Genomic DNA, 57671 nt, shown 5'->3' with positions numbered 1-57671 from the left:
TGGTTTTTCTAAAAAATAATGTTTTAAAAGATCTTAGAACAATTATTTATAATAAAATAATAACCTTACCTCTTTCATTTTTTTCAAAACAAAATAAAGGAGATATTATAGCTCGTAGTACTAATGATGTTAAAACTATTAATAATTCTTATCTGAATTTAATAATAACTTTTATTAGAGAACCTTTAAATATTGTTTTTACATTGTTTTTTATGGTTAAAACAAGTTGGGAATTGTCTATTTTTATTTTTACTTTCATCCCTATTTCTGGTTTAGTAATTTCTTTTATCAGCAAAAAAATAAAGCAACAATCTGGAGAGATTTCTCAAAAGATAGGTGGACTTCTAGGTATTCTCGAAGAAACTATTTCAGGTTTAAAAATTATAAAAGCATTTAACGCTGAACAATTATTCTCATCAAGGTTTAATTCAGAAACAGATAATATTAGAATATTATCTAATAAAATGAGTAAAAAAGAAACCCTAGCAAGTCCTATGAGTGAGTTTTTAGGTGTAATTACTATTGCAGGTATTCTTTGGTATGGTGGTAAAATGGTGTTAATTGATAAAACATTATTAGGTGGTACTTTTATAGGTTTTATGGCTGCGGCATATAATATTCTTACACCTGCAAAAGCTATGGCAAAAGCTAATAATAATATTAAAATAGGAAATGCTTCAGCGCAAAGAATATTTGAAGTTATAGATACTAAAAATGAATTAATAGATATTGATAACGCTAAAGAATTAACTGAATTTAATAATACGGTTGAATTTAAGAATATCTCTTTTATGTATGAGAACTCTTACGTATTAGAAGATTTTTCTTTAACAATACCTAAAGGTAAAACAGTTGCGTTAGTAGGACAATCTGGAAGTGGAAAATCTACACTTGCTAACTTAATTACTCGTTTTTATGATGTTAACAAAGGTGATATTCTTATTGACGGAAATAGTATAAAAAATATTTCTAAAAAATCGTTAAGAGGCTTAACAGGTATTGTTGCGCAAGATTCTACCTTATTTAATGATACGGTAGCCAATAATATAAAATTAAGTAAACCTTCTGCTACAGAAAAAGAAATTGAAGATGCAGCTATAATAGCTAACGCTTCTGAATTTATAGAAGATTTACCATTAAAATATAATACAATAATAGGAGATCGCGGTAGTTCTCTTTCTGGCGGACAACAACAAAGAATAGCAATTGCCAGAGCTGTTTTAAAAAATCCTCCTATAATGATTTTAGATGAAGCTACTTCTGCTTTAGATACCGAATCAGAGCAGTTAGTTCAGATTGCTTTAGAAAAAATGATGCAAAACAGAACTTCTTTAATTATTGCACACCGTTTATCAACCATACAAAAGGCAGATAATATTGTTGTAATGAAAAAAGGAAGAATTGTAGAGCAAGGTAAACATGAAGAATTACTAAACAAGAAAGGCGAATATTTTAAACTTGTTACAATGCAATCATTAACATAAACAAAAAAGGGAAGTTTTAAAAACTTCCCTTTTTTTTTATTAATAACTTCTTAATTATTTTCTAAACCTAACTCCTTACCTTTTTCTATCATATATTGATAACAAGCTTCGTGTTCATTAGGAATTTCACCTTCTAAAATAGCTTCTTTTATTGCTTCTTTAATCTGACCGATCTCTCTACATGGAGTTAAATTAAAGGCTTTCATAATTTCTTCTCCAGTAATTGGAGGCTGAAAATTACGAACTTTATCTCTTTCTTCTACCTCTTTAATTTTTTCACGAACAAGTTCGAAATTTTTATGATAGCGCGTAAACTTCTTTGAGTTTTTAGTAGTTATATCAGCTTCACATAACGTCATTAAACTATCTACATCTTCACCTGCATCAAAAACTAATCTTCTTACAGCAGAATCTGTTACATCACTTGCTAAAACAATTGGTCGTGAACTTAACATTACCATCTTCTGAACAAATTTCATTTTGTTATTCAATGGCATTTTTAAGCGCTTAAATAATTTAAAAACCATTTTAGATCCTACAAATTCATGTGCATGAAACGTCCAACCTTGTTTTTTATGATAACGCTTTGTTGGTGCTTTACCAATATCGTGCAATAAAGCAGCCCAACGCAACCAAACATCTTGTGTATTTTCTGATATATTATCAACAACCTCTAAAGTATGATAAAAATTATCCTTATGCTTCTGTCCTTCTACCTCTTCTACTCCTTTTAATGCTGTTAATTCAGGAATAATTCGCTCTAAAAGTTCTGTTTGTTCTAAAAGTAAAAATCCTACAGAAGGTTTAGACGATTCTAATATTTTATTTAATTCAACAATTATTCGTTCTTTGGTAATAATATTTATTCTTTTCGAATTCTTAGCGATGGCACTTAAAGACTCTGCTTCAATTACAAAGTTTAATTGAGAAGCAAAGCGAATAGCACGCATCATACGAAGCGGATCATCAGAATAGGTTATATCAGGATCTAAAGGAGTTTTAATTATTTTAGCCTCTAAATCTGACATTCCGTCAAAAGGATCTAACAATAAACCAAAAGATTCTTTATTTAAGCTCAAAGCCAAAGCATTTATAGTAAAATCACGCCTGTTTTGATCGTCTTTAAGTGTGCCTGGTATTACTTCCGGATTTCTACTATTTTCTATATAAGACTCTTTGCGAGCGCCTACAAACTCTATTTCAACATCTTTATAACGTAACATTGCTGTTCCGTATGTCTTAAAAACCTGAACTTTTGGTTTGTTTGGTAATAGAGAAGCTACTTTTTCTGCTAACTCAATTCCGCTACCAACCGCTACTACATCAATGTCTTTTGCAGTACCTCTTTGTAAAATAAAATCTCGTACAAAACCACCAATCACATAACTATCTAGTTGTAATTCTTCGGCTGCTTTACTTATATATTGAAATATTTCAGCAGAAATTGCTTCTTTAAAATATTGTTCTTGCATCTAATTATTCTCTTATCACAATAACAGAATTGCCTTCTATTTTTAAAATAGTAGATGATTTTTCTGTTATCTTATCTCCATGCAAATCTACTACATAATCTACACTCTGTAAAATAGCTTTGCTTATTTCTGAAAATGATTTTGGAGTAGGTTCTCCACTAATATTTGCTGAAGTAGATACAATTGGCTTACCAAATTCCTTTATTAACTCTAAACAAAAACCATCTTGAGGAATTCTAATAGCTATAGTATTATCAGACGCGATTGTATTTTTTGCTAAGTTTTTTGGATTTTTATAGATAATTGTTGTCGGTTTCTCTAAACTGTTTAGAACCTCTATTGCTTTTTCAGGAATTTCGTCAAGATACTTCCTTAACATTTCTATAGAATCTACTAATATGATTAAACTTTTAGACTCTTCTCTCTTTTTTAATTGATATATTTTTTTAACAGCAACTTCATTTGTAGCATCACAACCAATACCCCAAACAGTGTCTGTTGGGTAAAGGATTGTTTTTCCTTCTTTTAAAATATTTATAATTTTATTCATATAACCAGTCCAGTTCTAAACACAATTAGTTGCATTTATTTTTAAATATTAATACTTGAAATAGACTTTGTATCTTACAATGCCCATATTAGATTTTACCAACATCAACGGTGAAAATTAATATTTAAGACTATATTTATCTTCTAACCAACTTAATAAGTAAGTTAATTTATTTTTCGGGCGTTGATCTAAACTTTGCATGTTTAAAAATAATTTATTCTCTTTTTTACTCAAAAAATTTAATTTAAATTTTGCCCAAAAAAAAGGTTTACACTTATGTATATAAATCAACTTATAATCTTTTTTTAGAACACAAGTTTTATTTTTAATTTCTAAATGATTAGCAAGACCTTGAGCTGTAAATTGAGTAACCGTTCTAAATTTATGTTTAACATTATCTATTTCAATATTACGGTTGTTTTTAAAAAAAGTTTCAAATGTTGATTTTCTTAAAGGTGCTGGTATATGTTGAAATCTAAAAAAATATTTTTTAAAACCAACTATTTCTGCTGATTTTTGCTGTGCTCTTTTATGTTTTGGTTTTATTTTATCTTCTTCGGATGGAGGAAATATTTTTTTAAGAATTTTTTGATCTTCAAACTTTAACCATTTACCTCTTATTAAAGGTTTACCATCTATAAAATAATCAGATATTTTTGTTTGTTTAAGTAAAAACATGTCATCATTTAAATAAATAAAATGTTCCGCTAAATTAGGTATATTATACAATTTAGCTTCTATAGGCCTGTTAGAAAAAACTGGCAAATACTTACTATCTTCCTTAAAAATATCTTTATGATCTATTATAAAAACATTATCATAAGTACCTTTTTGTTTATTTTTTATGAATTTTGGAACCTGATTATCAGTTACTATAAATATATTTCTAACAAAACTTGCATACTTTAAAATAGAATTAACAGCATATTTTATTTCTTCAACTTGATCTAAACGAGTTCTAAATTCCTTGTTTTTTGTTACAGATTTGTTTTTTAAATAAGGTACCATTTTTTGATGATGCAAATCATCTTTACCATCAACCCAAGTTATAACAGCATCAATAGGATAATTCATTATTTTTAATGTTTTAAATTAGATAGGTGTTCTATTATTACTTTTTTTTCTTTTAAACATGGTAGTTCAATTAGATCTAATATAATTTTATTAATAAGTCCCTCTATAAAATAAAATCCACAATTACATAAACTCTTGGTCATATTTTTTTTAAAAATTTTACATATATATCCATATAATTCGACAAGAATAATTTCTTTAAAATATTCATTTTATATTCTCTTTTAACTATATCTACTATGTTCTGTAGTTTTACGCTGACAAATTTACCATAATTTATACCATACAAAAATTGATTTTACTATTTCTTAAATAGTATACAGATAAAAAGTTATAAAATATGTATTTTTACAAACTATCAAATTTACATTTTTGAATAAATAATTTTATGCTAAACTTAAATAATCAATCTATATTAATCACTGGTGGTACAGGCTCTTTTGGTAAAATGTTTACTAAATTAATTTTAAGTAGATTTCCAGATGTAAAACGTCTTGTAATTTTATCAAGAGATGAGCAAAAACATTTTCAAATGGCTCAAGAATTTCCTGAAACTAAATATCCTCAAATTCGTTATTTTATTGGTGATGTAAGAGATGTTAAAAGATTAGAAAGTGCTTTTGAAGATATTGATATTGTAATTCATGCTGCGGCTATGAAACATGTTCATTTAGCTGAATACAATCCTATGGAATGTATTAAAACAAATATAAATGGTGCTGAAAATGTGATTGATGCTGCCTTAAGATGTGGTGTTAAAAATGTAGTTGCTTTATCTACTGATAAAGCAGCTGCTCCTATAAACTTATATGGTGCAACAAAGTTAACTTCTGATAAATTATTTATTGCTGCTAATAATATAAAAGGAAAAAGAGATATTAAGTTTTCTGTCGTTAGATATGGAAATGTAATGGGATCTAATGGTTCAGTGATGCCTTTTTTCTTAGATAAAAAAAAGGGAGGCGCATCTTTTTTACCAATTACTGATAGGAGCATGACACGTTTTAATATATCATTAGAAGATGGTTGTGAAATGGTTTTTTACGCTATCGAAAAAGCATGGGGAGGTGAAGTTTTTGTTCCTAAGATACCATCTTACAACATTATAGATGTAGCTACTGCTATTGCTCCCGAATTAGAACAGAAAATTGTAGGTATTAGACCCGGCGAGAAATTACATGAAGAAATGATTACGTCTTCAGATTCATTTACTACACTAGATATAGGAAAATACTATGCTATACTTCCACAAAGCTCTCCTTATTCAACGTATACTATAGAAGAATATCAAAAAACCTTTAATGGAAGTTTAGTGCCAAAAGGTTTTTCTTATGATTCAAATAACAATACTAAATGGGAAACTGTAGAGAGTTTAAGGTTATTGGTTAAAAAGCATGTAGATCCAAATTTTGAAATATAATTATGGAGTTTAAAATTCCTTACGGACGACAGAATATAGCGCAAGATGATATTGATGCTGTTGTAGAAACTCTGCAAACTGACTTTTTAACACAAGGTCCAAAAGTTAAAGAATTTGAAAATAAGTTTGCAGACTATGTCGGTTCAAAATATGCATTAGCTGTAAACAATGCTACTTCAGGTTTGCATTTAGCTGTTTTAGCGATGGGCTTAAAAGAAAATGAACGTGTTATTACAACACCTATTACTTTCGCGGCTTCTGCAAATTGTATTCGTTTTGCTAAAGGTGAAGTTTGGTTTGCAGATATTGACCCAGATACTTATTTATTATCAATAGAAAGTGTTCGTCAATTAATAGAAAGTAAACCTAAAGGTTTTTTCAAAGGTATTATTCCTGTTGATTTTGCAGGATTGCCTATTGATTTAGAAAAATTTAAAAAGCTAGCTAAAAAACATGATTTATGGATTATAGAAGATGCTTGTCATGCACCTGGAGGTTATTTTATTGATTCTAATAATAAAAAACAACACTGTGGTAATGGAAATTATGCAGACATTGGAGTTTTTTCCTTTCACCCTGTAAAACATATTGCTTGTGGTGAAGGAGGTATGTTAACTACTAATTCAGAGGATATTTATAAAAAATTATCTCTATTAAGAACGCATGGAATAACCAAAGATAATATGACTGAAGATCATGGAGGTTGGTTTTATGAAATGCAAGAACTCGGTTTTAATTACAGACTTACTGACTTTCAATCTGCATTAGGAATTACGCAATTAGCGAAAAATAAAGCAGGAGTTATTCGTAGAAATGAAATTTCTGATAGTTATAAAAGAGCTTTTCAAACAAAAATTAAATTCCAAGAATTACCTAAAAACTCATACAACGCACATCATTTGTTTGTGATTGAAGTTGAAAATAGGAAAGGTTTATATGATTTTTTAAGAAGTCACTCAATTTTTGCTCAAATACATTATATACCAGTTCATAAATTGCCTTATTATAAAAATATAGGATATGAAAATGCAGAATTATCAAATGCAGAAAGCTATTATTCAAAATGTATTAGCTTGCCTATGTTTCCAAGTTTAACTGATGAGGAGCAACAATTTGTAATAACTAAAGTTTTAGAATTTATTAATGACTAAAATTGCCATCATACCAGCAAGAGGAGGTAGTAAGAGAATTCCTAAAAAAAACATTAAAGAATTCTTAGGAAAACCTATCATAGCATATTCTATAGAAACGGCATTAAAATCTAAATTATTTGATGAAGTAATTGTTTCGACTAATGATAATGAAATTGCGGAAATAGCAAAAAATTACGGCGCTAAAATTCCGTTTTTAAGAAGTAACAAAAATTCTGATGATTTTGCTACAACTTTTGATGTTATTAAAGAAGTTTTAGAATGGTACAAAAATGAAAACATTAATATAGAAACTGCATGTTGTATTTACGCAACTGCTCCTTTTGTAACGAGTGATTTATTAGTTAAGGCTGAAGAGAAGTTGACTTCTAATAAATTTGATACTGTTTTTCCCGTTACTCGTTTTGGATTTCCAATACAGAGAGCTATAAAAAAAACAAATAATGCAGGTAAAATGGATTTATTTCAACCTGAACATTTAAATAGTAGATCACAAGATTTAGAAGTAGCATACCATGATGCTGGACAGTTTTACTTTTTTAAACCAGAAATAGCTATAAAAAAAGGGAAACTTTGGACTGATAATTCAGGAATTATTGAAATAAATGAATTAAATGCCCAGGATATTGATACAGAAACTGATTGGAAACTTGCTGAATTAAAATATAAAATTCAAAATGACGAAAAAAATTCTTTTTAGAGCAGATGGTAACTCAAATATTGGGTTGGGTCATTTATACCGTTTATTTGCGCTAGTAGAACTCTATAAAGAAAAAATAGATTTTGTTTTTGTTACTAAAGAAAATTCTACCATAAAAGTAATACCAAAAGACTATCAAATTGACACCATTTTTAGTGATATTGATATAATAAATGAACCAAATTGGCTTTCTAAAAAATACATACCTAATGAATATATAATAATAATAGATGGTTACCAGTTTACTTCAGATTATCAAAAAAAATTAAAATATCTTGGGTATGTAGTTATGTATATTGATGATTTAATCACTAATCATCAATATGCTGATGTTGTTATTAATCATTCTGAAGGATTGAAATTAAAAAATTATACCACCGAATATTATACTCAATTAGCTTTAGGTACTAAATATGCTATATTGAGGCCTTCTTTTTTAGAAGCTGCAAAAAATAAAAGATATATAAATACTATTGATACTGTTTTTGTGTGTTTCGGAGGTGCAGACATGTACGATTTAAGTTATAAAGCAACAAGGGCTTTACTTAATTTTTCTCAATTTAAAAATATACATGTTTTATTAGGTGGAGCTTATAAGCACAAAAAGATTTTCGATTTACAAAATAAAAATTCTATAATTCATATTTATCAAAATATACAAGAGAAAGAAATTGTATCAATAATGCAACGATGTAATTTCGCTATTGCCCCTGCTAGTACAACACTATATGAGTTATGTGCTATTCAAATGCCTATTTTATCAGGTTATTTTGTAGAAAACCAACTAAACATATATAATTCTTTTTTAGAAAAAGGAGTAATATATGGTTGTGATAATTTTTCGAATTATAGCGTTCAAAATTTCTTTGAATCCATTCAAAAAATCACAAATCTAAAGGAATACAATTCTTCTTTAAAAATTCAACAGGAATTATTTGACAATCAAATTAGTAATCGTTTCTTTCAATTATTAAGTTATATACAGCTATCAACTAGAAAAGCCATAAAAGAAGATATGTTACTCATTTACAACTGGTCTAATGATTCTTTAGTAAGAAATAATTCTTATAATTCTGAGCCAATAAAATTAGAAAACCATCAAAAATGGTTTGACTCAAAAATAAGTAATAAAAACACTAAGTTTTATATTGTCGAGCATAATTCCTTACCGGCTGGTATAGTCAGGTATGAAGTAAAAGAAGAACATGCTGTTGTGGGTATTATAATAGCTAAGGAGTTTAGAGGAAGAAAATTTGGTTCCTTATTTTTAAGTAAAACCGCAAAAGAATATTTTAATGAATTTAAAAAACCTATTATTGCTTACATAAAAAAAGAAAATACTCCATCTGTTAAATCTTTTGAAAAAGCTGGCTACCACCTTTATAAAGAAGAGTTATTTAATGGAGTAGATAGTTTTATATATAAATTAGAAATAGATGATACCATCAGATAAATGTTTTATAATTGCTGAATTATCAGCAAATCATAACGGAAGCAAAGAAGTTGCCATTGAAACTATTAAAGCTGCAAAAAGAACTGGTGCAGATGCTATTAAGTTTCAAACATATACGGCAGATACTATTACTTTAGACTCTAAAAAAGATGATTTTAAATTAAAACAAGGAACCATTTGGGATGGAATGTTCTTACATGACTTGTATCAACAAGCATATACTCCTTGGGAATGGTTTAAAGATTTATATGCTGTCGCTAGAGATGAAGGGCTCATTGTATTTTCTTCTCCTTTTGATAAAACAGCAGTAGATTTATTAGAATCTTTAGATAACCCGATTTATAAAATAGCTTCTTTTGAAATTACCGATATTCCTTTAATTGAATATTGTGCTAGAACGATGAAACCTATCATTATTTCTACAGGAATTGCAACGGATGAAGATATTCAGTTAGCTATTGATACTTGTAGAAATGTTGGTAATATCGATATTACATTATTAAAATGCACTTCTTCTTACCCTGCTCCTATTGAAGAAGCTAATTTGGTAATGATAAAAGATTTAAAAGAACGTTTTAATGTAAAATCTGGACTTTCTGATCACACTATGGGAATTATAACCCCTGTTGTTGCTGTTACCTTAGGAGCAACAGTCATTGAAAAACATTTTATCTTGAATAAAGAAATTGGAGGACCAGATGCTTCTTTTTCATTAGATGAAACTGAATTTACTCAAATGGTAAAAGCTGTTAGAGCTGCTGAAAAAGCTAGTGGAGAAATTAGTTATCAGCTAACTGACAAGATGAAAAGTGGTAGAGAATTTTCTCGCTCTTTATATATTACTTCAGATGTAAAAAAAGGAGATACTCTTTCTGAAGAAAATATTCGTTCTGTTAGACCTGGATTTGGAATGCATCCAAAACACTACAATGAAGTTTTAGGTAAAAAATTTAATAATGATTTTGAAAAAGGAACAGCTTTAAACAGAAAATGCTTGGAGTAAATTAAACTAGTTCTTAATATAAATAATAAAACCATCTTTCATTTTAAAAATTATGAAAGATGGTTTTATTATTGTCATAAAGATTGTAATTTCTAATAATTTAACCAGTTGTAATTAATGTATTTTTCTTGATACTTGTAAACATCGATTATCACTTTCTTTTTATTTTCAATAATTTTTGTGTCATCAAAGTTAAAAAAGTCTATTTCTGACTCTCTATATATACCTTTTAAAATAATTAAAGCAGTACTAATAGTACCAGTAACATGCGTTGGATATTCATTATTTAATAAAAAATCTAACTCTATATTAAATTTATTTCTACGAATTTTAAAGCTAAGTTCATTTTCTAAAATTTTCAGTTCCTTACTATCTTCTCTTTTATGAGGAACATATACAATATCTTTACCTTTATAAAACTCAGAAATTTTTTTTAAAGTAGTAAAATAATCTTCAAAAAGTAAAATTTTACTATCTACAACAGCTGTTCCTATAAGATAGACTTTATTACTATTCTCCTTTTTAGAATTATTTTTTAACGAATGTAACCAAGTAAAATTATTTTGAACATATTCATTATTTTCATAATCAGGTAAGTTATAGAACGTGAAGAAATTAACGTCGGTTACATCCTCATCAATTTTTATCTTATTTGAAGCATAAATTTTTTGAACTAAATCATATTTAAATCCAACTTTATTTTTCCCTTTAAATAATGAAAATCGTTTAGTTAAATTTCCTGTATTTTTATATTCTTTCGCGATAGCAATAGTTGCAGCACCATCATCTAAAATATATAGTTTCTCATAATTTAGATTATTGACAAAGTAAGATGCTATTGGAAATGCACGGGTGAATAAATTTTTATATTTTTCTTTTTTTAGTCTCCTAATCAACTTAATCCAAGAAATACCATAAGAAGTCTTTTTTTTAGTCCTTATGATATTATTCCAACCTCCAGATTTTTTAATTAAGAAATTTATAGTGCTATCTTGCTTTCTATCAGACTTAATAATTAATAAAGTATTAATTATATCAAACTGTTTCCTTGCCTCAATTGCTCCTAACATTTCAAGCGATGTTCTTATAAAAAAAATAGATTTCATTTTATGAATTTTATTTCTTTATACCGCTACATCATACTCTCTAAGAGCATCATTTAACGAAGTTTTTTTATTGGTACTTTCTTTACGTTTACCAATAATTAGCGCACATGGTACTTGATACTCACCTGCTGCAAATTTTTTAGTATAACTACCTGGTATTACTACTGATCGTGCTGGAACAACTCCTTTTGTTTCAATAGGTTCATCACCAGTAACATCAATAATTTTAGTACTCATTGTTAATACGACATTGGCTCCTAAAACAGCTTCTTTTTCAACTCTTACTCCTTCTACAACAATACAACGAGAACCAATAAACGCACCGTCTTCTATAATTACCGGCGCCGCTTGTAAAGGCTCTAAAACTCCTCCAATACCTACTCCACCAGATAAATGTACATTTTTTCCTATCTGAGCACAAGAACCTACTGTTGCCCAAGTATCCACCATTGTACCTTCATCAACATAAGCACCTATATTTACATAACTTGGCATTAAAATAGTTCCTGATGATATATAAGCTCCGTGACGTGCAACTGCATTTGGCACAACACGTATACCTTTTTCTTTAAAGTTTCTTTTTAACGGAATTTTATCATGGTACTCAAAAATACCTGCTTCTAAAGTTTCCATTTTTTGAATAGGAAAATACAATACTACTCCTTTTTTAACCCATTCATTTACTTGCCATCCATTATCTGTTGGTTCTGCTACACGTAACTCACCAGCATCTAATAAATCAACTACTTTTCTAATCGCATTAATCGTGTTTTCTTCTTTTAATAAATCACGATTATCCCATGCTTTTTCTATAATATCTTGTAATTCTGTCATTTCTATAATTTTCTACAAATATAAAATCTCTAATTCAATATAATGCGAAGATACATTTTTTAAACAGATGCTTGTAGCATGTTTAAAATCTGTATTTTTGCATAAAAACAAACTAATTTGGGAAGAGTTTTAGCCATAGATTTCGGAAAAAAAAGAACAGGTATTGCTGTTACTGATGAATTACAAATTATTGCTTCAGGACTAACAACTATTAGTACAAAAGAGTTAATTTCTTTTTTAAAAGAATACACTAAAAAAGAAAATGTTGAGTTATTTATTATCGGAAAGCCAAAACAAATGGATAATTCTGATAGTGAAAGTGAAGCTTTGATTATACCTTTTTTACAGAAGTTAACAAAAGCTATTCCTAATATATCAATAAAAAGAGAAGATGAGCGTTTTACTTCTAAAATGGCTTTTCAAACTATAATTGATAGCGGTTTGAATAAAAAACAACGTCAAAATAAAGCTTTAGTAGATGAAATAAGCGCTACAATCATTTTACAGTCGTATTTGTATAACAAATAATTTTATACCCAACCGATTCTTTGTATTTTCGCATTCGTTAAAAAAATAAAAACATGATTTTACCCATTGTTGCTTACGGAGATCCCGTATTACGTAAAGTAGGAAAAGAGATCGATAAAGAGTATCCGCAGTTAGAAAAACTAATTGCCGATATGAAAGAAACAATGTACAATGCACAAGGTGTTGGTTTAGCTGCTCCGCAAATAGGAAAAGACATTCGTTTGTTTTTAATTGATGCTTCTCCTTTTGCAGATGATGAAGATTTATCAGAAGAAGACAGAAAAGTTTTAGAAACCTTTAATCGCGTTTTTATAAACGCAAAAATAATTAAAGAAGAAGGTGAAGAATGGGCTTTTAACGAAGGTTGTTTAAGTATTCCTGATGTTCGTGAAGATGTTTTTCGCCAAGAAACAATAACTATCGAATATGAAGATGAAAATTTCGAAAAGCATACGGAAGTTTTAGGCGGTTTAGCTGCTCGTGTTTTTCAGCACGAATACGATCATATTGATGGTGTTTTATTTACGGATAAGCTTTCTTCATTAAAGAAGAGATTGATTAAAAAGAAATTAGAAAACATATCAAAAGGAAAAGTAGAAGCAGGTTACAGAATGCGTTTCCCTAATGCCAAAAGAAAATAGTCTATTTAAGACATTAAAAATATTATAATATGGAATTTAACAAAATTATTGCAGTTACTGGTAAACCAGGATTATTTCAAATCTTATCTCAAACAAAAACAGGTGTAATCGTAAGATCTATTGTAGACGGAAAACGTTTTCCTATTACAGCAACACACAATGTTAGTTTATTAGAAAACATTGCAATTTACACCTACGAAGAAGAAGTGCCTTTAGCTGTTGTACTTAAAAGTATGGCTACCAAAGAAGATGGTAAAGAAGGTATTTCTCACAAAGAAAGCAATGCTAAATTAACGGCTTATTTTAGTGAAATTTTACCAGGTTATGATGAAGAACGTGTATATGCTTCTAACATTAAAAAGGTTATTCAATGGTATAATACTTTAGCACAGTCTGATTTTGACTTTAGCTCTTTAGATAAAGTAGCAACTACCGAAGAAGAAGAATAAATAAATCATGAATACTCGTAAGCAGCAATTAGACGCCTTTAACCGTTTGTTAGATATTATGGATGAACTTCGTGAGAAGTGTCCGTGGGATAAAAAACAAACCTTAGAAAGTCTCCGTCATTTAACGATTGAAGAAACTTACGAACTAGGAGATGCAATTCTAGACAATGATTTACAAGAAATAAAAAATGAATTAGGCGATGTGTTATTACACATCGTCTTTTATGCTAAAATAGGTAGCGAAAAAAAGGCTTTTGATATTGCTGATGTTGCCAATTCTATTTCTGATAAATTAATTCACCGTCATCCACATATTTATGGGGATGTTAAAGTGAAAAATGAAGAAGAAGTAAAACAGAATTGGGAAAAACTAAAATTAAAAGAAGGTAAAACTTCGGTTTTAGAAGGCGTTCCTAAAAGTTTACCTGCGTTGGTAAAAGCAAGCCGCATTCAAGAAAAAGTTGCTGGTGTTGGTTTTGATTGGGAAGAACCACAGCAAGTTTGGGAAAAGGTACAAGAAGAAATTACCGAGCTAAACGAAGAAATAAAAGCTGGAAATAAAGAAAACATCGAAAAGGAATTTGGAGATGTGTTATTTTCTATGATTAACTACGCACGCTTTATTAAAGTAAATCCTGAGAATGCTTTAGAAAAAACGAATAAGAAATTTATCAATCGTTTTCAATATTTAGAAGCAGCAGCTAAAAAAGAAGGCAAAGAACTTTCTGACATGACTTTAGGTGAAATGGATGTGCATTGGGAAAATTCAAAAGAATTTTTCAGATAACACTTTGTCATTGCGTACAAAGTGAAGCAATCTCTCTATCAATAAACAAATCAACAAACTTTAGATCTGCCTCTAGTAACAGATTACTTCGTTATTCTTCCTTGTAATGACGTATAAAACTAGTCATTGCGAACACAGTACAGCAATCTCTATATCAATAAACAAAATAACAAACTTTAGATCTGCCTCTAGTAACAGATTACTTCGTTATTCTTTCTCGTAATGACGTATAAAACTAGTCATTGCGAACAAAGTGAACCAATCTCTATCAATAAAAAACACTTATCTTAAACTACTATTTAATTTTCTTAGTAAAAAGATTACTTCGTAATTCTTTCGCGTAATTATATTTCATTATGTATTTTTACTTTATGGATATAATTATTATTACAGGCGGTAGTAAAGGAATTGGAAAAGCATTGGCGAATAAATATGCTACAAATAACTACAAAGTATACTCTTTAGCTAGAACATCTTCTGATTTAAAAAATATAACTAATATTACTATAGATTTATCGAATCTTACAGAAACAGAAAACACTTTTAGCACTCTTTTAAAAGAAATTGTTAGTACCAATGTTTCCTCAATTACTTTAATTAATAATGCTGGCCGTTTAGGTAAAATATCTAATCTAGAAAATTTAAATCCAATCGATATTTCTAAAACAATTCAGCTAAACACTACTACTCCACTTATACTATCCAGTTTATTTATCAAACTAACAGAAAAGCTACGTTGTAAAAAACAGATTATTACTATTTCATCCGGTGCTGCGAAAAGTCCGTATCAAGGCTGGTCTATATACTGTACGTCAAAAGCTGCCATAGATATGATGACTAAAGCTATTGCTACGGAACAAATTGAAGTAGAAAATGGTGTGAAATGTAATGCTATATATCCTGGCGTTGTAGACACCAATATGCAATTTAAAATTAGAAGTACTAATAAAAATGATTTTAAGAGCTTACAACGTTTTGTTGATTTAAAAGAAAATAACGAATTATATACGCCTGAATTTGTAGCTGAAACTATTTATAAAGTAGATACTGAAAACCAATTAAAAAGCGGAGATATTGTTGATATTAGGGATTTTTAATAAGCATCCACATCAATAATAAAGCGGATAGGTCTGAAATCTTTTATACCTTCAAATGTGTTTCTCACCTTTTGTAATTGTTCTTTTGTTTTTGCCAACGATTGTTTCGGCGGAATTTTTATAATTAAATTCTTAATATATAAATTACGAACACGAGAAACTGCAGGAGCTGTTGGCCCCAATAGATTATCCTGAAAAACAATTTGTAATGATTTAGCCAACCAATTTACGCCGTTTTCTACACGATTATAATCCTTGTGCTTTAACGTAATTTTTATCAATCGAAAATATGGCGGGTATTGAAATTGCCAACGTTCTTGTAGTTGTTCCTTATACATCTCTGCATAATTTGCGGTAGAAACCTGCTGTAAAATTTGATGATACGGATTATACGTTTGTATCGCAACCTTACCTTGTTTTTTGCTTCTCCCTGCCCTACCTGATACTTGTACCATTAATTGATAGGCTTTTTCGTGCGCTCTAAAATCTGGGAAATTCAACATCGAATCGGCACTTAAAACACCTACTAACGATACGTTTTCAAAATCTAATCCTTTCGATAACATTTGCGTACCTACTAAAATATCAATTTCCTGCGCTTCAAAAGCACCAATTATTTTTTGATATCCGTATTTACCACGTGTAGTATCTAAATCCATTCTTCCGATTTTATACTTCGGAAAAAGTTCTTTTAATTCTAATTCAATCTGTTCGGTTCCAAATCCTTTCGTGTCTAGTGTTGCGCTACCACAAGCGCCACAGCTGTTAGGCATTGAACGTTGATAGTGACAGTAATGACATTTTAATTCACGTCGGAATTTATGAAAAGTTAAACTCACGTCACAATTTGGGCATTCGGGAGAAACACCACACGTTGTACACTCTACAACTGGTGAAAATCCACGGCGGTTTTGAAATAAAATTACTTGTTCTTTTTCTTCTAACGCCTCAGTGATCATTTTTAATAATCGATCAGAGAAATGACCTTTCATTTCCTTTTTGCGATGTTTTTCTTTTATATCAATCAGCTCAATTTTTGGTAGTTGAACATTTCCAAAACGCCTTGTTAATTCTACAAAACCATACTTGTTCTGCTGTGCATTATAATAACTTTCTAAAGACGGCGTAGCTGAGCCTAACAAAACTTTTGCTTTATGTAAATGCCCTAAAATTACTGCTGCATCGCGTGCATTATAACGTGGCGAAGGTTCAAATTGTTTGTATGAACTTTCATGTTCTTCATCAACAACTATTAATCCTAAATTAGAAAAAGGTAAAAAACCTGATGATCTAGCTCCTAATATGATTTGTGCTTTGGGTTTATTCTCTAACACGTTATTCCAAACTTCTACCCGTTCATTCATAGAATATTTTGAGTGGAATACTGATATAAAGCTTCCAAAATAACGTTGCAAACGCGTAATTATTTGTGTTGTTAAAGCTATTTCGGGTAATAAAAACAATACTTGCTTGCCTTCTGCAATAACCTCTTTTATCAGTTTTACATATATTTCTGTTTTTCCAGAACTGGTAACTCCGTGTAATAACGTTACATTCTGAGTCTCAAAAGAGGTTTTTATTTCATTAAAAGCTTGCTGCTGAAATTCGTTTAATTCTTTTATTTGGTTAGTTTCACCTTTAAAATTAATTCGATCTGTTTGAATTTCATAAAACTCAAAAATCTCTTTATCCACTAATGCTTTTAAAACTGCGGATGAAGTGCCCGATTTGTCTTCTAATTCTTTACTCTTTATTGGTTTTTTAGAAACTGATAATTGAAAATAAGTCAATAAAGCTTCTCGTTGTTTTTTTGCTCTAGAAAGCTCTTCTAACAAACTCTGCAAAGCTTCATTTGAGGTGTATTTCGAATTTAAACGAACATACTTGACCAATTTCGGTTTATATGTTTCGTAAATTTCTTCTTTAATAAAAGCGGCTTCTTTGTTTATCAATCCATCGATAATAGGCAAAACCGTTTTCTTACCTAAAATATCTGCTACCTGGTGAATGGTTATTTGCGAATGATGCTGTAATGCTTCAAAAATTAAAAACTCTGAATCTGTTAAACTTGCTTCATCAGTAAAAGTTTCGTTTTTATAAATAATCGTTTCACTTTCTAACAAGAAAGCCGATGGTAATGCTGCTCTATAAACATCTCCTAAAGAACACATATAATAACTAGAAATCCATTCCCAATGTTTTAATTGACGCTCCGTTACAATAGGTTTTTCATCTAAAATTTGATGAATGTCTTTTGCCTCGTATAATTCAGGTGCATTTTGATGAATATTAAACACCAAAGCAGTATAAATTTTACTTTTACCAAAAGAAACAGCTACTCGCATTCCTTTTTTAAGAAATGAAAATTCTGCCTCATTTACCGAATATGTAAATGTTTTTTTTAACGGAATTGGTAATATGACGTCGATAAAATATGGTGTCACTTCGAGTGATTTTATGATTGAAATGAATAAAATTATATCGAGAAGTATTTTATTCTGTTCTCTATATAATTTTAATTTTCTCTTATCTATTCAAATATTTTTTTACTAGAACTGATAATATCAAAACTACGCAAAAATCACTACATTGTAAACAGAAAAATCTATAATTATGACTTCATCTGCATGGAAATCGAAAGGTAAAATTATAAAAATAAATAATCGAAATATTTTTATGATTGATGAAGGTAATCATGAAAATACTTTGGTTATTTTACACGGATATCCAACTTCTTCTTTCGATTATTATAAAGCTTTGCCTTATTTAACAAAACAGTATCGAGTTATTATTCACGATCATTTAGGCTTTGGCTTTTCTGATAAACCTTTAGATTATTCTTATTCATTAATTGAACAAGCAGATACGGCTTTGCTCTTATGGGAAAAGCTCAGTTTACAAAATGTTACTTTACTAGCGCACGATTACGGAACAAGTATTGCTACCGAAATTATTGCGCGTACCAATATGAATCAAGTAAATATTACGATAGATAAATTGATTTTATGCAATGGAAGCATGCATATTGAATTGGCAAAACTAAGAACAATTCAGAAATTATTAAAGAGTAAAATTACAGGAAAATGGATCGCAAAATTGGCGAATCAAGCTCTTTTTAATCGAAATATAAGGAATATATATTTTGATACATCTAAAGTTTCTAAGACTGAGTTAAACGAAATGTGGTTTCAAATTAATTATAATAAAGGACGGAATGTGATTCACTTATTAAGTAATTATATAAACGAACGTTATTATTTTTGGCATCGTTGGATTGGAGCTTTAACACAAACTAATATTGAAACTAAAATTGTTTGGGCAACACACGATCCGATTGCTGTAAAAAAAATTGCTGAGTTACTGCATAAAGAAATACCTAACAATACATTATTTTGGTTACAAAACACAGGACACTTTCCTATGTTAGAAAACCCTAAAGAATGGAGTAAATTGGTGCTAGAACCTAACTAATATACTCTAAGTACAACGCTTCTACTTTAGTTCTTGCCCAAGGAGTAGTTCTTAAAAACTTTAACCCAGATTTGTAAGTAGGATTATTTTTAAAAGCATTAATCTTTAAAATTTCACCTAACTCTTCCCAACCATATTCTAAATATAATTCTTCTAGCATGGTGGCTAATTTTATTCCGTGAAGCGGATTATTTGGTTGTTCTTGACTCATAGTATGTTTAAAACGACAAAAGTAAAGTTTCTACTTGATTAATTCGTCTAATAACTCTCTAACTTTAGCACTATTCCAATTTGCTGGTCCTTTTTTATTGGTAACAATGTTTCCTTTTTTATCAATAATAAAAGTAGCAGGTATCGAATTACTTTTTAATTGCTCAGGAACTTTACTCAAGGTATTATAATTTGGTAAATTATGGCTGTTTTCAATGTAAAAATCATCAATAACAGTCCAATTTTCATTACTTACAAAGATAAAGGTTACTTTATCTTTGTAATCGTCATATAATTTCTGAATGCTTGGTATTTCAGCAATACAAGGCGGACACCATGTTGCCCAAAAATTTATGAAAACAACCTTATTTTTGGTTTTATTAAAATCAATATTTGCTGTATTTAATCCTTTTAAATTCCAATTGTAATCCGATAATTTTTCTTGCTTATCATCAGTAATAACCGAAGGAGAAAAAGAAATTAACCGTATAAAATATACTTTCGTTGGCGGATACAACAATAATCCTATTATAACCACAAATACAATATTATAAATCGTTTTTTTGGTAAACTTCATTGTTAGTTATTTATACTCCTCAAATGTACCACTCTTGTTGATAATTTACTTCTTAAAATATTAAATTGAATGACACTATTTGTTTGTCATATTTTCGATATTTTAGCAGTACTTTTTATAAAACAAACAACATTAAAATGAAAAATACTGCATTAACACATATTCATGAAGCTTTAGGTGCTAAAATAGTTCCGTTTGCGGGTTACAACATGCCTGTACAATACGAAGGTATAAATATAGAACACGAAACCGTAAGAAAAGGCGTTGGTGTTTTTGATGTAAGCCACATGGGGGAATTTTTCTTAAAAGGAGAAAACGCTTTGGCTTTAATTCAGAAAATAGCATCTAATGATGCTTCTAAATTAGTTCCTGGTAAAGCACAATATAGCTGTATGCCAAATGCTGATGGAGGAATTGTAGATGATTTAATTATTTATATGATTGCCGAAAACGAATATATGTTAGTGGTCAATGCTTCTAATATTGAAAAAGATTGGAACTGGATCTCTAAACACAACGATTTAAAAGTTGAAATGGAAGATCGTTCTGATGATTGGTCTTTATTAGCTATTCAAGGCCCAAAAGCTGTTGAAGCTATGCAATCGTTAACGTCAGTAAACTTATCTACTATTAAGTTTTATACTTTCGAGATTACTGATTTTGCAGGAATATCTGATGTAGTTGTTTCTGCTACTGGTTATACTGGTTCTGGCGGATTTGAAATTTATGTTAAGAACAAAGATGTTGAACAACTTTGGAAAAAAGTTTTTGAAGCAGGTGCAGAATGGGATATTAAACCTATTGGTTTAGCAGCTCGTGATACTTTACGTTTAGAAATGGGATATTGTTTATATGGTAATGATATTGATGACACAACATCTCCTTTAGAAGCTGGTTTAGGTTGGATTACAAAGTTTACGAAAGACTTTGTAAATGCTGAAGCTTTAAAAGCACAAAAAGAAGCAGGTGTTACCAAAAAATTAGTTGCCTTTGAATTAACAGAACGTGGTGTTCCTCGTCATGATTATGAAATAGTTGATGCTAATGGAAATAATATTGGTAGAGTTACTTCTGGTACCATGAGTCCTTCTTTAGGAATAGGAATTGGTTTAGGATATGTAACCAAAGAACTTTCTAAAGTATATTCTGAAATTTTTATTCAAGTTCGTAAAAAACAAATTCCTGCAAAGGTGGTTAAATTACCTTTCTATAAAGGATAATTTTTAATATAAAGCATAAAAAAGCAACTCATTTGAGTTGCTTTTTTTATGTATAAGAAATAATTAGTCTTAATTATTTCCTTTTTTAGATGCTTCTTTAGATACTTTATTCCATATTTTAATTTCATCGGTTGCTGTAACTCCCTCTAAAATTTCAACATTTACTCCGTCAGACAGTCCTAATTTAACATCTTTCTTTTCATATTCCTGATCACCTGTTTTTATTTCAATATATGGTTTTTCAGTTTTTCTGTCGAATTGTAATAATGCTTCTTTAATAGATAAAACACTATCTCTTCTTGCTAAAACAATTTCAGCGTTTGCACTATAACCTGCTCTAATAAAGTGAGAGTCATCTAAAGTTACATCTGCTTTAATTTTAAATTGCACAGCTCCTCCTTCATCTGTTCCTTTTGGAGCGATAAAGTTTAATACTGCTGGGAATTTTTTATCTTCAATAGCGCCTAAAGCTACTTCAATTTTTGTTCCTTTTACTAATTTACCAACTTCTGATTCATCAACCTGACCTTCAAAAATCATTTTAGTCATATCTGCAATACGAGCAATCGTAGTACCGGCGTTAAAATCGTTTGTTTGTGTTACTTGATATCCTTTTTTAACAGGAATCTCTACAATCATACCATCAGTAGTAGCTCTAATGCTTGTGTTTGCTGCACTACCTAAACCTGATGTGGTACCTTTTTTAATGATATCCATATCTGATTGTGCGTTTGCTAAGTTTTGTCTTGAATTGTTAAAACTTAATTCAGAATTTTCAAACTGCTGACGAGAAATTACTCCTTTGTTAAAAAGACTTTTATCTCTATTAAATTGATTTTCTGCATTGTTAAATGACAACCTCGCATTTTTAACAATACCATTAGCTCTGTTTAAAGACGCTACGTTTGGTACTACTCTTACTGTTGCTATTAAATCTCCTGCCTTAACAATTGCTCCTTCTACCACAGCAATCTTATCAATAATACCTGCTATTTGAGGTTTAATTTCAACCTCTTCTAAAGGAACTACTTTACCAGTAGCAACACTCTTTTTAACAATTGTAGCTTTAAAAGCTTTTTCTGTTTTATATTCTATTGGTGAAGCGCTGTTCTTCTTTCCAAACCATATTAACACTAGTACCAATGCTAACGCTATTCCGCCAAAGATGATTATTTTTTTCATTTTTATCTATTTATATTCTTGTTAATTGATTCTTTTTTATTCTTCTCTTAATGCTTCAATTGGCTGTATGACTGTAGCCATATATGCTGGTATAAATCCTATAAATGTACCTAGTATTATTAAAACAGCATACGCAATTAATACGATTGGTATGTTTACTGTGGGGTTTGTTAAAATATCTGCCATATCAATTAGCATCAAAATTAAACCACCTGCAATGATACCTAGTGACCCTGCTAATAAGGTTAAAAAAATTGATTCTAATATAATTTGCTGACGAATCATAATAGGTGTTGCTCCTAATGCTCTTCGAATACCAATTTCTTTTGTACGTTCTTTAACTGTAATTAATAAAATATTACCAATTGCAAATACTCCTGCAATTAATGTTGCTATGCCTACAAACCATGTTAAAAACTGCATTCCTGTTAAAAAACCGGTTACTTTGGCTATTTCTTTTCCTAAATTAAACCCGTTAAAAGCACGGCTATCATCAGGGTGAATTTTATGAATACTTTTTAATAATCCTTTAACATCTGTTTCTACTTGTTCGATATCAAAACCTTCTTTACCGGTTATCATCATCCATTGAAACTTGTTACCTGAATTGTAAACTAAACGAAAAGTGCTAAACGGAATATGTACAGTGTTACCTCTTCCTCCTATTCTACCTGGCTTATATACTCCTATAACTTTATAACCAATATTATTTACTTTTAAATAAGTACCTAAAACTTCTTCTTCTTTATCAAATAACTGCTCGTAAACATCGTCACTTATTACACAAACTTTTTTGTTTTCGATAATATCATTTTGATTGATAAAACGACCTTCAATTAAATTTTTCTTTTGAACTTTATCTAATAGCGGATAATCACCAAAAATAGTAAGGTTTGCTGTTTTTAATCCGTTTACAACCAAACCTCCGGTAGCATTTCTTGGCACTACAAATTCTATACCTTTAACTTCTGTTTTAATTTTTTCAACATCGCTTGTTGTTAATTGTATTTGTCTACCTTCTTGAAAACCTTTAAAGGCTTTTGATGTTCTACCACCCGCCATAAAAACACTGTTGGTTGCAAAATCACCAAACATACTGTTAAAACCGTTTTCAATTCCTTTAGCAGCACCTAACAATCCTACAAGAAGTAGAATTCCCCAAAAGGCTCCAAAAATTGTAATTGCAGTTCTGGTTTTATTCTTACGAATACTTTCGTAAATTTCTTGCCATACATCTTTATCAAATAGAAATTTCATAATTAATCTGCTCTTAAGGCTACTATTGGTTTAATTTGTGCTGCTTTTTTTGCTGGTAAATAACCTGCAATTACTCCTGCTAATATCAATGTTATGGTAGCTCCTACTACAACTGGTGTTGATACTCCTGGATTTAAAATAAAATACTTTTCTAAACTTGGTCCAACGAGCTCTAAAATACCTACTCCAATTACCAATCCTAAATATCCTGCTAAAGCCGTTATTAAAATTGATTCTAACATAATCATTGTTATAATAGAGTTTGGTTTTGCTCCTATGGCCTTTCTAATTCCTAATTCCTTAGTACGTTCTTTTACCACGTATACCATAATATTACTTATACCTACTACTCCTGCAATTAAAGTTCCTAAACCAATTATTAAGATTAAAATACCTAAACCAACCATCATACTAGATACTTCTTTGTTATCTGATGCATAATTGTTTACTCTAATACCTCTTTGGTCATTTGGATCTATTTCGTGTTTTTTCTTTAATTCACGAAGCATTTTGTTTCCAAAGGTAATAGCCTCATCAATACTTAATTTTGGGTTGTACGTTAATCCGAAGTCACCAATATGGTCATTATTTCCATAAATTTGCTGCATAGTTGTAAATGGTGTATAAATATAACGCTCATCACTATCGCCTCCTGGATCAGAAAAAACACCGATTACTTTATACATAATTCCGCCAATATTTAACTGCTTACCAAAAGCACTTAATTGACCGAATAAATCTTTTTCAACCATGCGGCCGATAACAATTACTTTCGATTTTTCTTTTAAATCTCTAAAATTTAAAAAACGCCCTTCTGTTACTTCGGCTGATTCTAATATATCGTATTGAGGATATACACCTCTAATTGTATAATTATCTTCCTCTGTTTTATAAACTACTTTTGAGCTTCTTTGTATACGCGGACTAATCATTTGAATTTTATCAGAATATTCTTCCTTTAAAAACTCAAAATCATCATTTTTAAATTGAATTCTTCGTCCAACCTGGTGTCCTTTATATGCTTTAGTTGTGCTGTTTGAACTGATGTAAATTGAATTAATGGCATCTTTTGCAAACTGATCTTTAAAGGTATTTTGAAGTCCGTTACCAATACCAAAAAGTAAGGTAAATAATAAAATAGCAAAGGCAACCGTAAAACCCGATAATATAGATCGTAGTTTATTTTTACTTATGCTTTGAAATATTTCCCTCCAAGTATCTATATCAAACATAATTAAATTGCTTTTGCTTTGGTGTATTCATCACTTATAATAACACCGTCTTTTAAACGTACAATTCTATTGGTTTGTTCTGCAACTTCCTCTTCGTGTGTAATAACAAAAACAGTCATTCCTTCATCATTAATTTCTTGTAATAAACCCATAACAGAATCTGTTGTAGAAGAATCTAATGCTCCTGTTGGTTCATCTGCCAATACTACTTTTGGTTTTGTTACTAATGCTCTGGCAATTGCAACACGTTGTTTTTGACCACCCGAAAGCTCGTTTGGTAAATGATGCGCCCAATCTTTTAAACCTACTTTTTCTAGGTAGTTTAATGCAATTTCTAAACGTTCTTTTCTAGCAACTCCTTTGTAATATAAAGGCAATGCCACGTTTTCTAATGCTGTTTTGTATGATATTAAATTAAATGACTGAAAAATGAATCCTAAGAACTTATTACGTAAGATTGCTGCTTTTTTCTCATTTAAATTTTCAATTAACTCACCGTTTAAATAATACTTACCTTCATCGTGTGTATCTAATAAACCAACAATGTTTAATAAGGTTGATTTACCTGATCCTGAAGACCCCATAATCGAAACAAATTCACCTTCTTTTATGTGTAAATCTAATCCTTTTAAAACATGAAGTGAGTCTTTACCTATTGGATAGGATTTGTGTAGGTTTTCTATTCGAATCATTGCTTGGTTAATTTTATAAAAATCTAAATTAAATACTGATAATTAGCTTATTACTAATTTTGTGTTAAATCATTATTTACTTTCTTACAAGACGCCTAATTTTGATTTATGTTACAAAATATTACATTATTTTTAAATTTAATTATAATAAAAACACCTAAATGATTGATTTACCAAAGGATAAGGAGATAATTTTATTTGACGGAATTTGTAATTTTTGCAATAATACTGTGTTAACAATTATCCGTTTTGATAAAAACAACAAATTTGTATTTGCTTCTTTACAATCTGATATTGGAAAAAAAATAACAAATCATTTGGGTATAGATACTTTAAAAGTTGATGCTATTATTTTATACGCCCCAAATATTTCTTACGAGATTAAATCTACTGCTGCTCTAAAAATTATGAATACGTTTGGTGGTTTGTGGAAACTTACACAAGTTTTCTTACTGATACCTGAAGGCATACGAAATCTAGTCTATGATTTTATCGCTAAAAATAGGTACAATTGGTTTGGTAAAAAAGATGCATGTATGATTCCTACTAAAAATATTAGTGACAAATTTTTATAAAAAAATCCTACCAATTAAGGTAGGATTTTCTCTTCTTTTTCTTTTTTCTATTTACTTTGCAATTCTCCCTCTTTATTAAAACTTAACTTTTAATCCTAAATTATAATTTCTTCCTCTAGCTGTATATGCACTTACATCTTGAAAATTATCATTTAATAAATTTGTTACACTTCCGAAGAAAGTTACTTTATCTTTTAATACTTTATGGTTTATAAAAAAATCAACTACACTATATGAATCTAAAAGACCACCAAAAGTTTCTCTTTCTCCGGTAAATCTGTATGTTGCATTCACAAAAGTTTTCGAAGCCAATTGATAATTAATATTTGCTCCAAATTTTTGTTTTGGTAAATTAGTAACACTTACACCACCATCAATATTAGTATAAGTATAATCTGCCGAAAATGATAATTGTTTTAAAGGATTGTAAGTTATACCTGCTTCAATACCTTTTAAGTTAAAAGTACCTATATTGTTTAAGTATTTACCAGCATTCCAAACTACTTTATCTGTTTCTTCTCTATAAAAATATGTTGCATTTAAAGTTACATTATCTAAAACATCAAACTCAAAACCTCCTTCTATCGTAAAATCTTTTTCAGGTGTTAACTCATCAACGCTATCTGCTTTATTAAATATTTCAGTTAATGTTGGTGTTATAAATGCAGTACCGTAAGAAGCGAAAAGTTTTAAATTTTTATCTTCTAAGACTTTTAAATTATAAGATGGGTTTAGATTATAAACAAAATGGTTTCCATACTCATTATGAATATTCATACGAACACCTCCATTTATATTAAATCCAAAATCAGAATTATAGTTTAACGATACGTAAGGATCATAAAAACTTTGTTTTGCAGTTCCTTTTTCAATAACGCCATCTTGTAACATGTCTTGATATTGTCCTGTAATACCTGTTAAAAAAGAAAACTGATTAGAAACTCTGTAATTATTAAATACATCAAATCCTTTTACTTCTCCTTGGTAAATACTACCTCCAAAAGAATTCGATTCTCTGTCTATTTCTGTATAAAAACCTCTCACTTTTAACTCTCCTTTCGCATAACTAAAATCAGTTGTGAATACAGCTCTGTTCTGTTTACTTTCAGAAAAGAAATCAGCATCTTCTGCTGGATAAGAAGAATCAAACTCATTATTAAACTTATTAAAGCTTCCTTGAATACCAACTTTAACTTTATTATTAATTTCATATCCTATCTTTAATAAAGCATTTTGTCGGTAGAACTTATCTTCTTTATTAGCCGTGCTATTTAAGCTTTCTATTGCTGATAAACCAGATGAACTATTTGAATTTAAACCTAATAAATAAGTTACCTTATCTATTTTTCCTTTAAAGTTAAAATTAGCTTGTAACTCGTCTCCTGCTATTTTTGTGTGTTCTGCAGATCTATTACTACCTAATGAAGTTGTAAAAGTTCCTTCAAATTCTTTTTGTGAACCTTTCTTTAAAATAATATTAATTACACCCGCAGCAGCTCCCGAACCATATAACACTGAAGAAGCTCCTTTTAAAACCTCTATAGATTCTATTTGATTTAAATCTAATTGTCTTAAATCAAAATCTCCTGCAATAGATGAAGGATCATTTACGTTAATACCATCAATTAACACAGCTGTTTGCTTGTTTCTACCACCTCTAATATAAACTCCTAAATTTTGACCTCTATTACTCTGAGCACCATTAATTTCAATACCAGGAATTTCATTTAATAATTGTGTTAATGATTTTCCTTGCCTCTCTTCAATCTCTTTTGAAGTTAGTTTGTAAACTATTTTTCCAATGTTCTTTTTATTCATCTTAGTTTTAGTTGCTGTAACTACAACTTCATCTAAATTTTCAGTTTTTTCTTGCTCTTGAGCAATAATTTTTGTGCTTGCAAATAAAGATGCAATAGCACCAACAATTAGTAATTGTTTGTTCATTTTTAATGATTTAATTTTTACAATTAATCAGGTAAATTTTTTGTACAGTACAGAATAGTATTAAGTACAATAACCTTTATCCCGAAAGTTTTTACTTTTTTTTGATTTTGGCAGGTCTCCTGACTTGCGTCTTGTAACTTACCTTCCCATTTTTTTTAAAAACAGTGGTAAAAGTGATAGTTACAAGCTTTATAGCTCACAGTTGCGGGAACAGTTTTGGATTTTAACCAAATTCCCTTTTAATTTCTTAAAGAAGATTTCTTTAACAAAACCAAATTCGCGTCAAATGTAGTTTAAAAATTGGTATTACAAAATAGTTTTGTATCCTTGTTGCAAAAAATAAAACCTATGAAAACTACAATTCTAAGAAAATCCCTTTTTCTTATTTTTTGTTTTTTAATAATATCTTGTAAATCAGAAAAAAAAGAACAAATATTAGAGACCCAAAGTACTATAACTAATGCTTTGGGTTTCGATTTATTTAAAGAAAATAATCAAACCAAATTGATTATTAAAACTCCGTATCCAAAATCTAAAGAAACATTTACTTATAGTTTAGGTAATTATAATAGTAATATAAAAACTCCTGTTAATAAAATAGTAGTTACGTCAACTACTCATATCCCTATATTAGAATTACTAAACAAAGAAAAAACTTTAATCGGTTTTCCACATACAAAATATGTTTCTTCAGAAAAAACAAGAGTTTTAATTGATAGTGGTTACATAAGAGAGCTAGGTAAAGAACAATCTTTAAATACCGAAATTTTAATAGATATTAAACCAGATGTAGTTGTTGCTTTTTCGATGGGAAAAACAAATAAAACATTAAACACCATTAAAAATGCAGGAATCCCAGTTATTATAAACGGTGATTGGCTTGAAGAAACACCGCTTGGTAGAGCTGAATGGATTAAAGTTTTTGGAGCTTTGTATAACGAAAATGAAAAAGCAGATAGTATTTTTAATACGATTAAAAAGAATTATTTAAAAGCTATTAAAATCGCTAAAAAAGCAACAAAAAAACCAACAGTACTTTCTGGCGCTGTTATGAGTAAGGATATTTGGAATTTACCTGCCGGAGAAAGCTTTGTAGCTCAGTATTTAAAAGATGCTAATCTTGAATATTTATGGAAAAACACAAAAGGAAAAGGGAGTTTATCACTAAGTTTTGAAAGTATTTTAGATAAAGGTAAAAATGCTGATTTTTGGATTGCCCCAGGGTATTTTACCTCTAAAGAACAAATGTTAAACAGTAATAAACACTACGCCGAGTTCAAGGCCTTTAAAAATGACAATGTATACTCTCCTGCTTTGAAAAAAGGTAAAACAGGAGGTGTTTTATATTTCGAATTAGCTCCTACTCGACCTGATTTAGTTTTAAAAGATGTTATAAAAATTACACATCCTGAGCTATTACCAAACTATAAACTAACCTTTTTCGAAAAAATGAAATAAGTGTAGATTGGTTTTTAATGTAAAAGCTGATAATTGTCTAACGTAAAACACAAAAAACAGCACTTATTTATAATCAATATTACTTATCAATAGTTCGAAAAGTTAAATTAATTCGTGGGCGGTGTATTTTTTTTGTTGGTGGCAAACGATGTAACCAGTGCGTTTGAGTTTCATCTTTCATTACCAATAAAGATCCATGTTCTAATACTTTATAAACCGTTTCTTTCGTTTCTTTATGTTTAAAACCAAACTTGCGCTCGGCTCCTAAACTTAAAGAAGCAATAGCTCCTTGTTCTTTTAAATCCTTTTCACCATCGCTATGCCAAGCCATTCCTTCAGATCCGTCGTGGTATAAATTTAGTAAGCAAGAATTGTAAGTTTCGTTTGTTTCTTTTTCTACTAATTCCTTTAACTCTAACAATTCTTTTGTAAAAAGTAATGCTGTTTTTGTGCTGTTAGAATAAGAGTATTCGAAAGGTTTATCGGCGTACCAAGCTACTTTTCTTTTGGTGAAAATTTGCTTTCCGAATATAATAGCTTCATCATTTTTCCATTCTATGGAATCTAATAAAATATTATAATAAGCTTCCGCTTTTACGCTAGATAAAACTAATCCGTAGTAATTTACAGTCCCGTCTTTTGGAAGTAAGTTATGAGGAAAATCAGTAAATTGTGAGAATAAATCCATCGATTATAAAAATAAAAAAACTCCCGCTTAAAACAGGAGTTTTCATAATATTTATTTTAATTTCTAAACTTATTACGCGAAATAATATGCTTTAACCTTTCCTTTAAATCTGTTCCTGTATCGTATACCATTTGTTCATTTGAAGGAAAATGCACCGATTTTAACTTTGTTAAATTAAAAAATGATTTATCTAAAGCTCTTCTATCACCATCATAATTAGCGTAACTATGTTCGAAAACAAATTCGCTTTCAATAGGAAAACTTTCTATTAATTGATCGGTTGCGTTGTTATAAAACTTAACAACACCCGTAACTTTACTACTCTTAGATTGCGTAAAACGATACAACTTACATCTAATATTTTTAAATTTATCTACCTTAATTTTATTACCTAAACTATCTTTAACGTAAATACCTTTAGTGTTTTTTAAATACTTAAAACCATCTTTTAGTTGTTTCTCTTTTATAATTTCTTTTTCATGAATTTGTTCAGGAGAAATATCAATTCTTCTAAGATTAAGTTCTAAATCAAAATCATAGTTAATTTGTTCGTTTTTTCTAGAGTGATATACCGTCCATAAATCATTTAAACCATAAGTATCCATAGCCAATAAATCATTTTCTAATCTTCTTGGTATTGTTTGATTGGTTTCATTACTTACTGATAAAAAAACATAATCTGTACCTTTAACATGCGCTTCTTCTATTAGTTTTCTGGTGTTTTTATAATTCGAATTAATCTTATCTAAATGCTGTAACTCATTAAAAGCGCTTCTATAATTCATTTTATTTCTACGACCTTCTTTTAAGAATGCTACTCCGTTTTCATATAAAAAATCAGAATAATTTTCTTTAGACTGAATAATATCATTGTCGTAATTCGTTAATTTAAAACGTGCTTTTTTTAAAGGCAATAAAGGTTTTATCTTTTCTTGTCTACTATTTAAACGATTATATAAATCGTAAATAGTTTTTAAGTTTTCAGCCTTATTTTCTTTCTTTAAAAAGGCAATTTTCGATAAATCTCTATCACTTGCTTTTTTAAAAGCATTTTGCAACATTACAACATATGGCTGGTTTTTTTCTTTAAACTTATTTTTAGCCAAGTTTTTAACAGATAATGCTATTGCTTTATCGTAATCTCCAGAATTAATTGCTTTTTCAGTTGTTTTAATGCTACTACAAGAAATTGTAACAAAAACTATAAAGATTAACAGTAAGGTAATTTTTTTCATGTATTTTAGTTTGGTTAGAGTAGGCAATTATAATGCCATTACGACGATTAATATGGGATTTACTCTAACAATTTTGCCATTGCTATTTTAATAACTTCAATATTATTATTTTTATTTGGTTTATTTGCTTCTTTTTGTTTTTGCACTACTTGACGTAACAAATTTATACCTACTTTATCGAAATTGTATTGTTTGTACTGAATTCCTTTCGAAACAATATCATCTGCTAAGTTTTTTATAGCAGCAGTATTATTACTTTTTGCAATTTTTTCATAAGCCTTTTTATACAAGGTTTGTATTTTTTTATTTTGACTTAAATACATTCCCGACATCACATTACTTGCTATAAAAGTTAATTCATCATCATCATTTTCTTCTAAATAAATACGTGTTAAAGGCGTTGCTATAATCTTTTTTACCGCATCAGGCAAAGTTTTAGATTTTGCAATAGCCAACGCTTTATCTACATAATACATTCCTACTAACGACTTTCCTAAAACAGCATATGACTTACTTGTTAAACCATTCTCAAAAACCGATTTTAACTCAGTATCTGTTAATTTACCTAAGGTTTCTATAGCTGCTGCTTGTACAAGTGTTTTAGAATCGTTGTTTGCAATTTGCTTTATTACCTCAATTTCTCTTTTTTTAGAGTTCTTATTTACCAAATTGATGTTTTCTAAGGCTAATATTCTAATTTTATAAAACTCATCGTTCATTGCATTGGCAATCGCATCAAAAGCTTTGGTATCATCTTGCTGTCTTTTAGCAATTTCTAACAAAGCTTCTTTTTTATGCATGTAACTCTCTGCATATTTTAATTGATGAATATAATCACTCAATATTTTATTTTCATTTATATCGCATAACAAAACTGCATTCGCATTTACCTGAATTAAATCTGGCTGCTTTGTAAACGGGAAAGTAAAAGAAGCCTCTTTGCTTTCTACAAAAACAGTATGTCTTGTTCGTTTGCTGCCTTCAAAGACATCTATCGCAAAAGGAAATTTAAACTCATAATCTTGGTTCTGAATAATATTTACAGTAACCGTTTTTCTTAATTTATTAAAATCATAAGATATTTCTAACTGCGGATGTCCACTATTAAAATACCATTGATTAAAAAACCAATTTAAATCCTTTCCACTTACTTCTTCAAAAGCCAATCGTAATTGATGCGCTTCTCCTGTACCGTATTTATTTGTAGTTAAATAGTTGTTTAAACCTGCATAAAAAGCTTCATTTCCTAAATAATTTCGCAACATATGTAAAATTGCGCCACCTTTGTTATAACTAACCGCATCAAACATATCTTCTTTGTCTTGGTAGTTAAAACGCACTAAATGTTTATCAAAATTCTGACCGTTTTTATACCCTTCAGTATCTTCTAACAAATGAGCATCAGCATCATTTTTTCCATATTTATATTCACGCCATAAATATTCGCTGTAGTTTGCAAAACTTTCATTTACGGTAAGATTACTCCAACTCTCTGCGGTTACTAAATCGCCAAACCAATGATGAAAAGCTTCGTGAGCAATTGTATTTTCTTGTATGTTTTCATCAATTAATTGCCCTGGCATTTGGTAGGCATTTTCTCCGTGAATAACAGCGGTAGTATTTTCCATCGCGCCACTTACATAATCACGCCCAACAATTTGCGCATATTTATTCCACGGATATTCGATACCAGTAATTTTAGAGAAAAAAGCTAACATTTCTGGGGTTTTACCAAAAATTTCTTTCGCATAAGGAGCGTATTCTTTTTCTACATAATAATTTACAGGAATATTTTTATAGGTGTCTTTAACAATTTCATACTCTCCTACGCCCATAAAAAATAAATACGGCGCATGTTTTTGTGTGAAATTCCAATAATCGGTTCTTGTACCGTTTGTATTCGTTGTTTGGTTTTCTAACTTTCCGTTAGAAAGGGTTACGTATTTATTGGGAACAGTAATATAAATTTCTTGTGATGTTTTCTGATTTGGAGCATCTATTGTTGGAAACCAGCAACTACTTGCCTCTGTTTCACCTTGTGTCCAAATTTGTGTTGGTTTGTTTTTATCCAATCCTGTTGGATTTATAAAATACAATCCTTTGGCTGATGTAATCGCTGCACTTCCTTTTTGCTGTACTTTTTCTGGACGAGCGGTATATTTTATATAAACGGTAAATTCTTCGTTACGTTTATATGCGCGAGGTAAATCGATAATCAACTTATAATTATCGTAATTATGGTCTAATGCTTCTGAATTCATTGTTATTTTATGAATAACCATTGCTTTAGCATCTAACGTTAATTTACCTGTTTCATAAAAATGAGGTTTTACTGTTAGCCATACTTCTCCATTCAGCTGTTTTTCTTTAAAGTTAAAATCAACCTTTAATTTTGTGTGAATTAAATCGTGAACTTTATCTTTCTCACCTCGATACGTATTCTCTACTTGTGCAAAAAGTGATAACGTAAAAAGTGCAACTATTAATGTAAGGGTTATTTGAAACTTCATAAAATACTTTCGTTTGAGCATCAAAAATAAGCAAATCTATTGGGAGGCTTGTTAATGAGTCGTTAAAAAGAAAAAGCCATCAATAAATTGATGGCTTTTAGTTATTTTATACTAGTTTTTTAGTTAGAAGCTTCTGCTGTATCTTCTTCAGTAACTTGTTTTTTATTTTTCATTGGTATTGTATTTCCTAGCAGTGCTTTGAACTTACTTAAATCTAAATCACCGCCATCTACTTTTGCTTTCTGCATCATTTGCATAATCTTACCAGGGTTCATATTATCACCTAAAATACGCGCAATACCTACTCCCATTTCTTTACCATAACCAAAAACAACAATTTCATCAATAGCATCTGTTTCACCCGAATAATAGATTGTTGCATGCATACCATCTTTTTTAAAGTTGATTAATTTTTTATAATCAGAGCTTTTTAAAATCTTTTTTAACTTTCCTTTTTCCTCTTCATAAGTTACTTCATCAGTATCTTTATAAGGCAAACCTGTTAAATTTACTTTACGAATGCTTTCAAATGCTTTTTTATCTTCTTCGGATGCTTTATCCATACTTAACTGTAGTATGCTCGCAGGAACATCTAAAGTTATAAAGCCTTTTTTATCCTGACTGTCTACTAAATAACTTTGCAATGAAGCTTCTTTTTTACATGAAACCGTTACAAATGAGATTGCTAATAATGAATATATAAATAGTTTTTTCATTGTAATTTTTATTTTTGAATTAATTAAAAAAATAGGGTTAAAAATTTTATTTCTTAACCCTATAGAAGAAAGTATTACTTGCTACTAACTTTTACTTTTACATTATTATCTTTCGAAAATGTTTCTGCTAGTTTCGACATTTTATTAATATCGATAGTTCCTGTTAAAGAAACAATAACCGATTCTACTCCACCTTTTTTAGATCCTTTGTCTTTTACAAACATTAAAACTTCACTAACAAAATCTTTGTTTTTTGTGGTTTTAACGTAAATTTTAACTCTAGAATCTTTGTCTTTAATACGCATTAATTCGGTTAAGTTACTTTTACTTACTGCAGATTTTACCATGCTTTCCATTTGCGAAGCAACACTAGCATTTTCTGTTGTAAATATTTTTAACTCATTTAATTCTTTTACCATATTAAAAACTTCTACAGCTTCATTATCTCCTGAACCTACATTGAATTTCGATAGCATTTCAAAAGCGTCTTTGTTTACAACTACTGATGAAACGTCATCTATATCTTCTAGCTTATCAAACATTGATTGTCCGAAACTTAAGTTTGCCGTGAATACGAATGCGAATATTATAATTATTTTTTTCATGATTGTCTTAATTTATAAAGTACTTGGTTTTACTTTTTTTGTTATTAATTTACTGTGTTTATTACTTTGTTTACTGTTTTTTCGTAGGTGTTTAAGTATTGTAAAGCATCAGTTCCTTTGTTTAAGTTGTTTGAAACCGCATATAATGCGTCGTTTCCTTTGTTTAAATTGACTGAAAGCAGTTGCAACGCTTCTGTTACTTGCGCAAACTTTTTTCTTTGCTGATGTTCTTGATACTTTTCATTACCTACAAATACACTAAATAGCAAGACTACTGACGCTGCTACCGATAACCATTTCCAGTTCTTCTTAGGTTTCTCAGGTTTTAACTGAATGGTTTTGGTAAACGTTTCGTCTTTACTTTGTTTAAAATATCCAAACAACATACTGTACTCTTGCAAATGCGGCGCCACGTTAGGCGACGTAAAATACTCTTGTAGTATTTGCTCTTCTTGCAAAGTAGTTTCTGCGTTTAAGTATTTTTCTACTAATTTATCTATGTTAGCTAACTCCATAGTTGTGTTTTTTTATTAATTCTTCTCTAATTGTCTTTCTTGCTCTTGATAAGGCTACTCTAACAGCAGTTGGTTTCATATCTACCATTTTACATATCTCATCAAAATCATATTGCTCTACATCTCTTAATTGAATAATTGTTTTTTGTTGTTCTGGCAATTTATCAATCAATTTGTGTACTAAACTTACACTGTCATTATATTCTACTTTCTTATCTAAAGACGTTTCTTTTTCTTTATAATTACTATGAACCAATGTTAAATTACTTGCCTGCTTTGATTTTAAGCGATCATAACAATAATTTTTTGTCATCGTCATTGCAAATGCTTCTACATTTTTATAGTCCGACAGTTTTTCTTTGTTTCTCCATAATTTAAAAACCAGTTCTTGTGTAGCATCTTCAGCTTCTTCGGTAGAAACTAAAAGTCTTTTTGCCAAACGAAAGACCTTGTCTTTAAATGGTAGTACAACTTTTAAAAAGTCTGATTGATTCATGGTTTAGTTAGTTAATTTTGTAAACTTAGTATTAAAACACCGTCTTAACTATCAGGTTTACATAACTACGACGAGGTAGTTGTAAGTTTGTTACATCAAAATCTAAAAAAATAATATTATTAATTAAATTGCGTTGATATTATAGCTAATATATTCCTTATGAAAATACTTAAAGCCTCTCTTATTGTTTTTTTACTATTATCAATAGTATCTTGTAGTGAAAAAGATGACACTCCTACCGATATTCAAATTCAGAATTTTGTTTGGAAAGGATTAAACGCTTATTATTTATGGCAAAGTGATGTTCCTGATTTGTCAGACAGGCGTTTTAATAATGATCAAGAATTATATGGTTATTTATCTGAAGCAGGAAGTCCGGAGAACTTATTTAACAACTTATTGTTTTTACCGAACGAATACCCAAAAGATCCGAACAGAACTTATTCTTGGATTGTTGATGATTATATTGCCTTAGAAGAGTCTTTTGAAGGTACACGTCAAACAACAGGAATGAAAGTTAAAGGAGCTGACTTTGCCGACGGTTCTAATAATTACTATGTATATGTATACGATGTAGTAAAAAATTCTGATGCAGAAATGAAAGGTGTTGTTAGAGGAATGTTAATTACCGAAGTAAACGGAACCTCTTTAACAAGAGCTAATGTAAATTCGCTGTTTAGCGCAGCTTCTTTTACGGTAACATTAGCCGATTATAATGCAGGAAATCCTGTTAGTAACGGAACAACTATAACGTTAACTAGAGCTACAATAACAGAAAACCCAATTAAAGAAGCAAAAGTAATTGTTGATGGTAGCAATACCATTGGATATTTAATGTACAACCAATTTTCTCGTGATTTTGATGGTGAATTAAATGCTGAATTTGCAAAGTTTAAATCTCCACTTATTACCGATTTAGTAATCGATTTACGTTACAATGGTGGTGGTTCTGTACAATCGGCTGTATATTTAGGAAGCATGGTTACTGGTCAGTTTAAAGACCAATTATATGCTAAAGAAGTATGGAATAGCAAAGTATTAGCTGCAATAAACCCAGAATTTTTAATCAATAATTTTACAGATAAAATTTTAAATAAAGATAGTAATGGTAATGTTGTTTTGGATGAAGCAATTAATAGCTTAAATTTAAATACCATCTATTTTATTGTTTCTGAAAACACCGCTTCGGCATCTGAGTTAATTATAAATGCGCTTTCTCCTTATATTGATGTAAAATTAATAGGAGTACAAACTTATGGTAAACACGTAGGTTCTATAACTTTATACGACTCTGACGATTTTAGAAGAAATGGCCCTAGTTTTAAAACAAATCATGCGTATGCAATGCAGCCAATTGTTTTAGAAATTCAGAATGTAGATGGCGAAAATAAGCCTGATGGATTTATTCCTGAAGTGATTATGGAAGAAGATCCTGGTAATTTGGGTATAATTGGTGATCCTACCGAGCCTTTACTAGAAAGAGCTATTCAATATATAACAACGGGTGCTAAAAGAGTTTCTACTGCTAAAAAAAGAAAAACCAACTTTACGCCACAGTGGAACTCTAACATGAAATATATTGATTATAACAATATGTATATCGATTTAAAGTAAAATCAACTTCGTCAACCTGAACTTGTTTCAGGTTCTCATCATAACGTATAGTATTATAAAATTATAAGTTTTTAAATAAGTAAAAAATCTAGCTTTAAAGCTAGATTTTTTACTTTACAACAAGCTCATTTGTTATTGTATATTTTCATTCGAAACTTTTAAATCTGTTCTAAATTCTTGGTTATTTTTTTTAATAAAACAAGCAACTAACAAAGGTGATTCCTATTCTATATTTTGATGCATAAAAAACATCTTGAATCGCTAAAAGCGAATAAACACTCGAATGTTTGAATATAAACTAACGAACAAAGCTGTTGCTGATTTATCTAAAATTTGGGAATATACATTTGAGATTTGGTCGGAAAAACAAGCCGACAAATATTATAGTGAATTAATTTCAAATTGTGTAGAAATAGCTGAAAATCCAGATTTAGGAAAAAAATACGAGTGAGTCTCAAGGCTACTTCTTGGAATTAAAGCAAATCGACACATAATATTTTATAGAACATTAAATGAAGATTATGTTGAAATAACAAGAATCTTACACGAAAGAATGGATTTAAAAAAAAGAATAGCTGAATAAAAACTACGTTGAACACCATATATAATTTATGGATAACTTATTCTCTAATTACGAAAATCCTCACGGGTTTTATTTGTCCGTAATTATTTATAAACTTTAATGCTTTAATCACGCACAGACACGTTACATTAATATATAAATTTAAAATAAATACTTAAAACCAATAAAAAATACAGCTTTTAAAGCTGGATTTTTCACTTTACAACAAGCTCATTTGTTGCTGAATATTTTCATTAGGAACTTTTAAATCTGTTCCTAATTCTTTGTTTAATTTTTTAATAAAATAAGCTGCTAACAAAGGAGATTCCACTTCTATATTCTGATGAATAAAAAAGTGTATGTTTTTTAATCCTAAATCGCTCCATTCTTTTAGTCGATACACCCAAGCATCTAAACGTTCATAATCCGACGGATGATTTGCACCTACAAATCGTATAAAAGCTTCGTTATTTGTTAAACTCATATGCAACATGTCTCGCCTGCCCGATGTGTCAACTAATATGTTTGCTATGTTGTTTTCTTGCAATAACTGGGTGAATTCATCAAAAATAGTAGTGTTAGAAAACCATTCTTTATGCCTAACTTCTATCGCTAACGGAATTGCTTTAGGCCAACTAATCACAAAATTTTTAAGTGCTTTAAAGTTTTCTGGTCCAAAATCAGCATGCATTTGTAAAAAAATAGTTCCTAACCTATCTTGTAAATGTGCTGAATTATCTAAAAACGAGTTTACAAAATCTTGAGTGCCTTGTAAGCGTTTAAAATGACTAATGTCTTGTGTTAATTTCGGAAAAAACTTAAATCCCTTAGGTGTTTTTAATTTCCATTTCTCAAACTGTTCTGCTGCAAAAAGGCGATAAAATGTAGCATTTAATTCTATTGAGTTAAACTGTTTAGAATAATATACTAATTCATCTTTTGTTCCCTTCGGATAAAACCCTTTTAAATCTGCTTTATTCCATTTTGCACAACCAACATATATGTTTTGTTTCTCTTTAGTAGCAACAAATTTTAAAACATCTTTTGTTTTTAAGTTGATAATTGGCAACGTATAATCTATTAACGCTGGATTATTTACTTTTCCGAATTGCATAAATTATTCATTTTCTAAACCTTCTTCTATTTCTTTATTTGCTATCATTTCTGGTCTAAACTGACTCATTTTTTCATCGTCTAGTCTTTTTGCATATAAATAACCCGATGTCCACCATTTTTTCATTTTTTCTTTATCAAAAACCAATGAATTCGTTGTTAAAACGGTTGGTGTGTAATATAAATTAAGCTTTACATCATGATGCTTTGCTGATAATTTACCTATGGTGATGTTATGACGCTCTACATTTTCGAGCATAAAATCAAAAACATCAAGCATTAACGTAAACGGATTTTTAGCAGGTAATCTATTAATCTGAGTAACCTCCGTTTCTAAAATAATAGCATCAATTTCTTTTGCGCCTCGTAAAATGGCTTCTCTAATTGGTACTAAACTTCCAAAACCACCATCTGCATATTGGCAGCTGTTTTTTTCTAACAAACTCATAAAAGGCACGTAGTTACACGAACCCCAAATCCAATCACAAAAGTCATCATAACTACATTCCGATATTGATTTATACTCTATTTGATTTGCAGTTAAGTTAGAAACCGTTACCACAACTTCTTTGTTGTTTTTTCGAATTTCATCATACATTTCTCGCGTAACATTTTTCTTTATAAGCTTTCGCAAATTTTTACTCTCACCAAAAGTTTTTCTACCATTTAAAAAATTCCAAAAAGTATTTATATGGCGAATAGAAATTACTTTTTCTCCATGAACTTTTGTTATTTTAAAAGGACTGTTACTAAAAATAGATTTTTGATTTACATTGGTATATAATTCCTTTAAAGAATCTATCTTTTTTAAAGCTAAATGAGAAACCATTAAACTTCCTGTAGAGGTTCCTAAAAACAAATCATAATCATTTTTCTTTTCTTTCATCAAAAACTCAACTACACCGCCTGCAAATGCTCCTTTGCTTCCACCTCCAGAAATTACCAATGCTTTTTTCATATAATTGATTTGATTTTATCTATTTTTAGTTTTGTAAAAATATACAAAAAATGAAACACTTTTCGCTTTTAATTATAGCCGCTTTTATTTCTTTTTCTTGCAAGAAGGAATACCAACCAAGAACCATAAAAAAAATAAATATTATCGAATTTAAAAAAGATAGCGCTAGTATTAGAGCTATTTATCCAATAAATAAAACTAGTTTGTACTATGCTGCCTCTAACGGAAAAATTGGTTTTACAAAAAGTAACGGTAAAAAATGGGGTAAAAATTCTTTTATCAATATTAATAAAAATGACACTCTCATTCCTAATTTTAGAAGTATTGCTTATAACGGAACCGATATTTTTGTGTTAAGTATTGGCAATCCTGCTTTATTATACAAATTAGATAACGCTAAAAAACAAACCTCTTTAGTTTACAAAGAAGTGCATGAAAAAGTATTTTACGACAGCATGAAATTCTTTGCAGATGGTAAACATGGTATCGCAGTTGGTGATCCTACCGAAAATTGTGCTTCTATTATTTTAACTTCGGATGGTGGAACTACTTGGAACAAATTATCTTGTGAGAACTCACCTATTTTTGAAGAAGGTGAAGCTTTTTTTGCAGCTAGTAATACCAATATAAAAATTGTAAATAATACGGTTTGGATTGCCTCAGGCGGAACTAAAGCAAGGATTTTAAAATCAACTGATTTTGGACAAACTTGGCAAATTTATGATACGCCTATAATTCAAGGTAACGGGCCACAAGGAATCTATTCTATCGATTTTTACGATGAAAATAACGGAATTGCTATTGGTGGTAATTATGCAAAACCTAATGATAATTGTGCTAATAAAGCAATTACTACTGATGGTGGAAAAACTTGGACGTTAGTTGCCGATAATCAAAACCCGAATTATAAAAGTTGCGTACAATATGTTCCTGATAGCAACGGTAAAGAAATTTTTGCAGTTGGTAAAACCGGAATCTCATTTTCTAACGATGGCGGACATACCTGGACGGAAGTAAGCAGTGATTCTTATTACGCTATTAAGTTTGTCGATAAAAACACGGCATGGTTATCTGGCGATCAAAAAATCGGAAATCTAGTCTTAAAGTAATCTTAATTATTTGTTAAAACGTTATCTGCTCATTATTAAATAAATATCTTTATCACATAAATCAACTTAAATCATCAATGAAAAAAATACTCATTCTACTCTTATTCCTTTGTGTATCAATAGTACATGCACAAGAATACTTTCCAAGTAATAAGGGAGTTAAAACATCAAAAAATAAATTATATGCATTTACAAATGCAAAAATTTATGTAAGTCCAACCAACATTATTAAAAAAGGAACACTACTTATTAAAGACGGTAAAGTTTTAGAAATAGGTAAATCTGTTGCAATTCCTAAAGGAACTGAAACCGTTAATTTAAATGGTAAAACTATTTACCCTTCTTTTATTGATGTGTATTCTGATTTTGGAATAAAAGCACCTAAAAGAGAAGGTGGTCGCGGACAAGGACCACAATACGATGCTAGCAGAAAAGGATACTATTGGAACGATCATATTAGACCTGACGTAAATTCTTTTAACGATTTTAAATTCGATACTAAAAAAGCTAAAGAGTTATTAAACTTAGGTTTTGGTACTGTAAATACACATTTAGAAGATGGTATTATGCAAGGTAATGGTGTGTTAGTAACTTTAAACACTGCAACTTCTGATGCGTATCGCATTTTAAATAAGCAATCTGCTAATTACCTTTCTTTTAGTAAAAGCAATAAAACACGCCAATCTTACCCAACATCTCGTATGGGAGCCATGGCATTGCTAAGACAAACGTATTTAGATGCCGCTTGGTATGCTAAAGGAAATATAGAAAATACCGATTTAGCTTTACAAGCTTTAAATGACAAAAAAGACCTTCCTCAAATATTTAGAGCGGGTAATTATTTAGATGATTTACGTGCTGATAAAGTTGGTGATGAATTCGGAATTCAGTATACAATTGTAGGTGGTGGTAACGAATACGAACGTATCAACGCTATTAAAAACACCAACGCTACTTTTATTATTCCTATCAACTTCAGAAAAGCTTACGATGTAAGTAATGCTTTTTTAGCAGATAAAATTGCATTAAGCGATATGCGTAAATGGAATCAAGAGCCTGCAAATCCTGCGGCACTTGCTAAAAATAATGTTCCTTTTGCATTAACTACTTATAAGTTAAAAAAAACTACTGACTTTACAGCTAATTTACAAAAGGCAATAAAGTTTGGTTTAGATAAAACAACAGCTTTAGAAGCTTTAACAAGTATTCCTGCTAAAATTTTACAAAACGATAAAATCGGAAATTTAAATAAAGGTAGCCATGCTAACTTTTTAATTACTTCTGGTGATATTTTTGATAAAAATACAACGCTTTACGAAAACTGGGTGCAAGGAGATAAAAACATAGTAAACGATATTACTATTAAAGATATTTCTGGTGAATATACTTTAGCTGTAAACGGAGAAACATATAAAATGTCTATCAGCGGAAAAGGAACTAAGCAAAAAGCTACTATAAAAAAGGATGCTAAAAAAATTAGTTCTAAGTTTTCATTTGCAGATAATTGGGTAAAAATTACCTTAAGAGATGGCGATAATTTTTCTCGTTTGTCAGGGTTTGTTGATAATAAAAACCTAAACGGAACTGCGATTAATAATAGCGGAAACGAAACTAATTGGACAGCTACTTTCAATTCTAAAAAAGAAGCTAAGAAAGACGATAAGAAAAAAGAAAAAGAACCTTCTGTAGTTGCTGTTTCTTATCCGAATATAGGTTTTGGAAACTATACTAAACCACAACAAGAAACTATTTTAATTAAAAACGCAACAGTCTGGACTTCAGAAAAAAATGAAGTTTTAACAAATACGGATGTTTTAATTAAAGATGGTAAAATTTATCAGATAGGAAAAAATCTTTCAAATCGTGGTGCTAAAACTATCGATGGAACTGGTAAATTCTTAACTGCTGGTATTATTGATGAACATTCGCATATCGCAACTTCTGCAGTAAACGAATCTGGTCACAACTCTACTGCCGAAGTAACTATTGAAGATGTTGTAGATCCTGATGATATTAATATTTACAGAAACATTGCTGGTGGAGTTACTTCTATTCAAATTCTACATGGTTCTGCAAATCCAATTGGTGGTCGCTCTGCAATTATCAAATTAAAATGGGGAGAAGAAGCTGATGGATTAATTTATAAAAATACGCCTAAATTCATCAAATTTGCTTTAGGTGAAAATGTAAAACAATCTAACTGGGGAGATTCTCAAACAGTTCGTTTTCCACAAACACGTATGGGAGTTGAACAGGTTTATATCGATTATTTTCAAAGAGCAAAAGAATACGATACTAAAAAGAAAAACGGACAACCATATCGCAAAGATATTGAGTTAGAAACGTTGGCTGAAATTATTAATAAAGAACGTTTTATTTCATGTCACTCTTATGTACAGTCTGAAATTAATATGCTAATGAAAGTTGCTGAAAAATTCAATTTTAACATCAACACTTTTACACATATTTTAGAAGGTTATAAAGTTGCTGATAAAATGAAAGAACACGGCGCTGGTGGTTCTACATTTGCAGATTGGTGGGCTTACAAATACGAAGTTAACGATGCAATTCCTTACAATGCTGCAATTATGCACAACCAAGGTATTACGGTGGCTATAAATTCTGATGATGCAGAAATGTCTCGTCGTTTAAATCAAGAAGCTGCTAAATTAATTAAGTATGGTGGTTTATCTGAACAAGAAGCTTGGGCAACAGTTACCATAAATCCTGCTAAATTATTACACTTAAACGACCGCACAGGTAGTATTAAAGTTGGTAAAGATGCTGATGTTGTTTTATGGAGCGGTAACCCGTTATCAATTTATTCTAAAGCAGAAAACACCATTATTGATGGTACGCTTTATTTTGATATTAAAAAGGATAAAGAAAAACGTGCAGTTATAAAAAATGAGCGTTCGAAACTGATTAATATGATGCTAAAAGAAAAATTAAAAGGCGCTAAAACACAAGCCCCTATTAAGAAAGCTAAAAAATTATTTCACTGTGATACAGAATAAGAACTTAAAAAGAATAAACATGAAATTTAAAATAATATATAGTTTAGTTTGTTTCTTATTCTTAGGAAATATGCTAGCACAACAAACACCTGCGCCCAAACAAACGCAAGATTATAGCATTGAAGGTGCTACCGCTCATTTAGGAAACGGAAAAATTATCGAAAATTCTTTAATCATGTTTTCTGAAGGTAAAATTTCTTTCGTTGGTAGTGCAATGATGAAAATTGCTAGAATAGGAACAGTAATTAATGCTAAAGGAAAACACGTATATCCTGGGTTTATTGCAGCAAACACGTCTTTAGGTTTAGCAGAAATAGATGCCGTAAGAGCTACTAGAGATTTTGATGAAGTAGGTTCTATGCTACCACATATTCGTAGTATAATAGCATATAATACCGAAAGTAAAGTAATTGAATCTATGCGTCCGAACGGAGTTTTAATGGCGCAAATTACGCCACGTGGTGGTGTTATTTCAGGAACATCATCTGTAGTTCAGTTTGATGCTTGGAACTGGGAAGATGCTGCTTTAAAAACAGATGATGGTATTCATATGAATTGGCCTAGTAATTTTAGCACCGGCCGTTGGTGGTTAGGTGAAGAACCTGGATTAAAACCAAATAAAGATTATGCAAAAAATATAGCTCAAATAACTAGCTATATCAATAGTGCAAAAGCCTATTTAGCAAGTGATAAAACAGCTGAAATTTTACCTTACGAAGCATTACAAAATGTTTTAAACGGGTCTCAAAAAATGTTTGTGCATGTGAGTGGTCAAAAAACGATTACAGATGCTGTTACTACATTAAAAAAGGTAGGAATTAAAAATTTAGTAATTGTTCACGGACAAGAAGCTGAAAAGGTTGCTGATTTATTAAAACAAAATAATATTCCGGTAATTTTAGAACGTGCACACCGTTTACCTAGTGCCGAAGATGAAGATTACGATTTACCTTATCGTGCTGCTAAAATATTATCAGACGCTGGTATTTTAATTGGTTTAGGTATGGAAGGTGATATGGAACGTATGAGCGCTCGTAACATTCCTTTTTACGCAGGTACATATGCTACTTACGGATTAGGAAAAGAAAAAGCTTTACAGTTAATTACTCAAAACAATGCGAAGATTTTAGGTATTGATGATAAAGTTGGTACTTTAGAAGTTGGTAAAGATGCTACGTTATTTATTTCTGAAGGTGATGCTTTAGATATGCGAACAAATATTTTAAATGAAGCTTTTATACAAGGCCGAAAAATTAGCTTAGAATCGCACCAAACAAAACTTTGGAAACGTTATTCTAATAAATATAAAAATCAATAATAAAAAATTAGTATTGTAAAAAACGTCATTCCGAGCAACGTGAAGGAATCTTTAAGTTATGAGTTCCTAATTTTAAGAGTACTTCGAAATTAAAAATTTCTCATAACGACGTTATATATCAATATTACAACAGCTTTATAATTCAATTATAAATTGTATTATAAATACTATCAAAAATACCCTTAATTGGGTATTTTTGTATTTATGAAACAGATTAGCAGCATACAGAATCCTTATATCAAAGATTTATTAAAACTTCAAGATAAATCTCGAGAGCGAAAAAAGAAGGGATTGTTTTTAGTTGAAGGGCAACGTGAAATATCTTTAGTTGTTAGCGGTGGTTATGAAATAGAAACTATTTTATTTGTTCCGAATATGTTATCTAACGAAAATTTAAATGAGCTGTTAAAACAGACTACAAACTGCATAGAAATCACCAAAGAAATTTATCAAAAAATTGCCTATCGAGATACTACCGAGGGTGTGGTTGCTGTAGTTAAATCTAAAGCCTTTAATTTAAAAGCGATTCAATTTAATACCACTACTCCACTTGTTTTAGTTTTTGAAGGCATTGAAAAACCTGGTAATATTGGCGCTATGCTGCGTACTGCAGATGCCGCAAATGTTGATGCTGTTTTTATCGCAAACCCTAAAACCGATTTATTTAATCCCAATATTGTACGCTCTAGTGTTGGTTGCTTGTTTACCAATCAGATTGGTATAGGAACATCCGAAGAAATTATTGATTTTTTACAACAGCATAAAATAAATATTTACAGTGCTACGCTTCAAAATTCTAACGAGTATCACAAAAACGACTACACCAAACCAACTGCTTTAGTTGTAGGAACCGAAGCAACCGGATTAACACAAGTTTGGAGAGATAAAGCGACGCAAAACATCAATATACCAATGCAAGGTCAAATAGATTCGATGAACGTTTCTGTAGCCGCTGCCATTTTAACTTTCGAAGCCAAAAGACAACGAGAGTTTAAAATTTAAAAGAATACTTAGTGTTTTTTTAACGAAACGAAAATAAAAAAGCGCGATTATCAACCAAATGATAATCGCGCTTCTTTATTAAAATATATTTTTAATAACTAATTTATTTATTGGTTAACACCCAAAGTTCTACTTCCTCTAAAGCACGCCAATGCTGATCGCGTTTTGTTTTTTCTGAAGCTTTTTTCACTGATTTCGTATAACATTTCTCTAATTGAAATCTTCCTCCTTCAGCAAGTTCTTTCTTTATTGGATGTTCTTTTGTTACATTAGTTATTTGCGCAATATTAGAAAATATAAGCACTATTTTTCCTTCAGGTAATAATCTTTTTTTTGCCTCTTCAAAAAAATCAGGAAACAAAGTATCATTGTAATAAATAGCTTTATCAATAGCTGCGGAATCGTGAGATTCTGGTAACCAAGGCGGATTAAAAACAATCAATTCTGTTTGTTTATTAAACTTACCAAAAAGATGTCCAAAATCTAACTCTATCTTTCGAGACAACTTTGTATTGCCCATAAATTCTGACAATCCAACAATCGCATTCGGATTCGTATCCGTACCAAAAACCTTCTGAAAACCATGTTTTATCATCTGAAAAGAAAGTACACCACAGCCAATACCAACATCAATTGCCGATTTTTTAGGACCTTCGTATTTTGATAACCATTTATCAAAAACATCTAAATGTTCGAAACGAGTAGGAAAATATGTTCCGTAATAAGGATGTACTTTATTTCGCAATACAGGAATAGAAAGTCCTTTTAAATTCCACTGCCAAGCACTGTTGAGTCCTTGTATTTGAGGAAATGTGAGCAGAAAATTTGTATTATCAGGATAAAATTTTTCTAACCAACCTATTGATGGCGGTTTTTTTACAACCAATTTATAATCAGCTACCTCTATCAAAACACGATTTGAAAGTTTTTGATATTCCGCACGGTACTCACGTTGTTCTTGAAAAGTTTTGTTAGGTAGTTTTCTTTGAAGATATTTATGTATTTCTTGAAGAAATGTAATTCCGTTACTATAAAAATCAGTAACCAATATATATTTACCAGCTTCTAAAGTTTCAATGGTGGTTCTAATATTAGTACCGCCTTTGTATGGTTTTATATTTTTATCAACTGCAATAGGTGTTGGTTTATTTATTTTTATATCTGTAATCATAATTTAATTTTCTTTTATTGTAATTATAAAATGTGATGCGAAAAATAATACCTAACGATAAGTAAAAATTATAGCTTACATTAATAATTAATATTGGTGATATACGCTTATTTTTCCTTTTATTTAAAACAGGTTACTGTGTCTTTTAGTTTTCAGTTTTTGTGCTATAAATTATACTTTTATAATTGTATGCTAACAACAAAAAATTAAGTTTCCTAAATCCGTTTTTATTCATAAAAACAACAGCTAATTAGCTTGTTATTGAGTACAGTTAAAATTTAAATAAGACTTCGCCAAAGGTACTTTATTATATATTATTACGAGAATGCTATTTCAATTAAAATATGAACTAAAAAGCACCTCTAAAAATTAAATACACCTGATTTTTATGCAATATTTAAATATTACTTTGTTTTACTCGAAAAATTAAATTTTAGACTAAGAAAGTTTAGTTTGAATGTTAACTCGTTTTTCGATAATTTAGCTATTATATTACATACTTAAAACAAGTTTCTATTAGCAAACTTGCTAAACATTATAATAGAACATTACATTGAATGAAGAAAAAAATAAGGATTTACTACAATAAGATTTTTCAACAACTTTGGTTTAGACCTTTTCTATTTTGTATATTTTCTGTCTTTGGTGCTCTTTTGGCACATGAGGCTGATGGTATTGGTATGAGTGAATTTGTTCCTAAAATTGACACAGAATCTATTAAGGGACTTTTAGATACAATATCTTCTAGTATGTTGGTGATTTCTATATTTTCGGTTACATCAATGATCTCTGCATTTTCGTCTGCAAGCAATACTGCCACTCCTAGGTCCTTCAAAATTGTTGTAACAGATGACGTATCGCAAAATGCTTTATCTGTTTTTATTGGAGCATTTATATTTAGTATAGTTGCTACAATAGCTCTTGATAATGGGTATTATCAAAAATCTGGTAGGTTTATTCTTTTTTTATTCACTTTATTATTATTTACAATTGTTATACTAACCTTTTTAAGATGGGTGGATAGAATTTCAAGATTAGGACGTTTAGAGCATACCATACATCAAATTGAAATGGTTGCATCCAAATCTTTAACAACTTATATAAAATACCCATACCTAAAAGCGAATCCAATAAAAAATAAATTTGATAACGGTAAAGCTATCTTTGGAAACTCTATTGGCTACATTCAACATATCAATGTAGAATCTTTACAGTCATTAGCGCAAGAAAAAAATATAAAAATTCAACTTAATTGTCTTCCTGGTAAGTTTGTTCATGAAAACTTTGTAATTGCATATATTAACACTGACAATGATTTAGATATTAAAAAATTACAAAAAAGCATTAATAATTCTATTCATGTTGGTCATACAAGGTTATTTGATGAAGATCCTAGACTCGGATTAACATCGTTGACTGAAATTGCAAGTAGAGCTTTATCACCAGGAATTAATGATCCTGGCACTGCAATACAAATTATTGGTAGTCAAGAAAGATTGTTTTTTTTATGGCAGAAAGAAATGGACAAGGTTAAAGAAGTTATTTATGATCTTATTGAAGTACCAGAAATACCTGTAGCGTCTTTTTTTGATGATGCTTTTAGGCCAATTGCCAGAGATGGGGCTAATAATATTGAAGTAATGCTAAGGCTACAAGGAGCTCTAACATCAATTGCCACCATTAATAATGGTAAATTCAAAAAAAATGCACTAAAAAATTCTGAAGACGCATATAATAGAGCTGAGAAAGCTATTCAGTTTACAGATGATTTGAATTTATTACGAAAAAAGTGCTTGTTTTAAAATAAATCATCAAATAATATATTCCAAAATTACTATCTACACGAACCAATTTATTTTAGTAATTTCGAGTTTCTAAATAGCGTTAATGAAAGTCTGTATCGCCGAGAAGCCAAGTGTAGCAAGAGAGATTGCTAATATATTAGGAGCCAATACCAAACGAGATGGTTATTTCGAAGGTAATGGTTATGCGGTTACCTATACTTTCGGACATTTATGTACACTTTTAGAACCTAAAGACTATAAACCGCATTGGAAAAGTTGGGATTTAAATAACTTACCCATGCTTCCCGAACGTTTTAACACCAAAGTAACCAACGATGGTGGTATAAAAAAACAGTTCAACATCGTTAAATCGTTATTTGAAAGAGCTGATGTTGTTATAAACTGTGGGGATGCTGGTACTGAGGGAGAACTCATACAACGCTGGGTAATAAACCAAGCAAATTATAAAGGCGAGGTACAACGCTTATGGATTTCTTCCTTAACCGAAGAAGCTATCAGAGAAGGTTTTAATAATTTAAAACCCGCCGCGCAATACGATAATTTATATTACGCAGGTTTTTCTCGTGCCATTGGCGATTGGCTATTAGGCCTAAATGCTACGCGATTATATACCGTTAAATTTGGTGGCTATAAACAAGTATTATCAGTAGGTAGAGTGCAAACTCCTACCCTAGCCATGTTAGTAAATCGTTTTAAAGAAATTCAACATTTTAAGCCACAACCTTATTGGGAACTTCAAACTTTATATCGCGAAACACTTTTTAGTTACGAAGAAGGACGTTTTTTAAAGAAAGAAAAAGGTCAGGTTTTTGCTGATAAAGTAAAAGAAAGCGATTTCGAAATTACTTCGGTTACCAAAAAGAAAGGAAAAGAATATGCACCTAAATTATTCGATTTAACAGGCTTACAAGTATACTGTAATAATAAATTCGGGTTTTCTGCAGATGAAACCTTAAAAATGGTACAGAAGCTTTACGAAATGAAGGTTGTTACCTATCCGAGGGTTGATACTACTTTTTTACCCAATGATGTATATCCTAAAATAGCAGGTATTTTAGGTAAATTAACCAATTACAGTCAGTTAACAAAACCGCTGTTAGGACAAAAAATAAAGAAATCTAAAAAGATTTTTGACGATAAAAAAGTTACCGATCACCACGCTATTATTCCTACCGGAATTCAGAATAATTTACAGTACAATCAACAACAAGTCTATGATATTATTACGCGTCGTTTTATTGCTGTTTTTTATCCAGAAAGTGATGTTTCTAACACTTCGGTAATTGGTGAAGTTGACAAAATAGTTTTTAAAACAAGCGGAAAAGAAATAGTATCTAAGGGATGGCGTGTTGTTTTCGAACACGGAAACGATACTAAAAAAACAGAAGCAAACACCTTACCTACTTTTGTAAAAGGTGAAAAAGGACCACACGAACCTAGTTTTTTAGAGAAAGAAACCAAACCACCACGTAATTATACCGAAGCAAGTTTATTGCGTGCTATGGAAACTGCAGGTAAGCAGGTTGATGATGATGAAATGCGCGAATTAATGAAAGAAAACGGCATTGGTCGTCCGTCTACTCGTGCAAGTATTATAGAAACTTTATTTAGAAGAAAATATATCGAACGTCAAAAAAAATTAGTGATTCCGACCCAAACAGGAATCGATTTAATTGATTTAATTGATAATGAATTATTAAAATCTGCCGAATTAACTGGTCGTTGGGAAAAGCGTTTAAAAGAAATCGAAAGAGGAGAATTTAATGCCGGAACTTTCATCAACAACATGAAAAAAATGGTAGATGAATTAGTGTACGAAGTGCGTTCTAACAATAAAACAAAACGGCTGTCTTCAGAAAATGAAGTTCCAAAACCAACACCTAAAAAGACAGCGCCTAAGAAAAAATCAGTAGTTGCTAAAGAATGTCCGAAATGTAAAAACGGGCAATTATTAAAAGGAAGTACCGCTTACGGGTGTTCTGGTTATAAAAGCGGATGTGATTTTAAATTGCCATTCGAATTTATGGATAAAAAAATATCTGAGAATCAATTAATTCGTTTGATTGACAAAGGATGTACTACTAATTTAAAAGGTTTTAAGCACGGCAACGATAAAGTTGAAGGTTTGGTTCGTTTTGATGACAATTTCAATTTAAAGCTAGAACAAAAACAAACGTCAATTCGAGCAGAATCAAAAAACACAGAGACAATTACGTGTCCGAAATGTAAAAAAGGAACAGTTTTAAAAGGAAAATCTGCATACGGATGTTCTCATTACAAAAATAGTTGTGATTTTGTATTTACTTTTGATAATATCAAAAGAATAGCCAACGGACAAAAACTAACTAAAGAACTTGTTTTAAAAATTATAAATTCTAATTAAGTTTCATTACGGAATGAACCAAGTAATCTTTTAACGACACAATAAGGTTGCTTCATTTAATTCGCAATGACGAAATATAAAAACACCAAGCTTACTTTTTAACGTCATTATGAGTGAAAAATGAACTAAGTAATCTCTTTTATCAATAGTTAAGATTGCTTCATTTTATTTGCAATGACGAAATATAAAAACACCAAGCTTACTTTTTAACGTCATTACGAGTGAAAAATGAACGAAGTAATCTCTTTATTCTATAGTAAGATTGCTTCATTTTATTCGCAATAAAGAAATATAAAAAAACTAAATATGTTTCTTTACGTCATTACGAGTGAAGAATGAGCGAAGTAATCTCTTTTATCAATAGTTAAGATTGCTTCATTTTATTAGTAATGACGTATACTTTTTATAAATACACAAAACGAGTTCAGCTTAACAAATACTTTTATTTGTTAGTCTCTTTATAATAGTGTTCTGTTAACTTATCAGGGTTTTTAATGGTGTTTTTTATCCATTCGAAATACAATTCTTTCTTTTCAGCATCGCTTAATTGCCAAGCAACGTCAGTTTTTCTTAAACGAGAAGTTACATCATTTAAAGTAATTGCAGCAGCAACTGATATATTTAAACTTTCGGTAAAACCAACCATCGGGATTTTTAAAAACCCGTCAGCTTCTTGTTTTATGTAATCAGAAATTCCGTCTTTTTCAGCTCCAAAAACAAAGGCAGATTTTTTAGTAACATCAAAATCAGCCAAAACACACGAATCGGTATGCGGTGTAGTACCAATTATCTGATATCCTTTTGCTCGTAAATCTTCTAAACAAGCTTTGGTATTATCGCCATCTTCTTTAAAGCGGTTAATATTTAACCATTTCTGACTTCCTTTTGCCACATGACGCGAAACTTTATTGGTAAATCTGTTTTCAATTGCATATACATCTTGGACTCCAAAAATATCACAACTTCTCACAACCGCACTTGCATTATGAGGTTGGTAAATATCTTCTAAAACAACGGTAAAATGACGTGTTCGCTCATTTAATACTTTTGTAAATGTTTCTTTTCTATTATCTGTAATAAAACTTTCTAAATACGTAAATAATCCTTCATCAATCATAGTACAAACATACTAAAATTTCATATTTTTAAGGTGTATAATTTTTATTGATGAAAAAAAGAGTAGTAATATTAACTGGTGCGGGAATTAGTGCCGAAAGCGGAATAAAAACCTTTAGAGATGCTGATGGTTTGTGGGAAGGTCACGATATTTACGAAGTTGCTACGCCTGAAGGTTTTCATAAAAACCCTGAATTGGTAATCGATTTTTACAATCAACGTAGAAGACAATTACTTGCTGTTTCACCTAATAAAGCACATTACAATCTTGTAAAATTAGAAAAAAATTATCATGTTGATATTATTACTCAGAATGTAGATGATTTACATGAACGTTCTAAAAGCACCAACGTTTTACATTTACATGGCGAATTGTTAAAAGCAAGAAGTACAGCTAATGCTAGTTTAATTTATAACTGTACAAAAGATATTATTTTAGGTGATTTTTGTGAAGAAAAATCGCAATTAAGACCACATATTGTTTGGTTTGGTGAAGATGTGCCAATGCTTGACAAAGCGATTGAAATTACTTTAAAAGCTGATATTTTAATTATTATTGGTACTTCTATGCAAGTATATCCTGCGGCTAGTTTGATTGATTATATCTCAGAAAAAACACCTATTTATTTTATAGATCCAAAACCTGTTGTAAATAAAAACGTCTTTAGTAATTTAACAATTATTAAAGACGTTGCTAGTTTAGGAACTGAAAAGTTACTTACGATGTTAACTTGTTAAAATATTCAAATAACTCCCCTTTAGAAATAGTACTTCCTTTTTCAATTAAATCGAAAACTTCGGTATTTCTTTCTTGTTCGTATTTTTTGGTTCCTGTAAAAAATTCAATTTTTTCGTCATTCGGATTTTTCATCAACCATTCAAAACCTTCTTGCTCTAATAAATTTATTTCTTTATCTATTTTAATAACAATACGGTGAATTTCTTCTTCATCACATTTAAATAAATTCACAACTTTTGGAGAAAAATGTTCTAAATGTGCTGTTTTAGTAAGCACATCATCCCAAACAACATCACTAAAAACATTCATTTCATCTTCAGCTACTTTCGGTTTTTCTTCTTTTAATTCTTTCCATTCTTTAGCATCGATACTTTGCGAGGCTAAAAAACGAGCGAATTCTTCATGCAATCCTTCAAATTGCTCTTTGGTAAGTTGTCTATACTTCATTTGATAATTTTAATAATAAATTAGGGTCTGGGCAATTTTCCTTGTAAAAATTAAGCATCTTTTCTGAAGATACTCCTGGATAATCGCCTTGATTACCTTCCATATCGATTATTAATTGAAAATGTAAATGAGGAGCATAATCACCATTTACTGAGTTATCACCTAATTCTGCTATTTTTTCACCTTGTGATACTTTATCTCCGATATTTATATTATTGAGTGAATCTTGTGATAAATGACCATAAAGCGAATAAAAAAAACGATTGTCAACAGTATGTTTTAAAATAATTGTTGGGCCATAATCTCCATGGTTTTTATTGTTTTTAAAACTATGAATTTCACCGTCTAAAACAGCTAAAACACTAGTTTTAGTATCACACCATAAATCGACACCTAAGTGAATATTTCTTTGATTTTCTTTTAATTGTTTGGTAAAATATTCACTTCGGTTATAAATATTTCTCTTTTCTAAATAACCTCCAAAAGCTACTTTCGCTTTTTTCTCTTTTAAATAATGAGTAATATATGTTTCCCATTCTGATGATGATGAAACATCAAAATTTAATTGTTTATTCTCTGATGAAATTGAGATAGGAATGTATTCTTCAAAAGCAATAGATGCCTCTATTACTTTTAATGGTTTTTCTGATAATTGTTTAAGTAAATCTTCCATATTACAAAAATAAAGAACTCCAGATAAAAATCTGGAGCTCTTTTATTAACACTATTATATAATTATGCGTTTTGCTTTTTAATTAAGTTTAAAGCAGAACCTTCATTATACCATTCTATTTGCCCTTGATTATAGGTGTGATTAGCCATAACAATATCTTTAGATCCATCAGTATGAACAACTTCAATTGTTAATGGTTTTCCCGGTGCAAATGCATTTAAATCAACAAAATTAAAAGTATCATCTTCTTGAATTAAATCATAATCACTTTCATTAGTAAACGTTAAGCCTAACATACCTTGTTTTTTAAGGTTTGTTTCGTGAATACGCGCAAAAGATTTTACAATAACTGCTGCAACTCCTAAATGGCGTGGTTCCATAGCTGCATGTTCTCTAGAAGAACCTTCACCATAATTATGGTCTCCAACTACAATTGTTGGTACTCCAGCCGCTTTATATTTACGAGCAACATCTGGCACACCACCAAACTCACCATTTAATTGGTTTTTAATAAAATTTGTTTTTTTACCAAAAGCATTTACTGCACCAATTAAACAGTTGTTAGAAATATTATCTAAATGCCCACGGTAACGCAACCAAGGCCCTGCCATAGAAATATGATCTGTAGTACATTTACCAAACGCTTTAATTAATAGTTTGGCTCCCTTTATATCATTTCCTAATGGAGTAAATGGAGTTAATAGCTCTAGACGTTCAGAAGTTGGACTTACATTTATTTCTACACTACTTCCGTCTTTTTCTGGCGCTAAATATCCGTCATCTTTTACCTCAAAACCTTTTGGTGGCAATTCCCAACCTGTTGGTTCATCTAGCATTACTTCTTCACCATTTTTATTGATTAATTTATCCGTCATCGGATTAAAATCTAAACGACCTGCAATGGTAATTGCCGCTACCATTTCTGGCGAAGCTACAAAAGCATGTGTATTTGGATTACCATCTGCACGCTTTGCAAAGTTTCTGTTAAACGAATGGATAATTGAATTTTTAGGTGCATTTTTAGGATCCTCATAACGAGCCCATTGCCCAATACATGGTCCACATGCATTGGTGAAAATTTTTGCATCTAATTTTTCAAATATTCCTAAAATACCATCTCTATCTGCAGTATATCTAACTTTTTCCGAACCTGGGTTTATACCAAATTCAGCTTTTATACCCAAACCTTTATCTATTGCTTGCTGTGCTATTGATGAGGCTCTTGATAAATCTTCGTAAGATGAGTTGGTACAAGAACCTATTAATCCCCATTCTACTTTTAAAGGCCAATCATTTTTATTTGCAATAGCAGTCATATCTGCACCAACTTTCGTAGATAAATCAGGCGTAAACGGACCGTTTAATAACGGACTTAATTCTGATAAATCTATTTCTATCACTTGATCGAAATAGTGTTCTGGATTTGCATATACTTCTGCATCACCTGTTAAGTGCTCTTTTACTTTATTGGCAGCATCTGCTACATCACTTCTATCAGTAGCACGTAAATAGCGCTCCATAGACTCATCATAACCAAAAGTAGAAGTTGTTGCTCCTATTTCAGCCCCCATATTACAAATGGTTCCTTTACCAGTACAAGACATATTTTTAGCTCCTTCGCCAAAATATTCTACAATAGCTCCTGTTCCTCCTTTTGCAGAAACAATACCTGCTACTTTTAATATTACATCTTTGGGCGCTGTCCAACCTGATAATTTACCTGTTAGTTTTACACCGATTAGTTTCGGAAATTTTAATTCCCATGGCATACCAGCCATAACGTCTACGGCATCAGCACCACCAACACCAATAGCCACCATTCCTAGTCCACCAGCATTTACGGTGTGAGAATCGGTACCAATCATCATTCCTCCTGGAAATGCATAATTCTCTAATACTACTTGATGAATAATACCTGCTCCTGGTTTCCAAAAACCTATTCCATATTTATTAGATACTGATTCTAAGAAATTAAACACCTCGTTACTTGTGTTTAATGCATTCTGTAAATCTGAACTAGCTCCGTTTTTAGCTTGAATTAAATGATCACAATGTGTTGTTGTAGGAACTGCCACCTTAGTTTTACCTGCCTGCATAAATTGTAATAATGCCATTTGAGCAGTTGCATCTTGTAATGCGATTCTGTCTGGAGCAAAATTAACATAATCTACACCTCTTTTAAAGGCTGTAGTTGTCTTTCCATCCCATAAATGAGTATATAAAATTTTCTCAGCAAGTGTAAGAGGTTTACCTGTAAGTTGTTTTGCAGCAGTAACACGCTGTTCAAACTTTGCATATACCTCTTTGATCAT

At 30.2% G+C, this 57671-nt stretch carries 50 protein-coding genes, 1 pseudogene and 1 riboswitch (2 of these 52 running past the window's edge); of the genes and pseudogenes, 24 read left to right on the top strand and 27 right to left on the bottom strand.

Features of this window, described 5'->3' with window-relative positions; genetic code table 11:
- Window positions 1–1484, top strand: partial view of an ABC transporter ATP-binding protein gene (locus AC28QF_RS00795; RefSeq protein WP_488200253.1) — the 3' portion only. 349 nt of this gene lie to the left of the window's left edge; the window shows 1484 of its 1833 coding nt (coding positions 350–1833); the start codon falls outside the window, past its left edge; the stop codon is at window positions 1482–1484.
- A 50-nt stretch (window positions 1485–1534) separates the two neighbouring features.
- Here AC28QF_RS00795 and AC28QF_RS00790 read toward each other — a convergent pair whose 3' ends face one another.
- The 3 genes from AC28QF_RS00790 to AC28QF_RS00780 form a co-directional block, all read right to left on the bottom strand.
- Window positions 1535–2956: a CCA tRNA nucleotidyltransferase gene (locus tag AC28QF_RS00790; RefSeq protein ID WP_488200254.1), complete on the bottom strand. Its 1422-nt coding sequence runs from the start codon at window positions 2954–2956 to the stop codon at window positions 1535–1537.
- Between the two features lie 4 nt (window positions 2957–2960).
- Entirely contained in the window at window positions 2961–3506 is a 546-nt protein-coding gene (locus tag AC28QF_RS00785; protein ID WP_488200255.1) for an L-threonylcarbamoyladenylate synthase, read from the bottom strand.
- Between the two features lie 117 nt (window positions 3507–3623).
- Complete coding sequence (locus AC28QF_RS00780) at window positions 3624–4580, bottom strand: Stealth CR1 domain-containing protein (RefSeq protein WP_488200256.1); 957 nt, start codon at window positions 4578–4580, stop codon at window positions 3624–3626.
- 388 nt (window positions 4581–4968) lie between these two features.
- Here AC28QF_RS00780 and pseB point away from each other — a divergent pair, with 388 nt between their 5' ends.
- From pseB to pseI, 5 genes are read left to right on the top strand one after another with little or no spacing between them, the layout of a single operon-like run.
- Complete coding sequence (gene pseB / locus AC28QF_RS00775; protein ID WP_488200257.1) at window positions 4969–6000, top strand: UDP-N-acetylglucosamine 4,6-dehydratase (inverting); 1032 nt, start codon at window positions 4969–4971, stop codon at window positions 5998–6000.
- A gap of 2 nt (window positions 6001–6002) precedes the next feature.
- Window positions 6003–7151: a UDP-4-amino-4,6-dideoxy-N-acetyl-beta-L-altrosamine transaminase gene (gene pseC, locus AC28QF_RS00770; protein WP_488200258.1), complete on the top strand. Its 1149-nt coding sequence runs from the start codon at window positions 6003–6005 to the stop codon at window positions 7149–7151.
- Window positions 7144–7851 (top strand): pseudaminic acid cytidylyltransferase, encoded by a 708-nt coding sequence (gene pseF, locus AC28QF_RS00765; RefSeq protein WP_488200259.1) that lies wholly within the window; start codon window positions 7144–7146, stop codon window positions 7849–7851. The genes pseC and pseF overlap by 8 nt, the downstream gene beginning before the upstream one ends.
- Window positions 7829–9304, top strand: a complete 1476-nt coding sequence (gene pseG / locus AC28QF_RS00760; protein WP_488200260.1) for a UDP-2,4-diacetamido-2,4,6-trideoxy-beta-L-altropyranose hydrolase — start codon at window positions 7829–7831, stop codon at window positions 9302–9304. The genes pseF and pseG overlap by 23 nt, the downstream gene beginning before the upstream one ends.
- A complete protein-coding gene (pseI, locus tag AC28QF_RS00755; RefSeq protein WP_488200261.1) occupies window positions 9288–10307 on the top strand; it encodes a pseudaminic acid synthase in 1020 nt (339 codons plus the stop codon). The genes pseG and pseI overlap by 17 nt, the downstream gene beginning before the upstream one ends.
- Before the next feature lie 92 nt (window positions 10308–10399).
- Here pseI and AC28QF_RS00750 read toward each other — a convergent pair whose 3' ends face one another.
- Together AC28QF_RS00750 and AC28QF_RS00745 are read right to left on the bottom strand one after the other, a co-directional pair.
- Window positions 10400–11413, bottom strand: coding sequence for a hypothetical protein (locus AC28QF_RS00750; RefSeq protein WP_488200262.1), 1014 nt, complete (start codon window positions 11411–11413; stop codon window positions 10400–10402).
- A gap of 18 nt (window positions 11414–11431) precedes the next feature.
- Entirely contained in the window at window positions 11432–12247 is an 816-nt protein-coding gene (locus tag AC28QF_RS00745) for a 2,3,4,5-tetrahydropyridine-2,6-dicarboxylate N-succinyltransferase (protein ID WP_488200263.1), read from the bottom strand.
- Window positions 12248–12364: 117 nt separating this feature from the next.
- Here AC28QF_RS00745 and ruvX point away from each other — a divergent pair, with 117 nt between their 5' ends.
- From ruvX to AC28QF_RS00720, 5 genes are all read left to right on the top strand, one after another.
- Window positions 12365–12775 carry a Holliday junction resolvase RuvX gene (gene ruvX / locus AC28QF_RS00740; RefSeq protein WP_488200264.1) on the top strand — a complete coding sequence of 137 codons (411 nt, stop codon included), beginning with the start codon at window positions 12365–12367 and terminating at the stop codon, window positions 12773–12775.
- Window positions 12776–12828: 53 nt separating this feature from the next.
- Window positions 12829–13416: a peptide deformylase gene (gene def / locus AC28QF_RS00735; RefSeq protein WP_488200265.1), complete on the top strand. Its 588-nt coding sequence runs from the start codon at window positions 12829–12831 to the stop codon at window positions 13414–13416.
- 29 nt (window positions 13417–13445) lie between these two features.
- Window positions 13446–13865 carry a DUF5606 family protein gene (locus AC28QF_RS00730; RefSeq protein WP_488200266.1) on the top strand — a complete coding sequence of 140 codons (420 nt, stop codon included), beginning with the start codon at window positions 13446–13448 and terminating at the stop codon, window positions 13863–13865.
- Window positions 13866–13872: 7 nt separating this feature from the next.
- Window positions 13873–14652, top strand: a complete 780-nt coding sequence (gene mazG, locus AC28QF_RS00725) for a nucleoside triphosphate pyrophosphohydrolase (protein WP_488200267.1) — start codon at window positions 13873–13875, stop codon at window positions 14650–14652.
- A 371-nt stretch (window positions 14653–15023) separates the two neighbouring features.
- On the top strand, window positions 15024–15749 hold the full coding sequence (locus AC28QF_RS00720) for an SDR family NAD(P)-dependent oxidoreductase (protein ID WP_488200268.1): 726 nt from the start codon (window positions 15024–15026) through the stop codon (window positions 15747–15749).
- Here AC28QF_RS00720 and priA read toward each other — a convergent pair.
- The gene (priA, locus tag AC28QF_RS00715; protein ID WP_488200269.1) at window positions 15746–18193 is read right to left on the bottom strand and encodes a replication restart helicase PriA; all 2448 of its coding nucleotides are present in this window, start codon (window positions 18191–18193) and stop codon (window positions 15746–15748) included. The two genes, AC28QF_RS00720 and priA, sit on opposite strands and share 4 nt — an antisense overlap.
- Window positions 18194–18362: 169 nt before the next feature.
- Here priA and AC28QF_RS00710 point away from each other — a divergent pair, with 169 nt between their 5' ends.
- Window positions 18363–19220, top strand: a complete 858-nt coding sequence (locus AC28QF_RS00710) for an alpha/beta fold hydrolase (RefSeq protein ID WP_488200270.1) — start codon at window positions 18363–18365, stop codon at window positions 19218–19220.
- Here AC28QF_RS00710 and AC28QF_RS00705 read toward each other — a convergent pair.
- Both AC28QF_RS00705 and AC28QF_RS00700 read right to left on the bottom strand, forming a co-directional pair.
- Window positions 19213–19431, bottom strand: a complete 219-nt coding sequence (locus AC28QF_RS00705) for a VF530 family protein (protein ID WP_218772605.1) — start codon at window positions 19429–19431, stop codon at window positions 19213–19215. The two genes, AC28QF_RS00710 and AC28QF_RS00705, sit on opposite strands and share 8 nt — an antisense overlap.
- 30 nt (window positions 19432–19461) lie before the next feature.
- On the bottom strand, window positions 19462–20007 hold the full coding sequence (locus AC28QF_RS00700) for a TlpA family protein disulfide reductase (RefSeq protein WP_488200271.1): 546 nt from the start codon (window positions 20005–20007) through the stop codon (window positions 19462–19464).
- A 137-nt stretch (window positions 20008–20144) separates the two neighbouring features.
- Here AC28QF_RS00700 and gcvT point away from each other — a divergent pair, with 137 nt between their 5' ends.
- Window positions 20145–21227: a glycine cleavage system aminomethyltransferase GcvT gene (gene gcvT / locus AC28QF_RS00695; protein ID WP_488200272.1), complete on the top strand. Its 1083-nt coding sequence runs from the start codon at window positions 20145–20147 to the stop codon at window positions 21225–21227.
- 69 nt (window positions 21228–21296) lie between these two features.
- On the opposite strand, the gene AC28QF_RS00690 is transcribed toward gcvT, so the two are convergent.
- Genes AC28QF_RS00690 through AC28QF_RS00675 form a run of 4 tightly spaced genes read right to left on the bottom strand, consistent with a single transcriptional unit; the run spans window position 21297 to window position 25590 of the window.
- The gene (locus AC28QF_RS00690; protein WP_488200273.1) at window positions 21297–22409 is read right to left on the bottom strand and encodes an efflux RND transporter periplasmic adaptor subunit; all 1113 of its coding nucleotides are present in this window, start codon (window positions 22407–22409) and stop codon (window positions 21297–21299) included.
- 36 nt (window positions 22410–22445) lie between these two features.
- Window positions 22446–23666 carry an ABC transporter permease gene (locus AC28QF_RS00685; protein ID WP_488200274.1) on the bottom strand — a complete coding sequence of 407 codons (1221 nt, stop codon included), beginning with the start codon at window positions 23664–23666 and terminating at the stop codon, window positions 22446–22448.
- Between the two features lie 2 nt (window positions 23667–23668).
- Complete coding sequence (locus tag AC28QF_RS00680; protein WP_488200275.1) at window positions 23669–24898, bottom strand: ABC transporter permease; 1230 nt, start codon at window positions 24896–24898, stop codon at window positions 23669–23671.
- Between the two features lie 2 nt (window positions 24899–24900).
- Window positions 24901–25590 carry an ABC transporter ATP-binding protein gene (locus tag AC28QF_RS00675; protein WP_488200276.1) on the bottom strand — a complete coding sequence of 230 codons (690 nt, stop codon included), beginning with the start codon at window positions 25588–25590 and terminating at the stop codon, window positions 24901–24903.
- A gap of 161 nt (window positions 25591–25751) precedes the next feature.
- Here AC28QF_RS00675 and AC28QF_RS00670 point away from each other — a divergent pair, with 161 nt between their 5' ends.
- A complete protein-coding gene (locus tag AC28QF_RS00670; RefSeq protein ID WP_488200277.1) occupies window positions 25752–26165 on the top strand; it encodes a thiol-disulfide oxidoreductase DCC family protein in 414 nt (137 codons plus the stop codon).
- Between the two features lie 75 nt (window positions 26166–26240).
- On the opposite strand, the gene AC28QF_RS00665 is transcribed toward AC28QF_RS00670, so the two are convergent.
- Complete coding sequence (locus AC28QF_RS00665; RefSeq protein ID WP_488200278.1) at window positions 26241–28109, bottom strand: TonB-dependent receptor plug domain-containing protein; 1869 nt, start codon at window positions 28107–28109, stop codon at window positions 26241–26243.
- A 92-nt stretch (window positions 28110–28201) separates the two neighbouring features.
- Window positions 28202–28400, bottom strand: a riboswitch (cobalamin riboswitch).
- Between the two features lie 57 nt (window positions 28401–28457).
- Here AC28QF_RS00665 and AC28QF_RS00660 point away from each other — a divergent pair.
- Window positions 28458–29567, top strand: coding sequence for an ABC transporter substrate-binding protein (locus AC28QF_RS00660; protein ID WP_488200279.1), 1110 nt, complete (start codon window positions 28458–28460; stop codon window positions 29565–29567).
- 79 nt (window positions 29568–29646) lie between these two features.
- Here the strand turns inward: AC28QF_RS00660 and AC28QF_RS00655 are convergent, their stop codons facing one another.
- The 7 genes from AC28QF_RS00655 to AC28QF_RS00625 all read right to left on the bottom strand — a co-directional run bounded on the left by AC28QF_RS00655 (window position 29647) and on the right by AC28QF_RS00625 (window position 36332).
- Window positions 29647–30255: an alpha-ketoglutarate-dependent dioxygenase AlkB family protein gene (locus tag AC28QF_RS00655; RefSeq protein WP_488200280.1), complete on the bottom strand. Its 609-nt coding sequence runs from the start codon at window positions 30253–30255 to the stop codon at window positions 29647–29649.
- A gap of 56 nt (window positions 30256–30311) precedes the next feature.
- Complete coding sequence (locus tag AC28QF_RS00650) at window positions 30312–31490, bottom strand: hypothetical protein (RefSeq protein WP_488200281.1); 1179 nt, start codon at window positions 31488–31490, stop codon at window positions 30312–30314.
- 59 nt (window positions 31491–31549) lie between these two features.
- Window positions 31550–34000 carry a M1 family aminopeptidase gene (locus AC28QF_RS00645; protein ID WP_488200282.1) on the bottom strand — a complete coding sequence of 817 codons (2451 nt, stop codon included), beginning with the start codon at window positions 33998–34000 and terminating at the stop codon, window positions 31550–31552.
- A 119-nt stretch (window positions 34001–34119) separates the two neighbouring features.
- On the bottom strand, window positions 34120–34716 hold the full coding sequence (locus AC28QF_RS00640) for a DUF4252 domain-containing protein (RefSeq protein ID WP_488200283.1): 597 nt from the start codon (window positions 34714–34716) through the stop codon (window positions 34120–34122).
- 74 nt (window positions 34717–34790) lie between these two features.
- Window positions 34791–35321: a DUF4252 domain-containing protein gene (locus tag AC28QF_RS00635; protein ID WP_488200284.1), complete on the bottom strand. Its 531-nt coding sequence runs from the start codon at window positions 35319–35321 to the stop codon at window positions 34791–34793.
- Window positions 35322–35365: 44 nt separating this feature from the next.
- On the bottom strand, window positions 35366–35836 hold the full coding sequence (locus AC28QF_RS00630; RefSeq protein WP_488200285.1) for a hypothetical protein: 471 nt from the start codon (window positions 35834–35836) through the stop codon (window positions 35366–35368).
- Window positions 35823–36332 carry an RNA polymerase sigma factor gene (locus AC28QF_RS00625; protein WP_488200286.1) on the bottom strand — a complete coding sequence of 170 codons (510 nt, stop codon included), beginning with the start codon at window positions 36330–36332 and terminating at the stop codon, window positions 35823–35825. Before AC28QF_RS00625 ends, AC28QF_RS00630 begins: the two co-directional genes overlap by 14 nt.
- Before the next feature lie 159 nt (window positions 36333–36491).
- On the opposite strand from AC28QF_RS00625, the gene AC28QF_RS00620 reads away from it, so the two are divergent.
- Together AC28QF_RS00620 and AC28QF_RS00615 are read left to right on the top strand one after the other, a co-directional pair.
- Entirely contained in the window at window positions 36492–37946 is a 1455-nt protein-coding gene (locus tag AC28QF_RS00620; RefSeq protein WP_488200287.1) for a S41 family peptidase, read from the top strand.
- Between the two features lie 283 nt (window positions 37947–38229).
- Window positions 38230–38529: pseudogene (locus tag AC28QF_RS00615) on the top strand (type II toxin-antitoxin system RelE/ParE family toxin).
- Between the two features lie 199 nt (window positions 38530–38728).
- Here AC28QF_RS00615 and AC28QF_RS00610 read toward each other — a convergent pair.
- Complete coding sequence (locus tag AC28QF_RS00610) at window positions 38729–39622, bottom strand: DUF72 domain-containing protein (RefSeq protein WP_488200288.1); 894 nt, start codon at window positions 39620–39622, stop codon at window positions 38729–38731.
- A gap of 3 nt (window positions 39623–39625) precedes the next feature.
- Window positions 39626–40579, bottom strand: a complete 954-nt coding sequence (locus tag AC28QF_RS00605) for a patatin-like phospholipase family protein (protein WP_488200289.1) — start codon at window positions 40577–40579, stop codon at window positions 39626–39628.
- 50 nt (window positions 40580–40629) lie between these two features.
- On the opposite strand from AC28QF_RS00605, the gene AC28QF_RS00600 reads away from it, so the two are divergent.
- The 4 genes from AC28QF_RS00600 (at window position 40630) to AC28QF_RS00585 (ending at window position 47025) form a co-directional block, all read left to right on the top strand.
- Window positions 40630–41688 carry a WD40/YVTN/BNR-like repeat-containing protein gene (locus AC28QF_RS00600; protein WP_488200290.1) on the top strand — a complete coding sequence of 353 codons (1059 nt, stop codon included), beginning with the start codon at window positions 40630–40632 and terminating at the stop codon, window positions 41686–41688.
- Window positions 41689–41765: 77 nt separating this feature from the next.
- Window positions 41766–44705, top strand: coding sequence for an amidohydrolase family protein (locus tag AC28QF_RS00595; protein ID WP_488200291.1), 2940 nt, complete (start codon window positions 41766–41768; stop codon window positions 44703–44705).
- 19 nt (window positions 44706–44724) lie between these two features.
- A complete protein-coding gene (locus AC28QF_RS00590; protein WP_488200292.1) occupies window positions 44725–46023 on the top strand; it encodes an amidohydrolase family protein in 1299 nt (432 codons plus the stop codon).
- Window positions 46024–46227: 204 nt separating this feature from the next.
- On the top strand, window positions 46228–47025 hold the full coding sequence (locus AC28QF_RS00585; protein WP_488200293.1) for a TrmH family RNA methyltransferase: 798 nt from the start codon (window positions 46228–46230) through the stop codon (window positions 47023–47025).
- Window positions 47026–47128: 103 nt separating this feature from the next.
- Here the strand turns inward: AC28QF_RS00585 and AC28QF_RS00580 are convergent, their stop codons facing one another.
- Window positions 47129–48196 (bottom strand): methyltransferase, encoded by a 1068-nt coding sequence (locus tag AC28QF_RS00580; RefSeq protein WP_488200294.1) that lies wholly within the window; start codon window positions 48194–48196, stop codon window positions 47129–47131.
- 557 nt (window positions 48197–48753) lie between these two features.
- On the opposite strand from AC28QF_RS00580, the gene AC28QF_RS00575 reads away from it, so the two are divergent.
- Together AC28QF_RS00575 and AC28QF_RS00570 are read left to right on the top strand one after the other, a co-directional pair.
- A complete protein-coding gene (locus tag AC28QF_RS00575) occupies window positions 48754–49998 on the top strand; it encodes a DUF2254 domain-containing protein (RefSeq protein WP_488200295.1) in 1245 nt (414 codons plus the stop codon).
- A gap of 85 nt (window positions 49999–50083) precedes the next feature.
- Window positions 50084–52384: a type IA DNA topoisomerase gene (locus AC28QF_RS00570; protein WP_488200296.1), complete on the top strand. Its 2301-nt coding sequence runs from the start codon at window positions 50084–50086 to the stop codon at window positions 52382–52384.
- 442 nt (window positions 52385–52826) lie between these two features.
- On the opposite strand, the gene AC28QF_RS00565 is transcribed toward AC28QF_RS00570, so the two are convergent.
- On the bottom strand, window positions 52827–53501 hold the full coding sequence (locus AC28QF_RS00565; protein ID WP_488200297.1) for a TrmH family RNA methyltransferase: 675 nt from the start codon (window positions 53499–53501) through the stop codon (window positions 52827–52829).
- A 50-nt stretch (window positions 53502–53551) separates the two neighbouring features.
- Here AC28QF_RS00565 and AC28QF_RS00560 point away from each other — a divergent pair, with 50 nt between their 5' ends.
- Window positions 53552–54238: an SIR2 family NAD-dependent protein deacylase gene (locus AC28QF_RS00560; protein WP_488200298.1), complete on the top strand. Its 687-nt coding sequence runs from the start codon at window positions 53552–53554 to the stop codon at window positions 54236–54238.
- On the opposite strand, the gene AC28QF_RS00555 is transcribed toward AC28QF_RS00560, so the two are convergent.
- The 3 genes from AC28QF_RS00555 to AC28QF_RS00545 form a co-directional block, all read right to left on the bottom strand.
- A complete protein-coding gene (locus tag AC28QF_RS00555) occupies window positions 54219–54686 on the bottom strand; it encodes a DUF6495 family protein (protein ID WP_488200299.1) in 468 nt (155 codons plus the stop codon). The two genes, AC28QF_RS00560 and AC28QF_RS00555, sit on opposite strands and share 20 nt — an antisense overlap.
- Window positions 54676–55359, bottom strand: coding sequence for a peptidoglycan DD-metalloendopeptidase family protein (locus tag AC28QF_RS00550; RefSeq protein ID WP_488200300.1), 684 nt, complete (start codon window positions 55357–55359; stop codon window positions 54676–54678). The genes AC28QF_RS00555 and AC28QF_RS00550 overlap by 11 nt, the downstream gene beginning before the upstream one ends.
- Before the next feature lie 62 nt (window positions 55360–55421).
- A protein-coding gene (locus AC28QF_RS00545; protein ID WP_488200301.1) for an aconitate hydratase crosses the window boundary here: on the bottom strand, window positions 55422–57671 show its 3' portion. Its footprint extends 18 nt past the window's final position; 2250 of the gene's 2268 nt are visible here — the last part of the coding sequence; its start codon lies off the right edge, out of view; its stop codon occupies window positions 55422–55424.

Source organism: Tenacibaculum sp. M1.3A, from assembly GCF_057732375.1.
The sequence above is the reverse complement of the archived record's forward strand: the minus strand, read 5'-3'. Positions and strand labels throughout refer to the sequence as shown.

What these genes read in the sequence shown, in the direction of transcription:
- AC28QF_RS00790 (WP_488200254.1), bottom strand. Translation starts at nt 2,956, where the DNA reads ATGCAAGAACAATATTTTAAAGAAGCAATTTCTGCTGAAATATTTCAA.
- AC28QF_RS00785 (WP_488200255.1), bottom strand. Translation starts at nt 3,506, where the DNA reads ATGAATAAAATTATAAATATTTTAAAAGAAGGAAAAACAATCCTTTAC.
- AC28QF_RS00780 (WP_488200256.1), bottom strand. Translation starts at nt 4,580, where the DNA reads ATGAATTATCCTATTGATGCTGTTATAACTTGGGTTGATGGTAAAGAT.
- pseB (WP_488200257.1), top strand. Translation starts at nt 4,969, where the DNA reads ATGCTAAACTTAAATAATCAATCTATATTAATCACTGGTGGTACAGGC.
- pseC (WP_488200258.1), top strand. Translation starts at nt 6,003, where the DNA reads ATGGAGTTTAAAATTCCTTACGGACGACAGAATATAGCGCAAGATGAT.
- pseF (WP_488200259.1), top strand. Translation starts at nt 7,144, where the DNA reads ATGACTAAAATTGCCATCATACCAGCAAGAGGAGGTAGTAAGAGAATT.
- pseG (WP_488200260.1), top strand. Translation starts at nt 7,829, where the DNA reads ATGACGAAAAAAATTCTTTTTAGAGCAGATGGTAACTCAAATATTGGG.
- pseI (WP_488200261.1), top strand. Translation starts at nt 9,288, where the DNA reads ATGATACCATCAGATAAATGTTTTATAATTGCTGAATTATCAGCAAAT.
- AC28QF_RS00750 (WP_488200262.1), bottom strand. Translation starts at nt 11,413, where the DNA reads ATGAAATCTATTTTTTTTATAAGAACATCGCTTGAAATGTTAGGAGCA.
- AC28QF_RS00745 (WP_488200263.1), bottom strand. Translation starts at nt 12,247, where the DNA reads ATGACAGAATTACAAGATATTATAGAAAAAGCATGGGATAATCGTGAT.
- def (WP_488200265.1), top strand. Translation starts at nt 12,829, where the DNA reads ATGATTTTACCCATTGTTGCTTACGGAGATCCCGTATTACGTAAAGTA.
- AC28QF_RS00730 (WP_488200266.1), top strand. Translation starts at nt 13,446, where the DNA reads ATGGAATTTAACAAAATTATTGCAGTTACTGGTAAACCAGGATTATTT.
- mazG (WP_488200267.1), top strand. Translation starts at nt 13,873, where the DNA reads ATGAATACTCGTAAGCAGCAATTAGACGCCTTTAACCGTTTGTTAGAT.
- AC28QF_RS00720 (WP_488200268.1), top strand. Translation starts at nt 15,024, where the DNA reads ATGGATATAATTATTATTACAGGCGGTAGTAAAGGAATTGGAAAAGCA.
- AC28QF_RS00710 (WP_488200270.1), top strand. Translation starts at nt 18,363, where the DNA reads ATGACTTCATCTGCATGGAAATCGAAAGGTAAAATTATAAAAATAAAT.
- AC28QF_RS00705 (WP_218772605.1), bottom strand. Translation starts at nt 19,431, where the DNA reads ATGAGTCAAGAACAACCAAATAATCCGCTTCACGGAATAAAATTAGCC.
- AC28QF_RS00700 (WP_488200271.1), bottom strand. Translation starts at nt 20,007, where the DNA reads ATGAAGTTTACCAAAAAAACGATTTATAATATTGTATTTGTGGTTATA.
- gcvT (WP_488200272.1), top strand. Translation starts at nt 20,145, where the DNA reads ATGAAAAATACTGCATTAACACATATTCATGAAGCTTTAGGTGCTAAA.
- AC28QF_RS00690 (WP_488200273.1), bottom strand. Translation starts at nt 22,409, where the DNA reads ATGAAAAAAATAATCATCTTTGGCGGAATAGCGTTAGCATTGGTACTA.
- AC28QF_RS00685 (WP_488200274.1), bottom strand. Translation starts at nt 23,666, where the DNA reads ATGAAATTTCTATTTGATAAAGATGTATGGCAAGAAATTTACGAAAGT.
- AC28QF_RS00680 (WP_488200275.1), bottom strand. Translation starts at nt 24,898, where the DNA reads ATGTTTGATATAGATACTTGGAGGGAAATATTTCAAAGCATAAGTAAA.
- AC28QF_RS00675 (WP_488200276.1), bottom strand. Translation starts at nt 25,590, where the DNA reads ATGATTCGAATAGAAAACCTACACAAATCCTATCCAATAGGTAAAGAC.
- AC28QF_RS00670 (WP_488200277.1), top strand. Translation starts at nt 25,752, where the DNA reads ATGATTGATTTACCAAAGGATAAGGAGATAATTTTATTTGACGGAATT.
- AC28QF_RS00665 (WP_488200278.1), bottom strand. Translation starts at nt 28,109, where the DNA reads ATGAACAAACAATTACTAATTGTTGGTGCTATTGCATCTTTATTTGCA.
- AC28QF_RS00660 (WP_488200279.1), top strand. Translation starts at nt 28,458, where the DNA reads ATGAAAACTACAATTCTAAGAAAATCCCTTTTTCTTATTTTTTGTTTT.
- AC28QF_RS00655 (WP_488200280.1), bottom strand. Translation starts at nt 30,255, where the DNA reads ATGGATTTATTCTCACAATTTACTGATTTTCCTCATAACTTACTTCCA.
- AC28QF_RS00650 (WP_488200281.1), bottom strand. Translation starts at nt 31,490, where the DNA reads ATGAAAAAAATTACCTTACTGTTAATCTTTATAGTTTTTGTTACAATT.
- AC28QF_RS00645 (WP_488200282.1), bottom strand. Translation starts at nt 34,000, where the DNA reads ATGAAGTTTCAAATAACCCTTACATTAATAGTTGCACTTTTTACGTTA.
- AC28QF_RS00640 (WP_488200283.1), bottom strand. Translation starts at nt 34,716, where the DNA reads ATGAAAAAACTATTTATATATTCATTATTAGCAATCTCATTTGTAACG.
- AC28QF_RS00635 (WP_488200284.1), bottom strand. Translation starts at nt 35,321, where the DNA reads ATGAAAAAAATAATTATAATATTCGCATTCGTATTCACGGCAAACTTA.
- AC28QF_RS00630 (WP_488200285.1), bottom strand. Translation starts at nt 35,836, where the DNA reads ATGGAGTTAGCTAACATAGATAAATTAGTAGAAAAATACTTAAACGCA.
- AC28QF_RS00625 (WP_488200286.1), bottom strand. Translation starts at nt 36,332, where the DNA reads ATGAATCAATCAGACTTTTTAAAAGTTGTACTACCATTTAAAGACAAG.
- AC28QF_RS00620 (WP_488200287.1), top strand. Translation starts at nt 36,492, where the DNA reads ATGAAAATACTTAAAGCCTCTCTTATTGTTTTTTTACTATTATCAATA.
- AC28QF_RS00610 (WP_488200288.1), bottom strand. Translation starts at nt 39,622, where the DNA reads ATGCAATTCGGAAAAGTAAATAATCCAGCGTTAATAGATTATACGTTG.
- AC28QF_RS00605 (WP_488200289.1), bottom strand. Translation starts at nt 40,579, where the DNA reads ATGAAAAAAGCATTGGTAATTTCTGGAGGTGGAAGCAAAGGAGCATTT.
- AC28QF_RS00600 (WP_488200290.1), top strand. Translation starts at nt 40,630, where the DNA reads ATGAAACACTTTTCGCTTTTAATTATAGCCGCTTTTATTTCTTTTTCT.
- AC28QF_RS00595 (WP_488200291.1), top strand. Translation starts at nt 41,766, where the DNA reads ATGAAAAAAATACTCATTCTACTCTTATTCCTTTGTGTATCAATAGTA.
- AC28QF_RS00590 (WP_488200292.1), top strand. Translation starts at nt 44,725, where the DNA reads ATGAAATTTAAAATAATATATAGTTTAGTTTGTTTCTTATTCTTAGGA.
- AC28QF_RS00585 (WP_488200293.1), top strand. Translation starts at nt 46,228, where the DNA reads ATGAAACAGATTAGCAGCATACAGAATCCTTATATCAAAGATTTATTA.
- AC28QF_RS00580 (WP_488200294.1), bottom strand. Translation starts at nt 48,196, where the DNA reads ATGATTACAGATATAAAAATAAATAAACCAACACCTATTGCAGTTGAT.
- AC28QF_RS00575 (WP_488200295.1), top strand. Translation starts at nt 48,754, where the DNA reads ATGAAGAAAAAAATAAGGATTTACTACAATAAGATTTTTCAACAACTT.
- AC28QF_RS00570 (WP_488200296.1), top strand. Translation starts at nt 50,084, where the DNA reads ATGAAAGTCTGTATCGCCGAGAAGCCAAGTGTAGCAAGAGAGATTGCT.
- AC28QF_RS00565 (WP_488200297.1), bottom strand. Translation starts at nt 53,501, where the DNA reads ATGATTGATGAAGGATTATTTACGTATTTAGAAAGTTTTATTACAGAT.
- AC28QF_RS00560 (WP_488200298.1), top strand. Translation starts at nt 53,552, where the DNA reads ATGAAAAAAAGAGTAGTAATATTAACTGGTGCGGGAATTAGTGCCGAA.
- AC28QF_RS00555 (WP_488200299.1), bottom strand. Translation starts at nt 54,686, where the DNA reads ATGAAGTATAGACAACTTACCAAAGAGCAATTTGAAGGATTGCATGAA.
- AC28QF_RS00550 (WP_488200300.1), bottom strand. Translation starts at nt 55,359, where the DNA reads ATGGAAGATTTACTTAAACAATTATCAGAAAAACCATTAAAAGTAATA.